The sequence below is a fragment of the Bradyrhizobium sp. Ec3.3 genome (assembly GCF_000472925.1).
GTDB lineage: Bacteria > Pseudomonadota > Alphaproteobacteria > Rhizobiales > Xanthobacteraceae > Bradyrhizobium.
In genome coordinates this window covers 1-55,584 of the sequence record NZ_AXAS01000015.1, presented here as the reverse complement: position 1 = coordinate 55,584, position 55,584 = coordinate 1, and the positions used below count along the sequence as shown (strand labels likewise).

54 protein-coding genes and 2 tRNA genes (1 of these 56 only partly in view) are annotated in these 55,584 nt (G+C 64.5%); 24 read left to right on the top strand and 32 right to left on the bottom strand.

Annotated features, from left to right (window positions below; genetic code table 11):
- The 3 genes from rlmN to YUU_RS0117020 form a co-directional block, all read right to left on the bottom strand.
- Positions 1-937, bottom strand: partial view of a 23S rRNA (adenine(2503)-C(2))-methyltransferase RlmN gene (gene rlmN, locus YUU_RS0117030; protein WP_156944353.1) — the 5' portion only. It extends 272 nt beyond the left edge of the window; only the first 937 of its 1,209 coding nucleotides appear in the window; it begins with the start codon at positions 935-937; its stop codon lies beyond the left edge, outside the window.
- 204 nt (positions 938-1,141) lie between these two features.
- Entirely contained in the window at positions 1,142-1,786 is a 645-nt protein-coding gene (locus YUU_RS0117025) for an invasion associated locus B family protein (RefSeq protein WP_027523472.1), read from the bottom strand.
- A 128-nt stretch (positions 1,787-1,914) separates the two neighbouring features.
- Positions 1,915-2,754, bottom strand: a complete 840-nt coding sequence (locus YUU_RS0117020) for an SDR family oxidoreductase (RefSeq protein WP_027523471.1) — start codon at positions 2,752-2,754, stop codon at positions 1,915-1,917.
- A 218-nt stretch (positions 2,755-2,972) separates the two neighbouring features.
- Between YUU_RS0117020 and YUU_RS0117015 the strand changes: the two genes are divergently transcribed.
- The 4 genes from YUU_RS0117015 to YUU_RS0117005 all read left to right on the top strand — a co-directional run bounded on the left by YUU_RS0117015 (position 2,973) and on the right by YUU_RS0117005 (position 6,536).
- Positions 2,973-3,947 carry an NADPH:quinone oxidoreductase family protein gene (locus tag YUU_RS0117015; RefSeq protein ID WP_027523470.1) on the top strand — a complete coding sequence of 325 codons (975 nt, stop codon included), beginning with the start codon at positions 2,973-2,975 and terminating at the stop codon, positions 3,945-3,947.
- Positions 3,948-3,970: 23 nt separating this feature from the next.
- Positions 3,971-4,159 carry a hypothetical protein gene (locus tag YUU_RS58710; protein WP_156944352.1) on the top strand — a complete coding sequence of 63 codons (189 nt, stop codon included), beginning with the start codon at positions 3,971-3,973 and terminating at the stop codon, positions 4,157-4,159.
- Between the two features lie 315 nt (positions 4,160-4,474).
- Positions 4,475-5,341 (top strand): hypothetical protein, encoded by an 867-nt coding sequence (locus YUU_RS0117010; RefSeq protein WP_027523469.1) that lies wholly within the window; start codon positions 4,475-4,477, stop codon positions 5,339-5,341.
- A 25-nt stretch (positions 5,342-5,366) separates the two neighbouring features.
- The gene (locus YUU_RS0117005) at positions 5,367-6,536 is read left to right on the top strand and encodes a TAXI family TRAP transporter solute-binding subunit (RefSeq protein WP_027523468.1); all 1,170 of its coding nucleotides are present in this window, start codon (positions 5,367-5,369) and stop codon (positions 6,534-6,536) included.
- Positions 6,537-6,808: 272 nt separating this feature from the next.
- Here YUU_RS0117005 and YUU_RS0117000 read toward each other — a convergent pair whose 3' ends face one another.
- Together YUU_RS0117000 and YUU_RS0116995 are read right to left on the bottom strand one after the other, a co-directional pair.
- Positions 6,809-7,198 (bottom strand): YkvA family protein, encoded by a 390-nt coding sequence (locus tag YUU_RS0117000; RefSeq protein WP_027523467.1) that lies wholly within the window; start codon positions 7,196-7,198, stop codon positions 6,809-6,811.
- 91 nt (positions 7,199-7,289) lie between these two features.
- Complete coding sequence (locus YUU_RS0116995) at positions 7,290-7,595, bottom strand: 4a-hydroxytetrahydrobiopterin dehydratase (protein WP_027523466.1); 306 nt, start codon at positions 7,593-7,595, stop codon at positions 7,290-7,292.
- Between the two features lie 151 nt (positions 7,596-7,746).
- Between YUU_RS0116995 and YUU_RS0116990 the strand changes: the two genes are divergently transcribed.
- Together YUU_RS0116990 and YUU_RS0116985 are read left to right on the top strand one after the other, a co-directional pair.
- Entirely contained in the window at positions 7,747-9,195 is a 1,449-nt protein-coding gene (locus YUU_RS0116990) for a TAXI family TRAP transporter solute-binding subunit (protein WP_035662600.1), read from the top strand.
- A 105-nt stretch (positions 9,196-9,300) separates the two neighbouring features.
- On the top strand, positions 9,301-10,848 hold the full coding sequence (locus YUU_RS0116985) for an alkaline phosphatase (RefSeq protein ID WP_027523464.1): 1,548 nt from the start codon (positions 9,301-9,303) through the stop codon (positions 10,846-10,848).
- 9 nt (positions 10,849-10,857) lie between these two features.
- Here YUU_RS0116985 and YUU_RS0116980 read toward each other — a convergent pair whose 3' ends face one another.
- The gene (locus tag YUU_RS0116980; protein WP_156944351.1) at positions 10,858-11,265 is read right to left on the bottom strand and encodes a response regulator; all 408 of its coding nucleotides are present in this window, start codon (positions 11,263-11,265) and stop codon (positions 10,858-10,860) included.
- Between the two features lie 160 nt (positions 11,266-11,425).
- On the opposite strand from YUU_RS0116980, the gene YUU_RS51035 reads away from it, so the two are divergent.
- From YUU_RS51035 to YUU_RS0116960, 4 genes are all read left to right on the top strand, one after another.
- Positions 11,426-12,223, top strand: coding sequence for a Crp/Fnr family transcriptional regulator (locus YUU_RS51035; protein ID WP_051389774.1), 798 nt, complete (start codon positions 11,426-11,428; stop codon positions 12,221-12,223).
- A gap of 51 nt (positions 12,224-12,274) precedes the next feature.
- A complete protein-coding gene (locus YUU_RS0116970) occupies positions 12,275-12,898 on the top strand; it encodes a hypothetical protein (protein WP_027523462.1) in 624 nt (207 codons plus the stop codon).
- A gap of 242 nt (positions 12,899-13,140) precedes the next feature.
- Complete coding sequence (gene typA, locus YUU_RS0116965) at positions 13,141-14,967, top strand: translational GTPase TypA (RefSeq protein ID WP_027523461.1); 1,827 nt, start codon at positions 13,141-13,143, stop codon at positions 14,965-14,967.
- A gap of 113 nt (positions 14,968-15,080) precedes the next feature.
- The gene (locus YUU_RS0116960) at positions 15,081-16,328 is read left to right on the top strand and encodes an NAD(P)/FAD-dependent oxidoreductase (RefSeq protein WP_027523460.1); all 1,248 of its coding nucleotides are present in this window, start codon (positions 15,081-15,083) and stop codon (positions 16,326-16,328) included.
- A 101-nt stretch (positions 16,329-16,429) separates the two neighbouring features.
- Here the strand turns inward: YUU_RS0116960 and YUU_RS0116955 are convergent, their stop codons facing one another.
- From YUU_RS0116955 to YUU_RS0116940, 4 genes are read right to left on the bottom strand one after another with little or no spacing between them, the layout of a single operon-like run.
- Positions 16,430-16,837 (bottom strand): thiol-disulfide oxidoreductase DCC family protein, encoded by a 408-nt coding sequence (locus YUU_RS0116955; protein WP_027523459.1) that lies wholly within the window; start codon positions 16,835-16,837, stop codon positions 16,430-16,432.
- A gap of 45 nt (positions 16,838-16,882) precedes the next feature.
- Positions 16,883-18,208, bottom strand: coding sequence for an SDR family oxidoreductase (locus YUU_RS0116950; RefSeq protein WP_084801473.1), 1,326 nt, complete (start codon positions 18,206-18,208; stop codon positions 16,883-16,885).
- An 8-nt stretch (positions 18,209-18,216) separates the two neighbouring features.
- Positions 18,217-18,684, bottom strand: coding sequence for a DUF2269 domain-containing protein (locus YUU_RS0116945; protein WP_027523457.1), 468 nt, complete (start codon positions 18,682-18,684; stop codon positions 18,217-18,219).
- The gene (locus YUU_RS0116940) at positions 18,681-19,568 is read right to left on the bottom strand and encodes a S9 family peptidase (RefSeq protein WP_027523456.1); all 888 of its coding nucleotides are present in this window, start codon (positions 19,566-19,568) and stop codon (positions 18,681-18,683) included. Before YUU_RS0116940 ends, YUU_RS0116945 begins: the two co-directional genes overlap by 4 nt.
- 267 nt (positions 19,569-19,835) lie before the next feature.
- Between YUU_RS0116940 and YUU_RS0116935 the strand changes: the two genes are divergently transcribed.
- The 3 genes from YUU_RS0116935 to YUU_RS0116925 all read left to right on the top strand — a co-directional run bounded on the left by YUU_RS0116935 (position 19,836) and on the right by YUU_RS0116925 (position 22,679).
- The gene (locus tag YUU_RS0116935; protein ID WP_027523455.1) at positions 19,836-20,345 is read left to right on the top strand and encodes a GNAT family N-acetyltransferase; all 510 of its coding nucleotides are present in this window, start codon (positions 19,836-19,838) and stop codon (positions 20,343-20,345) included.
- 178 nt (positions 20,346-20,523) lie between these two features.
- On the top strand, positions 20,524-21,057 hold the full coding sequence (gene ppa, locus YUU_RS0116930; RefSeq protein ID WP_027523454.1) for an inorganic diphosphatase: 534 nt from the start codon (positions 20,524-20,526) through the stop codon (positions 21,055-21,057).
- Between the two features lie 140 nt (positions 21,058-21,197).
- Positions 21,198-22,679 carry a M20 family peptidase gene (locus tag YUU_RS0116925; RefSeq protein WP_027523453.1) on the top strand — a complete coding sequence of 494 codons (1,482 nt, stop codon included), beginning with the start codon at positions 21,198-21,200 and terminating at the stop codon, positions 22,677-22,679.
- Between the two features lie 108 nt (positions 22,680-22,787).
- Here YUU_RS0116925 and YUU_RS0116920 read toward each other — a convergent pair whose 3' ends face one another.
- Genes YUU_RS0116920 through YUU_RS0116910 form a run of 3 tightly spaced genes read right to left on the bottom strand, consistent with a single transcriptional unit; the run spans position 22,788 to position 24,333 of the window.
- Positions 22,788-23,672, bottom strand: a complete 885-nt coding sequence (locus YUU_RS0116920) for a bifunctional methylenetetrahydrofolate dehydrogenase/methenyltetrahydrofolate cyclohydrolase (RefSeq protein WP_027523452.1) — start codon at positions 23,670-23,672, stop codon at positions 22,788-22,790.
- Between the two features lie 3 nt (positions 23,673-23,675).
- On the bottom strand, positions 23,676-24,026 hold the full coding sequence (locus YUU_RS0116915; RefSeq protein ID WP_027523451.1) for a DUF167 domain-containing protein: 351 nt from the start codon (positions 24,024-24,026) through the stop codon (positions 23,676-23,678).
- Positions 24,027-24,042: 16 nt separating this feature from the next.
- Positions 24,043-24,333 (bottom strand): YggT family protein, encoded by a 291-nt coding sequence (locus YUU_RS0116910; RefSeq protein ID WP_027523450.1) that lies wholly within the window; start codon positions 24,331-24,333, stop codon positions 24,043-24,045.
- Between the two features lie 188 nt (positions 24,334-24,521).
- Here YUU_RS0116910 and YUU_RS0116905 point away from each other — a divergent pair.
- Positions 24,522-24,597 (top strand) — tRNA-Ala (locus tag YUU_RS0116905).
- 106 nt (positions 24,598-24,703) lie between these two features.
- On the opposite strand, the gene YUU_RS0116900 is transcribed toward YUU_RS0116905, so the two are convergent.
- The 7 genes from YUU_RS0116900 to YUU_RS0116870 all read right to left on the bottom strand — a co-directional run bounded on the left by YUU_RS0116900 (position 24,704) and on the right by YUU_RS0116870 (position 32,726).
- A complete protein-coding gene (locus tag YUU_RS0116900) occupies positions 24,704-25,516 on the bottom strand; it encodes an enoyl-CoA hydratase (protein WP_027523449.1) in 813 nt (270 codons plus the stop codon).
- A gap of 110 nt (positions 25,517-25,626) precedes the next feature.
- Entirely contained in the window at positions 25,627-26,421 is a 795-nt protein-coding gene (locus YUU_RS0116895; protein WP_027523448.1) for a glutamine amidotransferase, read from the bottom strand.
- 250 nt (positions 26,422-26,671) lie between these two features.
- Complete coding sequence (locus YUU_RS0116890) at positions 26,672-27,451, bottom strand: SDR family oxidoreductase (RefSeq protein ID WP_027523447.1); 780 nt, start codon at positions 27,449-27,451, stop codon at positions 26,672-26,674.
- 233 nt (positions 27,452-27,684) lie between these two features.
- Complete coding sequence (locus YUU_RS0116885) at positions 27,685-28,173, bottom strand: TerB family tellurite resistance protein (protein ID WP_027523446.1); 489 nt, start codon at positions 28,171-28,173, stop codon at positions 27,685-27,687.
- Between the two features lie 318 nt (positions 28,174-28,491).
- Positions 28,492-29,901 carry an adenylate/guanylate cyclase domain-containing protein gene (locus YUU_RS0116880; RefSeq protein ID WP_027523445.1) on the bottom strand — a complete coding sequence of 470 codons (1,410 nt, stop codon included), beginning with the start codon at positions 29,899-29,901 and terminating at the stop codon, positions 28,492-28,494.
- Between the two features lie 47 nt (positions 29,902-29,948).
- Positions 29,949-31,316, bottom strand: a complete 1,368-nt coding sequence (locus tag YUU_RS0116875) for a cytochrome P450 (RefSeq protein WP_027523444.1) — start codon at positions 31,314-31,316, stop codon at positions 29,949-29,951.
- A gap of 36 nt (positions 31,317-31,352) precedes the next feature.
- Complete coding sequence (locus tag YUU_RS0116870) at positions 31,353-32,726, bottom strand: hydrolase (RefSeq protein ID WP_027523443.1); 1,374 nt, start codon at positions 32,724-32,726, stop codon at positions 31,353-31,355.
- A 137-nt stretch (positions 32,727-32,863) separates the two neighbouring features.
- On the opposite strand from YUU_RS0116870, the gene YUU_RS0116865 reads away from it, so the two are divergent.
- Entirely contained in the window at positions 32,864-34,552 is a 1,689-nt protein-coding gene (locus YUU_RS0116865) for an MFS transporter (RefSeq protein ID WP_027523442.1), read from the top strand.
- Positions 34,553-34,692: 140 nt separating this feature from the next.
- Here the strand turns inward: YUU_RS0116865 and YUU_RS0116860 are convergent, their stop codons facing one another.
- Positions 34,693-34,908 carry a hypothetical protein gene (locus YUU_RS0116860; protein WP_027523441.1) on the bottom strand — a complete coding sequence of 72 codons (216 nt, stop codon included), beginning with the start codon at positions 34,906-34,908 and terminating at the stop codon, positions 34,693-34,695.
- Between the two features lie 185 nt (positions 34,909-35,093).
- Positions 35,094-35,390: a hypothetical protein gene (locus tag YUU_RS0116855; RefSeq protein ID WP_027523440.1), complete on the bottom strand. Its 297-nt coding sequence runs from the start codon at positions 35,388-35,390 to the stop codon at positions 35,094-35,096.
- Between the two features lie 251 nt (positions 35,391-35,641).
- Between YUU_RS0116855 and YUU_RS0116850 the strand changes: the two genes are divergently transcribed.
- Positions 35,642-36,691, top strand: coding sequence for a polysaccharide deacetylase family protein (locus YUU_RS0116850; protein ID WP_027523439.1), 1,050 nt, complete (start codon positions 35,642-35,644; stop codon positions 36,689-36,691).
- Positions 36,692-36,868: 177 nt separating this feature from the next.
- Here the strand turns inward: YUU_RS0116850 and YUU_RS0116845 are convergent, their stop codons facing one another.
- Both YUU_RS0116845 and YUU_RS0116840 read right to left on the bottom strand, forming a co-directional pair.
- Positions 36,869-37,213: a hypothetical protein gene (locus tag YUU_RS0116845; RefSeq protein ID WP_027523438.1), complete on the bottom strand. Its 345-nt coding sequence runs from the start codon at positions 37,211-37,213 to the stop codon at positions 36,869-36,871.
- Positions 37,214-37,342: 129 nt separating this feature from the next.
- Complete coding sequence (locus YUU_RS0116840; RefSeq protein WP_198031772.1) at positions 37,343-40,363, bottom strand: autotransporter domain-containing protein; 3,021 nt, start codon at positions 40,361-40,363, stop codon at positions 37,343-37,345.
- Between YUU_RS0116840 and YUU_RS60265 the strand changes: the two genes are divergently transcribed.
- Together YUU_RS60265 and YUU_RS0116830 are read left to right on the top strand one after the other, a co-directional pair.
- Positions 40,323-40,928 (top strand): hypothetical protein, encoded by a 606-nt coding sequence (locus YUU_RS60265; RefSeq protein WP_198031771.1) that lies wholly within the window; start codon positions 40,323-40,325, stop codon positions 40,926-40,928. The genes YUU_RS0116840 and YUU_RS60265 overlap by 41 nt on opposite strands.
- A gap of 545 nt (positions 40,929-41,473) precedes the next feature.
- Complete coding sequence (locus tag YUU_RS0116830; protein ID WP_027523435.1) at positions 41,474-42,349, top strand: hypothetical protein; 876 nt, start codon at positions 41,474-41,476, stop codon at positions 42,347-42,349.
- Between the two features lie 473 nt (positions 42,350-42,822).
- On the opposite strand, the gene YUU_RS0116825 is transcribed toward YUU_RS0116830, so the two are convergent.
- The gene (locus YUU_RS0116825; RefSeq protein WP_156944350.1) at positions 42,823-43,641 is read right to left on the bottom strand and encodes an outer membrane protein; all 819 of its coding nucleotides are present in this window, start codon (positions 43,639-43,641) and stop codon (positions 42,823-42,825) included.
- Positions 43,642-43,813: 172 nt separating this feature from the next.
- Between YUU_RS0116825 and YUU_RS62700 the strand changes: the two genes are divergently transcribed.
- Positions 43,814-44,164 (top strand): addiction module antidote protein, encoded by a 351-nt coding sequence (locus tag YUU_RS62700; protein ID WP_084801465.1) that lies wholly within the window; start codon positions 43,814-43,816, stop codon positions 44,162-44,164.
- A 327-nt stretch (positions 44,165-44,491) separates the two neighbouring features.
- Here YUU_RS62700 and YUU_RS58705 read toward each other — a convergent pair whose 3' ends face one another.
- The 5 genes from YUU_RS58705 to YUU_RS0116805 all read right to left on the bottom strand — a co-directional run bounded on the left by YUU_RS58705 (position 44,492) and on the right by YUU_RS0116805 (position 48,813).
- Positions 44,492-44,695, bottom strand: a complete 204-nt coding sequence (locus tag YUU_RS58705; protein WP_156944349.1) for a hypothetical protein — start codon at positions 44,693-44,695, stop codon at positions 44,492-44,494.
- A tRNA-Thr gene (locus YUU_RS0116820) sits at positions 44,685-44,760 on the bottom strand. Before YUU_RS0116820 ends, YUU_RS58705 begins: the two co-directional genes overlap by 11 nt.
- A gap of 104 nt (positions 44,761-44,864) precedes the next feature.
- Complete coding sequence (locus YUU_RS0116815; protein WP_027523433.1) at positions 44,865-46,733, bottom strand: heme biosynthesis HemY N-terminal domain-containing protein; 1,869 nt, start codon at positions 46,731-46,733, stop codon at positions 44,865-44,867.
- A gap of 21 nt (positions 46,734-46,754) precedes the next feature.
- Positions 46,755-47,993 carry a COG4223 family protein gene (locus tag YUU_RS0116810; RefSeq protein WP_027523432.1) on the bottom strand — a complete coding sequence of 413 codons (1,239 nt, stop codon included), beginning with the start codon at positions 47,991-47,993 and terminating at the stop codon, positions 46,755-46,757.
- A gap of 73 nt (positions 47,994-48,066) precedes the next feature.
- Positions 48,067-48,813, bottom strand: coding sequence for a uroporphyrinogen-III synthase (locus YUU_RS0116805; RefSeq protein WP_027523431.1), 747 nt, complete (start codon positions 48,811-48,813; stop codon positions 48,067-48,069).
- Between the two features lie 146 nt (positions 48,814-48,959).
- Between YUU_RS0116805 and tsaD the strand changes: the two genes are divergently transcribed.
- Genes tsaD through YUU_RS0116790 form a run of 3 tightly spaced genes read left to right on the top strand, consistent with a single transcriptional unit; the run spans position 48,960 to position 51,432 of the window.
- A complete protein-coding gene (gene tsaD, locus YUU_RS0116800) occupies positions 48,960-50,033 on the top strand; it encodes a tRNA (adenosine(37)-N6)-threonylcarbamoyltransferase complex transferase subunit TsaD (protein ID WP_027523430.1) in 1,074 nt (357 codons plus the stop codon).
- Between the two features lie 2 nt (positions 50,034-50,035).
- Positions 50,036-51,016, top strand: coding sequence for an NAD(P)H-dependent glycerol-3-phosphate dehydrogenase (locus tag YUU_RS0116795; RefSeq protein ID WP_027523429.1), 981 nt, complete (start codon positions 50,036-50,038; stop codon positions 51,014-51,016).
- Between the two features lie 2 nt (positions 51,017-51,018).
- Complete coding sequence (locus YUU_RS0116790; RefSeq protein WP_027523428.1) at positions 51,019-51,432, top strand: EVE domain-containing protein; 414 nt, start codon at positions 51,019-51,021, stop codon at positions 51,430-51,432.
- Between the two features lie 71 nt (positions 51,433-51,503).
- Here the strand turns inward: YUU_RS0116790 and YUU_RS0116785 are convergent, their stop codons facing one another.
- The gene (locus tag YUU_RS0116785) at positions 51,504-52,586 is read right to left on the bottom strand and encodes an adenylate/guanylate cyclase domain-containing protein (RefSeq protein ID WP_027523427.1); all 1,083 of its coding nucleotides are present in this window, start codon (positions 52,584-52,586) and stop codon (positions 51,504-51,506) included.
- Positions 52,587-52,700: 114 nt separating this feature from the next.
- On the opposite strand from YUU_RS0116785, the gene YUU_RS0116780 reads away from it, so the two are divergent.
- A complete protein-coding gene (locus tag YUU_RS0116780) occupies positions 52,701-53,159 on the top strand; it encodes an SRPBCC domain-containing protein (protein WP_027523426.1) in 459 nt (152 codons plus the stop codon).
- Positions 53,160-53,165: 6 nt separating this feature from the next.
- On the opposite strand, the gene YUU_RS0116775 is transcribed toward YUU_RS0116780, so the two are convergent.
- Positions 53,166-54,335, bottom strand: coding sequence for a DNA topoisomerase IB (locus YUU_RS0116775; protein ID WP_027523425.1), 1,170 nt, complete (start codon positions 54,333-54,335; stop codon positions 53,166-53,168).
- 392 nt (positions 54,336-54,727) lie between these two features.
- Here YUU_RS0116775 and YUU_RS0116770 point away from each other — a divergent pair.
- Positions 54,728-55,584 (top strand): AMP-binding protein (locus tag YUU_RS0116770; protein ID WP_027523424.1); only part of this gene is annotated, 857 nt, incomplete at its 3' end.

Sequence of the window (55,584 nt, the reverse complement as noted above, 5' to 3'; positions counted from 1 at the left end):
CGTCGAGGGAATCGTTGACGCCCTTGAGCATCACATATTCGAAGGTGATGCGGCGCGCGTTCGAGGCGCCCGGATAATCGCGGCAGGCCTGCAGCAATTCCGCGATCGGATATTTGCGATTGAGCGGCACGAGCTCGTTGCGCAGCTCGTCGCGCACCGCGTGCAGCGAGATCGCGAGCATGACGCCGATCTCGTCGCCGGCGCGCACGATGTTCGGCACCACGCCCGAGGTCGACAGCGTGATGCGGCGGCGGGAGATGCCGATGCCTTCATTGTCTCCGACGATGAGCAGGGCATCGCGCACCGCGTCGAAATTGTAGAGCGGCTCGCCCATGCCCATCATCACGATGTTGGTGACGAGGCGCGTGCCGTTCTCGCGATCGGCCCAATCATTCAGGCGATCGCGCGCCACCATCACCTGCCCGACGATCTCGCCGGCGGTGAGGTTGCGTACCAGCCGCTGCGTGCCGGTGTGGCAGAAGGAGCAGTTCAAGGTACAGCCGACCTGCGAGGAGACGCACAGCGTGCCGCGATCGGTCTCGGGAATGTAGACGCACTCGACTTCATGCGCCCTCTCGACATTGTCACCGCTCGGCAGGCGCAACAGCCATTTGCGGGTGCCGTCATTGGAGATCTGCTCGGCCACGACTTCGGGCCGGTCGACGGTGAAGTGCTTTGCGAGCTCGGCGCGGATGTCCTTCGAGATCGAGGTCATCTCGTCAAAGCTCCTGGCGCCGCGGAAATAGATCCAGTGCCACAATTGCTGCACACGCATCTTGCGCTGCGCGGGCGCTACGCCGATCTCGCCGAGGCGTTCGGCAAGCTCGCTCCGCGACAGGCCGATGAGCGAGGGCCTCGCCGGCGGCACATAGGTTTCGAGCGGGACCTTTTCCAAGGGAAGCCCGGCGGCAACGGTGTCGGTCGATTGAACGGTCATCGTCATTCTGTCTTGAGAAAAACTCTCGCCCCTCATCCTGAGGAGCGCGCATCGCGCGCGTCTCGAAGGATGAAGGCCCGGAACAAGCATCTCGGCCTCGCGGTTCGAGACGGCGCTTGCGCGCCTCCTCACCGTGAGGGGAAGCAGCTTTCAAATAGGCGTTTGAAAGCCCCCAAACAACGCCAAATTAGCGCGAAACGCACCCTACCGCTTACAGTCCTGCGCGATTCGATCGAGGGCCTGCGCCAGGCCCTTGAGCGAGAAGGTGTCGGTGGTCTCGGTCCCCTTGGCCGAGACGCCCTTGACCACGAGATCGGCGGATTTGCGCATGGCCTCGACCATCCGCTCCTCCTCGGCCGCGTTCTTGATCCAGAGGCCGTCGCCTTGCGTGTACATCGCGTAGGACGCGCCCCCGACCTCGAGGGTCGATTCCGAGCCCGGTTTCAGCGCGTAGCCGATCATGACCGAGACTTCGTTGTTGACCCTCTCCGACGGCCGGGTGGAGACGAAGGCATACGCCGGATCGCGCGGGCGGTTCGGCGGATTGGTCTTCGAGGACGAGGGTTTTGCCAGCGCAAAACAGACTTTCTTGCCGTTGGGCGTCGCCGAATAGGCGCCCCAGGTGCCGAACTGGCCGATCAGGGACGGCTCCGCACCGCCTGCAATGGCCGGAGGCGGCGCCACCGGTTTACTCTCGGGCTTTGCCGCCGTCTTTGCTGCGGTCTTGGCATCCGCGGCCGGCTTAGCCACTGCCTTCGGCGCCGGTTGTGCGGTTTGCGCGCGCGCAAGATCGGCGATCCCGCACGCCACCACGCCAGTCATCAAGGATAAAAAAAGCACCCGCCACATCCTGGAGTGGTTCCCTCAATATTGTGACTGGAAGATGGCCCGGCCGGACTTTGTCCCGCACCCAAAATAGCCGGTAAGAGCCTGATTCGGAACGAGGTTACAGGGAAGAAAGTCCTAGTCTTTCGGTCTTAGCCCTTGGATCTGGCGGCGCGCTGCGCGGCCCATTGCGCCTCGGTCCAGCCGAGCAGGTCCTCGGCGCCGGAACTGCGCAAATGGGCGCCGCCGTCGATCACCACCATCTCGCCATTGATATAGCCGGCGCGGTCCGAGACCAGAAAGCTGGCGAGATCCGCGAGCTCGGCATGCTCTCCGGTGCGGCCCAGCGGATTGCGCGACGCCCAGCCCTCATCGCGGCCCTCCGGGCGCAGCTGGCCGGAGGCGCCGGCGGTCGGGAACGGACCCGGCGCAATCGCCACGGTGCGGATGCCCTTCGGCCCCCATTCAACCGCGAGGCTCCTGCTCATCGCCAGCACGGCCGACTTCGCCATCGCTGAGGGCACGGTGAAGGCACGGCCGGTAATGGTCGAGGTCGAAAGGATCGAGAGCACGACGCCCTTGTGCGCGCCTTCGATCCAGCGGCGGCCCGCCGCAAGCGTGCAATACATCGCGCCGTGCAGCGTCGGCGCCAGGATCGCGTCCGCGGCACGGAATGAGAGATGCTCGCTCTGCGCGATGAAGGTCGCGGCCGCATTGTTGACGAGGATATCGAGCGGCGCCTCGCGCCAGATCTGATCCATCATGCCATCGACCGCCGCGCCGTCGCGGACATCACAGACGATGGTTGTGACCTTGCCGCCGGTCTCGTTTCGCATCTCGCTGGCGGCAGCCTCGAGGCGATCGCGCTTGCGGCCGCAGATCACGAGCTCGGCGCCGAGCGCGCGGAAGCGACGCGCCATCGCAGCACCAAGTCCGGAGCCGCCGCCGGTAACCAGGATGCGCTTGTCCCTGAGCAGGCCTGTTTCAAACATCGTTTGAATCCTCCCGTTCGCAAACATCGCCATTGCGAGCGCAGCGAAGCAATCCAGACTGTCGCCGCGGAATGATTCTGGATTGCTTCGCTGCGCTCGCAATGACGGAGAATAGGCCTACGCATCGCTTTGAACAAAGAAACCGGATTGTGGGCTGGCGTTAAATCCGGCAAAAGCAGGCAAACTATAATTCCGCTTTGAAACGCCTAGGTGTCGCCATGAAAGCCATCCTCTGCTCGCAATATTGCCAGCCCGACGATCTCGTGTTGGCCGATGTACCGGATCCGGTGGCAGGGCCCGGCGAAGCCGTAATCGCGATCAAGGCGGCGGCGCTGAATTTCTTCGACATCCTGATGATTCAGGGCAAGTACCAGGTCAAGCCGCCGTTCCCGTTCTCACCGGCCGCCGAAGTCGCCGGTGTGATCGAGAGCATCGGCCCCGGCGTGACCGATCTGAAAGTGGGCGACCGCGTGGTGGCCTCCTGCGGCCATAACGGCGCGCGCGAGAAGATCGCGCTGCCGGCGGCTTCGATCGTGAAGATTCCGGACAATCTCGATTACGACCGTGCGGCCGGAATCATCATTATCTACGGCACCGCGCTGCACGCGCTCGAGGATCGCGCGAGCCCGAAGCCGGGCGAGACGCTTGCGGTGCTCGGCGCAGCCGGCGGCACCGGCCTGGCGGCCTGCGAGCTCGGCAAGCTGATGGGCCTGAAGGTGATCGCCTGCGCCTCGTCGGATGAGAAGCTTGCTTTTGCGAAAGCGCACGGCGCGGAGCTGACGCTCAACTACGGCAAGGAAGATCTGAAGGAGGGCCTGCGCAAGCTCACCGACGGCAAGGGCGTCGACATCATCTTCGATCCCGTGGGCGGCGCCTATGCCGAGCAGGCACTGCGCTCGATCGCCTGGGAAGGCCGCTTCCTGGTGATCGGCTTTGCCGCCGGCGACATTCCAAAGATGCCGCTCAACCTCGCGCTGCTGAAGGGCTGCGATATCCGCGGCGTGTTCTGGGGCGCCTGGACGCGGCTCAACCCGGCGAAGAACCGCGCCAATCTGGAGAAGCTCGTGAAGTGGACGGCGGAAGGCAAGATCTCCTCCCACGTCGACCGCACCTTCCCCCTGGCGCAGACCGCCGATGCGCTGAAGGTGCTGGCCGGCCGCCAGGCGATGGGCAAGGTGATCCTGCATCCCTGACGTCGCGCGGATGTTACGAAACGTTGCTCGCCACAAACCTGGCCGTCATCGCCGGCCGCACATTCAACTGTCATCCAACTGTCATCGCCCGCCTTGCGCGCAGTTGCGCACTGGAGCGGGCGATCCAGTATTCCAGCGACGTCAGGCGCATGCGGAGAAGCCGCCGCGTACTGGATTTCCCGCTCGCCGCCTACGCTAAAGCCTTGGCGTAGCCGGCCTTGGCGTAGCCGGGTCGCGGGGAATGACCGCGTAGAATGTGGTGCATGCAACGGGCCTCTCGCAGCAGACCGCCGGATTTATGGTAAAAGTTCCCTCAACCACCGCGATCAAAATTGCGGTGCACGTCCCGCTCTTGCCTCAATCAAACCCAAATGTTTCCTGATTCGCCCAAACCGTGGTCGTCTTTTGGGCTGAATCGGACGGCGATTTACCGGTTCCAGTGAGCGGGGGCTTCTGGACAACAATAAGAAGACTTCACCCGGGATGCCCCCAGCGCGTTGCGTTTAGTAATAGGGGAGCATCAGACCATGGAGACGACGGCCTACCGTCTGTCCAAGACATCTCGGGCGTTCGACGCCGAGCAAGTCATGACCGATCTGGACGCCATGCCCTATCATCTGGCACAGGCCGACCGGACCGAGCTTTCACCGCACGATCCGATGCCGCTGTTTTTGTCCGATCCGCAGGGCACGCCGGATCCACGAGAGTTTACCCCCCGCCGCGCGCGGCGCGTCGGCCTCGCGACGCAAATCGTCGCCAGCGTGCTGGCCGCATCCGCGATCGCAGTGCTGGTCACGTTGTTCCACTCCGACGTCAGCCGCCTGTTCGCCGCCAATGCTACGGCATGGATAAGCAGCGTGGCGGCCGAGGAGCCGGCGACACCACCGGCCCCGGTCGCACGCCAGACCCCGCTGAAGGATCCGGCCCGGGTGTCGAACCCGATGCAACTCGCCGCCGCAGAAGCCAGGGAAGTCACGGCGCCGGCGCCGCCGAGCCGCGAGGCGATCGCGACCGCCTACCAGAACGCGCTGCAAGCGCAGACGCCGGCACAGGCCGCCGCCGCGCCCGTCGCGCCGCCGCCCGCACCGCTGGCGCCACCTCAGCCCGTCAAAACGCTCGACGCCGACACGCTGGCCGGACTGATGACGCGCGCCAGGAGCCTGATGACCATCGGCGATATCGCCGCCGCCCGGCTGCTGCTCGAGCGCGCGGCGAATGCGCAGGATGCGACAGCGGCGTTCGTTCTGGCGCAGACTTTTGACCCGGCCGTACTCGGCACCAAGGATACGCGCAGCATCACCGCGGATCCCGCCGCTGCACGAAGCTGGTACCAGAAGGCCGCTGCCCTCGGATCCGCGGAGGCGCGGGCGCGCCTCACGCAACTTCAGGACTAGGATTTCAATTTAAGCAGAGGACATCATGCGTAACGCTTTGAGAATGGCGCTAGCCGCCATCGTGACGATGTGTGGCCTGTCAGCACAGGCCGAGCAGACCGAATACGACCCGAGCAAGGTCTCGGACAGTCTGAAGGCGATCTTCCAGTTCGGATCGGTCTCGACCAAGCAGGCGTTGAACGCCAACACGGTCACGCTGATCACCGGCACCATCGGCGGCACCTATGTGCAGTTCGGCGCCGACCTCGCCTCCGTGCTCGATGACGGCAACAAGCTGCGCGTGCTGCCGATCGTCGGCCGCGGCTCGGTGCAGAGCGTCGCCGACATCCTGTTCCTCCAGGGCGTCGATCTCGGCATCGTGCGCGCCGACACGCTCGACTACCTCGAGCGCAAGGGTTTTGCGAGCGACATCAAGAAGCAGTTCACCTACGTGACCAAGCTCTACAATGAAGAGATGCAGGTCATCGCGCCGAAGTCGATCGCGACACTGAAGGACCTTGAGGGCAAGAAGGTCAGCGTCGACCTGCCCAATGGCGGCACCTTCGTCACCGCGCTCACGGTGTTCGAGCGGCTCGGGATCAAGGCCAACTTCGTCTATATCGAGCAGCGTATCGCGATGGAGAAGCTGAAGGCCGGCGAGATCGACGCCGTGATCGTGGTCGGCGGCAAGCCGTACAAGTCGGTCTCGACCTTCAATAATGACGGCCGCTTCCATCTTGCGGGCGTGGACTACGCCAAGCCGCTCCAGAGCGACTATCTGCCGGCGACGCTGACGGCAAAGGACTATCCGAACCTGATCAAGGATGGCGAGACGGTCGACACGATCGCGGTCCCGGCCGTGCTTGCCGCCTATAATTGGGGGCCGAAGACGGATCGTTACCGCAAGATCGCACTGTTCGTGGACGCGTTCTTCACGAAATTCCCGACGCTGCAGAACCCGCCCTTCCATCCGAAATGGAAAGAGGTCTCGCTCGCGGCCCCGTTGTCGGGCTGGAACAGGCTGCCGGTGGCGCAGCAATGGCTCGACAGCCACGGCGTCGAGCCGGTGGCGCGCCAACGCTTCGAGACATTCCTGAAGCAGAACCCCGCGGCGGCGAAGGTGTCCGAGACCGACAAGGAAGCGCTGTTCAAGCAATTCCAGGCCTGGGAAGCGGAGAACGGCTCGCGGGCGCAGGCGAGGTCGGAGAAGAAGTAGCGGCAAACACCGTCATTGCGAGGAGTGAAGCGACGAAGCAAATCCAGACTGCCACCGCGGAAACATCTCTGGATTGCTTCGCTTCGCTCGCAATGACGAGCTTGTGGAACGCTAGCGCTGCACTCTCACTGTCATCACCCGCCTTGTGCGCGATTGCGCACTGGAGCGGGTGATCCAGTATTGCAGAGGCAGCGCAAGGACACGGATAAGCCGCGGCGTACTGGATTGCCCGCTTTCGCCGGCAATGACGGCGGAGCGTGTTACTCCCGCGACTACGCGGCTTCCGCCTCTGCTTCGCCCACACCGCGCTTCAGCGCGGCGCGGGCGGCTTCGCGGTGATCTGGCGTGATGTGGCTGGCGACCAGCTTGATTGCGGTCGCGAGCACGGCGGCATCATCGGTGAAGCCGAGCATCGGCAGCATGTCGGGCACGACATCGAACGGCAGGATGAAATACGCGATCGCGCCCAGCAGCGATGCCTGCACATGGCGCGGCGTCTGCTTGTCGAAGGCGCAGTAATAGGCGGCGAGCAGATCCTCGGCGAACGGCAGGTGCGCGACCACGCGCTTCAGCTTGCGCCAGAAACGCCGGCGCACGGTCTCGCGGTCTTCCGCCCGCCGATCGGCCGGCTCAAAGCCGACGCTGTGTTCGGCAGCAGCCATGGTCCAAAACTCCCCGTTTAGGCCGGCGCGGCCGATGGCCGCATCCAATGCCGATCACAAGATGGGGATGCGGCGGCATTGCAACAAGACGTCAGCCAAGGCCTGCCTGGGTCGCGATGGCGTTCATCGCCTTGGCGAGCTCGATATCGAGCGCGGTGACGCCGCCGGCATCATGGGTCGAGAGCACCACCTCGACCGTCTTGTAGACGTTCTTCCATTCGGGATGATGGTCCATCTTCTCGGCCACCAGCGCGGCACGTGTCATGAAGCCGAAAGCCTGGTTGAAATCCCTAAAGGTAAACGTCCTGCCGATCGCCTCGCGGCCACCGGTCTCGGTCCAGCCGGATAGTTCGCTCAAGGCCAGCTTGCGTGCTTCCGCCGACAGCCGCTCCGTCATGGTCGCCTCCGTCTTCAGGGGAACTTTACCCTAACACCGTGCTGACGCCGGGGTTCATATGGAGTTGTCCTCCATCCGCTAACCATGACGCAGATGTAACCCTGACGGGCAAGAAATTTGCTACAATTGCGGGGGTAATGACCAGGCCAAGATGAAACCGAGCCTGAAACGCCTGTATGGGAGATCGATGACCGGGGGCCTGGAGCTGGCCGAAACACCCACACCGACGTCGCCGCGATCGGCGGCGCGGAAGACCATGCTTGTTTCGCTCGCGTTCGTGCTTGCTGTCGTCGGCGCGCTCGTCGGCGGCTATTATTTTGCCATGCGCCCGGTGACGCTCAAAATCGCCGTTGGCCCGGCCAACAGCGACGACGTCAAGGTCGTGCAGGCGCTGACGCAGGCTTTCGTCCAGAGCAAGGGCTATGTCCGGCTGCGTCCGGTCCAGACCGAGGGCGCCACCGCGAGCGCCGAGGCGCTCGCCGAGAACAAGGTCGACCTCGCCATCATCCGCGGCGATCTCGACGTGCCGAAGACCGCCCAGGCGGTTGCGACGTTGCGCAAGAACGTCGTCGTGCTCTGGGTCCCGGCGACCGGCAAGGGCAAGAAGAAGGGCGCCAAGATCACCAAGATCGCGCAGCTCGCCGGCCATCGCATCGGCGTGGTTGGCCGCACCCAGGCCAACGTCAATCTCCTGAAGGTGATCCTCCAGCAATACGGCGTCGATCCCGCCAAGGTGGAGATCGTGCAATTCCCGGCCAATGAAGCCGCCGAAGCGATCCGCACCCAGAAGGCCGACGTCTATCTCGCCGCCGGCCCCGTCAACAGCAAGATTACCGCGGATGCGATCGCCGCCTCCACCAAGGACGGCGGCACGCCGACCTTCCTCGCGATCGATTCGGCCGACGCGATCGCGCAGAACCATCCGGTCTATGAAGCCGCCGAGATCCCCGCCGGCACCTATGGCGGCTCGCCCGACCGGCCCGATGACGAGGTCAAGACGATCAGCTTCGCGCACCACATCGTGGCGCGCAAAGGCCTGTCGGACACTACCGTCGCCGCCTTCACCCGGCAGCTCTTCGCGATACGCCAGCAGCTGGTGACGGAATTCCCGCTGGCGGCGAAGATCGAGACGCCCGACACCGACAAGGACGCCGTGATCCCCGTGCATCCGGGCGCGGCCGCCTTCGTCGACGGCGAGGAAAAGACCTTCCTTGACAGATACAGCGACTACATCTGGTGGAGCCTGATGGCGCTCTCGGCGATGGGCTCGATCGGCGCCTGGTTCGCCGGCTACCTGAAGAAGGACGAGCGCGACAACAACAGCCATCTGCGCGAACGGCTGCTGGACATGATCGCGGCGGCGCGGCGCTCGGAGACCGTCGACGAGCTCGACCAGATGCAGGGCGAGGCCGACGACATCCTGCGCGACACGCTGCGCTGCTTCGACCACGGCGCCATTGAAGAAAGCGCGCTGACCGCCTTCAACATCGCGCTCGACCAGTTCCACTCCGCGGTCGCCGACCGCAAGGCGCTGCTGCTCAGCCTGCCGCAGAACCTGCAGCGCGCCGGTGCCCAATTCCGCGCCGCCGGCAACGCGTAAAAGCTTCCGCGCGTAATCGCTGCGTCACATTGTCTCAATATAGCGTTGGCTTCGCAGTGACGGCTGCCACCGCAGTCGTCCCGACCGATTTCGAGACGCCTTTCCATGAAAATCAAATTCTCCCGTCGCCAATTCCTCTCCACCAGCGCCGGCGCACTCGGCGCGATCGCGATGCCCTATGTGTCGCGCGCGGCCGACCGGCCGCTGATCACCCATGGCGTTCAGTCCGGCGACGTCACGGTCGACGGCGGCGTGGTCTGGGCGCGCGCCGATCGTGCCTCACAGATGCTGGTCGAGGTGGCGACGACGGATAGCTTCAAGGACGCCCGCGCACTGCCGCCGATTGCCGCGCTGCCCGAGAGCGATTTCACCGCGAAGATGCTGGTCGAAAATCTGCCCGGCGGTCAGGACATCTTCTACCGCGTCCGTTTCCGCGATCTCTCTCACACCGCGATCGAGAGCGAGCCGGTGGTCGGCCGCTTCCGCACCGCGCCCGCTGACCGCCGCGACGTCAGCTTCGTCTGGGGCGGCGACGTTGCCGGCCAGGGCTGGGGCATCAATCCCGACGACGGCGGCATGTTCACATTCTCGGCGATGCGCAAACACCGTCCGGACTTCTTCCTGCATTCCGGTGACACGATCTATGCCGACGGCGTGATCCCCTCCGAGGTGAAGCTTGCCGACGGCAAGATCTGGAAGAACGTCACCATCCCCGAAAAGGCCAAGGTCGCCGAGACGCTCGACGAGTTCCGTGCCGCGCACAAATACAATTTCACCGACGACAATGTCCGCGCCTTCAATGCCGAGGTGCCGATCTTCGTGCAGTGGGACGACCACGAGGTGACCAACAACTGGTCGCTGTCGAAGGATCTGCCGGCCGCCTACAAGGAGCGCAACGTCACCCTGCTCGCCGCGCGCGCCGCGCGCGCCTTCCACGAGATGTATCCGATGCGCGAGAGCATCGTGGAGCCGGGCCGGGTCTATCGCCAGATCTCCTACGGCCCGCATCTCGACGTCTTCATGCTGGACGAGCGCAGCTATCGCGGCCCCAACGGTCCGAACCTGGAGACGGAATACGGCCCCGCGTCCTATTTCCTCGGGCCGGATCAGATGGCCTGGCTGAAGCGCGGCCTCCTGAACTCGCGCGCGACCTGGAAGGTGATCGCCTCCGACATGCCGCTCAGCATCCTCGTTTACGACGATGCTGCGAACAAGAAGGGGTCGGAAGCCTTCGCGCAGGGCGACGGGCCGGTGCGCGGGAGAGAGTTCGAGATCGCCGACCTCCTGCGCTTCATCAAGATGGCGCCGATCAGGAACACGGTGTGGCTGACCGCCGACGTGCACTATACGGCCGCGAACTACTACAATCCGGACAAGGCGCAGTTCCAGGAATTCGAGCCGTTCTGGGAATTCGTCTCGGGGCCGCTGCATGCCGGAACGTTCGGACCGGGCGAGGTGGACAACACGTTTGGACCCGAGGTGCGTTTCGTCAAGGCGCCCGGCCTCGACAAGCAGAACCTGCCGCCGTCGGCCGGCATGCAGTTCTTCGGTCACGTCAAGATCGGCGGCTCAAGCGGCCAGATGACGGTGACCATGCGTGACCGCGCCGACACCGCGTTGTGGTCGACGACGCTCGATCCGAAGCTCGCTTAGAGCCCACTGCTACCTGGAGGCACGCGCGCGCAGCGCGGCCTCCATCGCATCACTCGAGCAGGGTTTTTGCAGCCGCGGCACGCCAGCGAACTCGGGCGGAATCCTCGTCTCCGCGCCGTAGCCGGTGACGAAGACGAACGGGATTTTCAGCGCAACCAGCCGCTCGGCGATCGCAAAGCTCGTTTCGCGGACCAGCTCGACATCGAGGAGCGCAAAGTCGGGCGCGCGGTCGGTGATCGCATCCAGTGCGCGCGCAACGGATGCGACTGTCCGCACATCCTTCACGCCGAACCCGAGCAGGCGTTCTTCGAAATCGATCGCGATGATGGGATCGTCCTCAACGATCAGCACATCGGCGGGGACATCGGAGCCGTCGAATGAAGCGCGCTGCATGGTCTCGTCGATTGAGGGCTGCATGATGTTCCAATCAAGACGGTTTCAGCCCGATGCCTGCGCCCCGCGCATCGGAGGTTCCAGGAACGAAGCGCACCACATCACCGTTTCTCCGTCTGTCCACTTGTGCACACAGGCGGCGAGCGGAACCAGCTAATGTCGGGGGAGATCGGAGAGCGTTGGGATGGATGCGCGAAGCAACAGGACAGCCGAGATTGCGAGCCGGCCCTACAACAATCTGCTGCGGCGACTGAGCCAGGCCGACTACGCGCTGATCGCGGCGCATCTGACTACCGAGGCAACATCGGCGAACGAGCTGCTCTACAATCCCGGCGACGACGTCCAGGTCGTGCATTTTCCCTGCGGGCCGTCGCTTGCGACCTTCCTCGTTCCCAACGAAGACGGCCGCGACGTCGAGACCATTCTGGTCGGCCGCGAGGGCGCCGTCGGCGGCGTCGTCAGCGAAGGCTATCTGCCGGCCTATACGCGGATCGTCGTGAAGTTCGGTGGCCCCTTCGTGCGCATCCATGTCGGCAAGCTCGAGGCCGCCAAGCGCAGCTCGCCGACGCTGCGCAACATCTTTGCGCGCTACGCCGACTGCATGCTGGCGCAGATCTTCCAGTCGACGGCCTGCAACGCCATCCACTCGATCGAGCAGCGCACCGCCAAATGGATTTTGGCCGCGATGGAGCGGATCGACGGCAACGACAGCGTGCCGCTCACGCACGAGCAGCTGGCGACCCTGCTCGGCGTCGGGCGTAGCTACGCGAGCCGCGTCATCCAGTCGTTCAAGGCGCAAGGCCTGATCGAGACGCGTCGCGGCTCGATCCTGGTGTACAACCGCGAGGGCCTCAAATTGCGGGCCTGCCTGTGCAACGACGCGGTGAAGGGCCATTTCGAGGAGGTGCTGCGCGGGGTGTATCCGACGGAGGAAGAGGATATCGGCGTGGAGGCGGGTCGATCCCCTCGCCGCGCGACGTGAACCCACGCAAAGAGCGCTGCTACAAAACCGGGGTATCCATGGAGGACTACCTTGGCCGTCGATTATTGGTGGGTCGGCTTTTTCGTCGACGACGCGACGCGTCAGCGCCTCAAACCACACTTCAAGGCAGCCGCTGCGAACAGCAGCCTTTCGATCGAAGCGGAGCAGGCGATCGCGGCTTGGCGCGCCAACCCAGGCGATTTCGAGGAAGCGGCCTTTTGTTCAAACCCAGAAACGGCGGCTCAAACCAACGCCTTCATTTGCGCGTTCGGCCTTCCCGGGTTTGTCGAGCTTGCAGTGCAGTTGCTGATTGAGGGCCACGAGCTCTCCGGGATCGCCAACGAACAAAACCTGTTCGGTATGGTCATCACGTCCCGGCATGCACCGGTGAGTATCGTCTGGCACGCGCTGGGCGCAGAACGCTCGGAGCTGCTGCCTGGCCGGATGGGCAACATGCTGCTGGCTCCAAACGAGGTTGAAGCCGCCCTTGAGGCGACCCATCGGGCCTATTCGGGCCTGGCGACGAACGAGATGCTGACGAGGGCAAGGCGCTATTGCTGTCACAGCGTACGAGACGACGAGCTGCGCGAGACGCTCGACTTTCTGCCCGGAGGGCTCGCGGAAGCCCGTCGGAGGAACCTGGGGTTCACCGCGCTGGCATGCCCAAGACTTTGAAAGAATTTGACCAAACCCCGTGGTAGAACGGCCAAGCGACGGCCAAAGAAGCCATTGTTTTTTAGCGTTTTCTGACTATATTGCGCTGCAAACGCGTTGAGGTGCCCGGCTTTGATGGCCGGGCTTCCTTTTTGGGCGGAAAGCGCCCGTTTCTCAGGTTTCCAGCGTTATCCGAAAAAGAGGTCCCGGTCTGACCGGCGAGATCGCGCTAACCCATTGTTCGACCGCAAAGAAGCTCACTCATGAACCTTCGTAACGTCGCCATCATCGCCCACGTCGACCACGGCAAGACGACCCTCGTCGACCGCCTCCTCCAGCAATCCGGCACCTTCCGCGAGAACCAGAAGGTGACCGAGCGCGCCATGGACTCCAACGACCTGGAGCGCGAACGCGGTATCACCATCCTGGCCAAGGCGGCCTCGGTGCAGTGGAAGGACACCCGCGTCAACATCGTCGACACCCCCGGCCACGCCGATTTCGGCGGTGAGGTCGAGCGCATTCTGAACATGGTGGATGGCGCGCTGGTGCTGGTCGACGCCGCCGAAGGCCCGCTGCCGCAGACCAAGTTCGTGGTCTCCAAGGCGCTGAAGGTCGGCCTGAAGCCGATCGTCGTCATCAACAAGGTCGACCGCCCCGACGCGCGCCCGACCGAGGTCATCAACGAGGTGTTCGACCTGTTCGCGGCCCTCGACGCCAGCGAGGAGCAGCTCGACTTCCCGATCCTCTACGGGTCGGCCAAGCAGGGCTGGATGGCCGAAAGCCCGGAGGGTCCGAAGGACAAGGGCATGGAGCCGCTGTTCGACCTGATCCTGCGCCATGTCGCGCCGCCGAAGGTCGAGGAAGGCCCGTTCAAGATGATCGGCACCATCCTGGAGGCCAACCCCTATCTCGGCCGCATCATCACCGGCCGCATCTCGTCCGGCATCCTGAAGCCGAACCAGCAGGTCAAGGTGCTCAACGCCGACGGCAAACTGGTCGAGCAGGGCCGCATCACCAAGATCCTGGCCTTCCGCGGTCTCGAGCGCACGCCGCTCGATGAGGCCGAAGCCGGCGACATCGTCGCCATTGCCGGCCTGACCAAGGGCACCGTCGCCGACACCTTCTGCGATCCGACCGTCGAGGTGCCGCTGCCGGCGCAGCCGATCGACCCGCCGACCGTGTCGATGTCGTTCATCGTCAACAACTCCCCGCTCGCCGGCACCGAAGGCGACAAGGTGACGAGCCGCATGATCCGCGACCGCCTGCTCCGCGAAGCCGAAGGCAATGTCGCGCTGCGCGTCGTCGAAGCCGCCGACAAGGATGCGATGGAAGTGTCGGGCCGCGGCGAATTGCAGCTCGCTATCCTGATCGAGACTATGCGCCGCGAAGGTTTCGAGCTCTCGGTGTCGCGTCCGCGCGTCGTGTACCAGAAGGACGAAGCGACCGGCGCCACCATGGAGCCGATCGAGGAAGTCGTCATCGACGTCGACGAGGAGCATTCCGGCGTCGTCGTGCAGAAGATGAGCGAACGAAAGGCGGAGCTGATCGAGATGAAGCCCTCGGGCGGCAATCGTCAGCGCCTGGTGTTCTACGCGCCGACCCGCGGCCTGATCGGCTACCAGGGCGAGCTTTTGACCGACACCCGCGGCACCGCGATCATGAACCGCCTGTTCCACGGCTATGCGCCGTACAAGGGCGAGATCCAGGGCCGTCGCAACGGCGTGCTGATCTCCAACGACCAGGGCGACGCGGTGGCCTACGCCATGTTCAAGCTGGAAGACCGCGGCCCGATGATGATCGAGCCCGGCTGGAAGGTCTATCGCGGCATGATCGTCGGCGAGCACACCCGCGACAACGATCTCGAGATCAACGTGCTCAAGGGCAAGCAGCTCACCAACATCCGTACCACGTCCAAGGACGAGGCGGTGCGCCTGACCCCGCCGATCCGGATGACGCTGGAAAAGGCGCTCGCCTATATCGAGGACGACGAGCTCGTCGAGGTCACGCCGAAGTCGATCCGTCTGCGCAAGAAGCACCTCGATCCGAACGAGCGCAAGCGCGCGGAGAAGGCCAAGGAAGCGGTGGCGTAAGCCACTCACGCTGTCATTTCTTGGTCATCTCGCTGTCATCACCCGCTTCGCGGGTGATGACGCTCACGTGGTGGTGGCTTTGGCGCACACAACAGACGTGCTAGAGCCCAGCCATGATCTCCCTCCCCTCCTCCGTCGACGTCGCAATCATCGGCGCGGGCGCCGCTGGTCTCGGCGCAGCCCACGCGCTGAAGGATTCCGGCCTCTCCATCATCGTACTGGAAGCGCGCGACCGGCTCGGCGGCCGCGCCTGGACCGTGCAGGCCTCGCCTGAAGTGATCTTCGATGTCGGCTGCGGCTGGCTACATTCGGCAGACAAGAACTCCTTCGTAGGAATCGCCGAACGCCTGAATTTCGAGGTCAACAGGGATCTTCCACCCTGGCGCGATCGCGCCTTTGGCGAGGTGTTTCCGGACAGCGAGCGCGAGGACTTCGGGCGCGCGATCGACGAATTCTACGAGCGTGTGTCCGAAGCTGCGCAAGACCGCGAGGATACGCCAGCCGAACGCTATCTCGAACCCGGCAATCGCTGGAACCCGATGATCAATGCAGTCTCGACCTATGTGAACGGCTGCGAGCTCGACCGCGTCTCGATTCTGGACATGGACGCCTACGAGGACACCTACTTCAATTGGCGCGTACGGGCCGGATTTGGCGCGCTGGTCGCGGCCTACGGTGCGTCATGTCCAGTGGCACTGAACTGCAAGGTCACGCTGATCGATCACTCCGGCAAACGCATCCGGCTCGAAACGTCGCTTGGCACGCTCGATGCTGCAAAGGTGATCGTCACGGTACCGACCAGCCTGATTGCAGATGAAGCGATCCGCTTCTCGCCGCAGCTCCCGGCCAAGGTCGACGCCGCGCGCGGCCTGCCGCTCGGCGTCGATGACAAGGTGACGCTGGCGCTGGAGAACGCGGAAGCCTTTCCAAGCGAAGGCAATTTGCGCGGCGCCACCATGCGCACCGCCATGGGCACCTATCACATCCGCCCGTTTGGTCAGCCCTGCATCGACGGTTTTTTCGGCGGCCGCTTTGCACGCGAATTGGAGGATGCCGGCGACGGCGCCTTCGCAGCCCAAAGCATCGACGAGATCGCGGGTTACCTCGGCAACGACATCAGGCGCATGCTGAAGCCGCTGCGTGAGTCCCGATGGGCCCACGATCCCTTCGCCCGCGGCGCCTATTCCCACGCGCTCCCGGGTCATGCCGGCGACCGCGCCGTGCTGGCGGCTCCCGTCGATGGGCGGCTGTTCTTTGCGGGCGAGGCGACGTCGCCGAACTTTTTCTCGACGGCGCATGGAGCGCGGGACAGCGGAGAGCGGGCGGCGAATGAAGTGCTGGCAACGATGGCAAAGGCGTAGCAACAAACTCCGTCATTGCGAGCGGAGCGAAGCAATCCAGAATCCCCCGCGGAAAGATTCTGGATTGCTTCGTCGCTTCGCTCCTCGCAATGACGGGGCTACTACTCGATCACCCTCGCCCGCAAGTCCGCGTCCGGCACGAAGCACGCATCATACTTGCCGAAAATGCGATAGCGGTTGCGTGCGACGAGATTGTAGACCGCGTTCCGCAGCGGTTTTGGCACGGCGAACAGCGCGCGCACCCAGCTCCAGCCGGGGAGTTGCGACAGCACGGTCAGCGCGGCGTCCGATTTCATGAATACTTCGCCGCCGTGAACGACGGCGTTGGTGTCGGGATCATCGGGATCGATGCCGAAGGTCTGTGCGAGCTTCGTTCCGTACTCCGACTGGATCGGCGTGAAACGGAATCGGCGCGCCGTGTCGCGCGTCGCGACGAAGCGAATCCAGCGTGAGCAGAAGATGCAGACGCCGTCGAACAGGATCACGTCGTCGTCAGGCCATTTACTCATCAGAGTCTCTTTATTGACGCGTCTTCTTCACGCGAACCGAAAACGCTATCGGCTATCCAGCATCAGCAGAGCGACCAGCATCAGCACAATCGCCGGGCCCGTCTTCACCAGCGCGCCAAGCGGCTCGATCCAGAGGTCGGGCGTCAGGATCGCGGCGCCGACCATATAGCCGAGCGAGGCAACGATGCCCGCGACGAGCCCGACGCCCGCGGTGCGGCGGAAGGCGATGAGCACGCCGATCGACATGTCCATGAGGCTGGTGCCGATGGTGATGGGATCGACCAGCGCGGATGGGAAGCCGTGCGCGCTCAGGATGCCGGCGGCGGCGCGGTAGGAGACGATCAGGGCGATGAAACCGGAGACGACCCAGAACGCCACCAGGCTCGCGAACACAAACGCCTTGACCAGGTATAGCCGCGCAAACCATTTGTCCTGGATGGTGGCGGGATGACGCCCGATCGCCTCGGCCAGTGTCGTCGGCACAATGCCTGTGGCTGCGATCCAGTGCTGCGGGTCGCCCGTCACGCCGCGGCGCAGTTCGGCGATCGCGGTCGAGCGCATCGGCGGCATCCAGCCGAGCCGGCTGGCGAGATCGCCTGCCCACGCGCCGCAATCGAACAGGAATGCCGGCATCGCGAGATGCGGCCAGCCGGCCGTGCCGAACGCAAGACGAAACTGCTTGATGACGCCGGCCATCGTGGCTGGTTCGGCCTGCATCAGGTCCCAGCTCACGGCTTTCACGGCAGGATCGTCGATCTCGCGCGCCGCGAGCCAGGCGATCGTGGCGGCAATGTCGCTGATAGCGACGGGCTGGAACGGCGTCGCCATCTCCTTGGCCGGCAGGTCGAGCGGAGAGGCCGCGAGCGCGCGCAGCATGGCGCTGCCGCCATAGGCGGACGGCGCGACCACGAAGCCCGGGCGCAGGATCGCGTGGGGAATGCCGGAAGAGGCGACCAGGCGCTCGGCCTCGCGCTTGGTCGTGGCAAAGGAGGTACGATCCTCGTTGGCCGCGCCGGGGATCGAGATGTGCACCAGCCGGATCGCGCGGCCGCTCGCGCCAATTGCCTGCAATAGGCGCACGACGAAGTCGCGATGAACAGCGTTGGTGTCGCTGCCGGGAGCGTCCTGGAGGACGCCCACGCAATTCACGACCACATCGACCGCATGCTCGTTCAGAAGGCGCGTCAGCGCCGCCGCGTCGAGCGCCATGATCGGCAGCTCGATATCGAGCGCGCTCATCTTCTGCGCCGGCGACAGCTGTCGCGCCACGCCGATGACGCGAAAGCCGCGGGCGCGGAGATCGTCGGTGACGAAGCGGCCGATCAGGCCGGAGGCTCCCAACAGGAGGATGTTGCGCACCACTTCACTCATCATATTACTCAGAACGGCTTTGCGATCATCAGCCAGAGGATCAGCATCGTTGCGCCAAAACCCGGGAAGCCGAAGGCGAACCAGCGGCGGAACAGCACGAAATAGCGCGGCGGCAGGGCCGCGCGCTGCTCGGCCGCCTTGCGCGCGAGACCGCGCATCTCGATCTGCATGAACACCACAGGCACCCAGAACAGCCCGGCGACCGCGTAGAGCGCGAGTGACGCCAAGAGCCAGCGCTCCGCGATCGACGTCGCCGAGAGCATCATCAATAGTCCGCCCGTAACCGGCTGGAGGATGACCGCCGAGAGCGTGAACAGGGCGTCCGCGATCACCACGACCGCGGCCGTGCGCGCGATGAACTCGGCGTCCCGGCTGCGATGCGCCATCAGCATGAAGAAGGCGATGCCGCTGCCGGTGCCGAGAATGACGATGGCACCGAGCACATGCAGATATTTGACCAGGAAATACAGCGTCATGGCTTCTTGGCCACCAGCGGCTTTGGTGATTTCAGCGCGCGCTCGAGTTCAGCGCTGGTGGCTTTGACGCCGGCTTCGGTCTCGATCATCCAGTGGCCCTCGCTGCCCACGGCTGGCAGCGCGCGAAAATCGATCTTCCCACCACTGCTGCGAAACGCATCGGCCAATTGCCGCGAAAATGCCGGCGCGAAATAGCTGTCGTTGGCCGCCACCACCCAGGTGATCGGCACGCGCGCCGCCTTGCCGAACTCGCCTGCCGCCGAGGTGAGCGTATGCGGCGCGCAGACCTGGTTGGGGAAGTCGTTGGCATGGCCGCCGCGCCCGGGTGCAAAGGCGATGATGGCGCCAACCGTCTTGGGGTCGGCATTGGCAAGCGCGAGCGTGCCCCAGCCGCCCGCGGAATGACCGAGCACGACGGCGCCGTCCTTGCGGACGAAATCCTGCTCTCGCAAGAATTCCAGCGCGCGTGCGATTTCCTCGGCGGTGGCGCGGCCCGAGCGCGCGTAGTTCGCCTCGTCGCAGCCGCCCTGGTCCTCGACATAACGGCCGCCGGTTGCGCCATGGCCAAGCCTTTCCGGCACCAGCACGGCAAAGCCGCGCGCAACCAGAAACGCGGCGAGCGCGCGGTACTCCGGTTGCGGCATTTGCGCACGACGCAGCACGTTTTGCGTGGAGGCATGTGCGATCAACGCGAGGCGGAACGGGCCGTCGCCCGGGGGACGGAAGAGCAGGGCATGTGCCGGCGTTGCAGCATCCGACGAGGGCACGCGCCACTCTTGCCGGCGAAACGGCTCGCCTTCGGCACCCGATGCCCCCAACGCGCTCTGCGCACGCGCGGGCGTGGCGAGAATGAGCATGGCAACGATGAGCGCAGAGAACCGCATGACTGCCGGCAGCAGAATTCGAACGACAAAGGCCAGACTAGCTGGAACGAATCATCATGGGCGGACTTTTCTCGCGTTGCCGCCATGCAGTCCTTCGCGAAACGGCTGGTTTTGCACCGGCGCAGGGCATCTCGCTGCCGTCCAAAGCGGCGCCCTGTCCTCTTTCGGAACAACACGGCTCGGAAACTGATGCAGAAAGTCCACAGGTTAACCGATAATTAACGATGGCTCTTGCCGCCGGCCCGGCGACTTGGTTTGATCGCGCCCATGAGCACAACCCTGATCGAGGTCCGGCCGGCCAAAGCTGCTGACGCAGCCGCGGTGGCGTCTACCCATGACGAAGCTTGGCGCTCGGCCTATCAGGGCATCATTCCCGGCGCCGAACTGGAAAAGCTGATCAATCGCCGCGGCCCGCAATGGTGGGACAGCGCGATCCGCAAGGGCAGCCGCGTCAGCGTGCTGGTGTTCGGCGACAAGATCGCCGGCTACGCGAATTACGGCCGCAACCGCGCCCGCAGCCTGCATTTCGACGGCGAAATCTACGAGCTTTACCTGCGTCCGGAATTCCAGGGGCTGGGCTTCGGCCGGCGCCTGTTTACCGCCGCCCGCCGCGACCTGATGCAGAGCAATTTGAAGAGCATGGTGGTCTGGGCGCTGTCCGACAACGATCCGGCTACGGAATTTTACCGGGCGCTGGGCGGCCGCATGGTGGCGCGCTCCTCGGAGCGGTTCGGGCCCAAATCGCTCGACAAGGTCGCTTTCGCCTGGACCAATTGATCCGCTGTCATTTGGCTGGCAGTACTTCCTTCCGCCGATACCGTTTGCCCATTTGAGCCGGTAAGAACCGGTGTTCATTATTTCGCGAAAAGTCGATGGATCGGCGGGCCAAGCCCGCGTATGACAGCGCGAAATCGCTGCCGGGCGAGATCCCCTTTCGGCAAACACGGAGCTTTTTATGCGTATCGATGCGGTCTCGATCGGGACCAAAGCGCCAAACGAAGTCAACGTCATCATCGAAGTGCCGGTTGGCGGCGAGCCGATCAAGTACGAGATGGACAAGGAAGCCGGCACGCTGGTGGTCGACCGCTTCCTCTATACGCCGATGCGCTACCCCGGCAATTACGGTTTCATCCCCCACACGCTCTCTGACGATGGCGACCCCTGCGACGTCTTGATCGTCAACACCCGCGCCATCATCCCCGGCGCCGTCATGAGCGTGCGCCCGGTCGGCGTGCTGTTCATGGAGGACGAGGCCGGCGGCGACGAGAAGATTTTGGCGGTGCCGTCTTCGAAGCTCACGCAGCGCTACGACAAGATCAAAGCCTATAGCGACCTGCCCGACATCACGCTGCAGCAGATCCAGCACTTCTTCGAGCATTACAAGGATCTCGAGAAGGGCAAATGGGTGAAGATTCTGCGCTGGGGCGGCCCCGAGGAAGCGCACAAGCTGATCCTCGAAGGCATCGAGCGCGCGAAGAAGAACAAGTAAGCTTCCGTCTCCCGGACGCGGCGCGGCATGAAATGACGCGCCGCTGAGCCGGGACCCATGGCGCCGCTGGGCCCCGGCTCGGCAGCGCATCACTGGCGTGCTGCGCTGCGTCAGGGGCATGAGCTTCGTTCGGAATGGCTATGCGCCGTCTTCTCAGGATCATCCGCAACGTCGTTCTGCTGATCGTCGCCGGCGTGCTCGTGCTCGCCGGCGTCTTGCTGTTCAACGTCCTCACGCGGGCATCGCGGCAAGTGCAGGTCGCAGCGATCCCGCGCGCGACGGTCGACACCGAAGGCGCGGCAAAACGGCTGTCGGAAGCGATCCGCTTTCAGACCATCTCGAACTTCCTCAATCCCGAGCAGGACGCCGACGCTCTACACGGGCTCGAGACGCATATCTCGCAAAGCTTTCCGGCGTTCGATGCCGCAGCCACGCGCGAGGTGATCGGCGGCCACAGCCTGCTCTACACCTGGGAAGGTTCTGATCCCAAGGCCCAGCCGATCGCGCTGCTCGCGCATCAGGACGTGGTGCCGATCGCGCCGGGCACCGAGAAGGACTGGCAGCAAAAGCCGTTCGACGGTGTCGTCGCCGACGGCTTCATCTGGGGCCGCGGCTCCTGGGACGACAAGGGCAACCTCTATTCCATGCTGGAGGCGGCCGAGCAGATGGCGAAGGACGGCTTCCGACCAAAGCGGACGATCTACTTCGCCTTCGGCCATGACGAGGAGGTCGCTGGCACCCGCGGCGCCAAGGTGATCGCGGCCACGCTCAAAGCGCGCGGCGTACATCTCGACTTCGTGCTCGACGAGGGCCTCTTGATCGCCGAGGGCATGATGAAGGGACTACACAAGCCGGCCGCGCTGATCGGGCTCGCAGAAAAGGGCTACGCGACGCTGGTGCTGACCGCGCATGCGACGCCCGGCCATTCCTCGATGCCGCCGCGCGAGACCGCGATCGGCATGATGAGCGCGGCGCTGGCGCGGCTGGAGGATCACCGGCTGCCGATGCATATCCGCGGCGCGGTCGCCGAGATGTTCGACACGCTGGCGCCGGAGATGAGCGGCTTCAGCCGCGTCGCGCTGTCGAACCTCTGGCTGTTCCGGCCGCTGCTGCTGCGCGAGTTCGAGAAGAACGGCCCGAGCGAGGCGATGGTCCGCACCACCACTGCGCTCACCATCTTCAATGCCGGCGACAAGGACAATGTGCTGCCCGGGAATGCGGAAGCCACCGTCAATTTCCGCCTGCTGCCCGGCGACACGCAAGCCAGCGTCACCGATCACGTCCGCACCACGATCGATAATGACAAGATTTCGATCGCGCCGTTTCCCGGCAACACCGACCCGCCGCCGGTGACGGGGACTGCGAGCAAATCCTATGCGGCGCTGAACCGCACGATCCGCGAGGTCTTCCCCGACGTCGTCGTCGCGCCCGGCCTGATGGTCGCGGCGACTGATTCACGCCACTACGCAGGCATCGCCGACAACATCTTCCGCTTCTCGCCGGTGCGCGCCAACGGCGAGGACTTGAAACGGTTTCACGGCACCAATGAGCGCCTCAGCATCGAGGGCTATGCCGACATGATCCGTTTCTATCGGCGGCTGATCGAGAATACGGCGGGGTAAGTCACTTTCTGTCATTCCGGGGCGATGCGCAGCATCGAACCCGGAATCCAGAAGTTGTGGCGCGAGATTCCGGGTTCGCGCTACACGCGCCCCGGAATGACGAGCTACTCACACCGCCGGCTTCGGCAGGCCGGCGATTGCGCAAGCCGCACGCAGCGTATTCACCAGCAGGCACGCCACCGTCATCTGGCCGACGCCGCCCGGCACCGGCGTGATTGCACCGGCGACGCCAAGCGCCTCCTGATAGGCGACGTCTCCGACGAGACGCGTCTTGCCGTCTTCTTTCGGGATGCGAGTGATGCCGACATCGATCACGGTCGCGCCCGGCTTCAGCCAGTCGCCGCGCACCATTTCCGCCTTGCCGACCGCGGCATAGACGAGGTCGGCACGCTTGACGAGACCAGGCAGATCGCGCGATCGCGAATGCGCGACGGTCACCGTGGCGTTCTCGTTCAGCAGCAACTGCACCAGGGGACGGCCGACGAGATTGGAGCGGCCGAGGACGATGGCGTTCATACCCTCGAGCGAGGCGTGCACGCTCTTGGTCAGGATGATGCAGCCGAGCGGCGTGCAGGGTGACAGCGCCTCCAAACCGCCGGCGAGCCGGCCGGCATTGTTCGGATGCAGGCCATCGACGTCCTTGGCGGGATCAATGGCGTTGATCACGGCTTCGGTGTTGAAGCCCTTCGGCAGCGGAAGCTGCACCAGGATGCCATGCACGGCGGGATCGCGATTGAGTTTTGCGACCACCGCAAGCAAATCTCCTTGCGAGACGTCGGCCGGCAGCTTGTGCTCGAACGAGGCCATGCCGGCCGCTTGCGTCTGGGTGCGCTTGGAGCGGACATAGACTTCGCTGGCGGGATTGTTGCCGACCAGCACGACGGCTAAGCCCGGCACCAGATTGTGCTCGCGCTTGACGCGGGCAACCTCGTCCGCGACGCGGGCGCGGAGCTCCGCGGCGATGACTTTTCCATCGATGATCTGGGCCGTCATGTCCTAGTCCTTGTCCGTCGATTTGGCCGCGGCGAGCCGGCGCAGCGCCTCACCAAGGCGCACCGGATCGCCATCAACCGCAATCTGCTTCAACCGCGAGGCGGCGCCCGAGAGCAGCCGCACGCTCGCCTTCGGCACGCCGAGCGATTTCGCAATCAGTTGCAACACCGCACGATTGGCTTCGCCACCATCGGCAATCGCGCGCACCCGCACCTTGAGCACGCTGCGGCCGTCGGCGAGCGCCTCGACGCCGTCGATGTCGTCGCGGCCGCCGCGCGGCGTCACTCGCAGCGCGATACTGATACCCGAGGTGGAATAGCGCCAAGGTTCTGTAGAGGGCTTTGTCGAGGCCAAGGCCCGCCTGCTTCGCCTAAATCACGTTCGGGTAGACGTAGTACATGATCACCCGCTCGATGAACATGATGATCAGGATCAGGATGATCGGCGAGATGTCGATGCCGCCGAGATTGGGCAGGAAGTTGCGAATCGGCGCCAGCACAGGTTCGGTGATGCGGAACAGGAACTCCGCTACCGCCGAGACGAACTGGTTTCGGGTGTTCACCACGTTGAAGGCGATCAGCCAGGACAGGATCGCTGAGGCGATCAGCAGCCAGACGTAGAGGTCGAGCACGATGATGACGATGTCGAGAACGGCACGCATGGCTGGGAAAACTCTGGTTCCGGTGGGGATTGACGCCTTTTGCTAGATATCGGTTCCCCCCGGTCCAAACAAGGGAAGTCCCGGCACCCACAGGGCTAAAACCGGGTTACGCCCGTCCTTGACTTGACCTTGGCGGGGACTTAAATGGCGCCCGGTTGTCGGCCGCGTTTACCAGAGCGGCCCGCGACGGGGCCATAGCTCAGCTGGGAGAGCGCGTCGTTCGCAATGACGAGGTCGGCGGTTCGATCCCGCCTGGCTCCACCACGCTTCGCCCTTCGGGCTACGCGTGGCGCAGCCACGCAGGCAGCCCGAAGGGTGAAGCGTGGTGTCCGGCGAAGCCCAAAGGGCGAAGACGGACTGTTTTTCGTACCTACCTCCCCGTAAACCGCGGCGGGCGTTTCTCCACAAAACTCGCCACGCCTTCCCTGAAATCGCTGCCGTTGAGCGCCACCAGCATTTCCCGGTTGGCCTCGATCGTGGCCTCGGCCAGGGTCTGGAACGGCACCTCGTAGAGCTGCCGCTTGATCACGGCCATGGCGCTCGGGGAGACGAAATCGGCGAGATCGCGCGCATAGGCGTAGGTCTCCTCGCGCAGCTTCTCCGGCGGGCAGAGCCGGTTCACCAGCCCGATGCGCAGCGCCTCCTCGCTTCCCACCCGTCGCGCCGAGAGCAAAAGATCCAGCGCGTTGGCGTGGCCGACGATGCGCGGCAGCATCCACGAGATCCCATGTTCGGCAATCAGTCCGCGCCGCGCGAAGGCCGTGGTGAACACCGTGTTGTCCGCCGCAAAGCGCAGGTCGCAATAGAGCGCATGCACGAGGCCGATGCCGGCGGTCGCGCCGTTGAGCATCGCGATGACCGGTTTCCCGATCGACGGATAGAAGCCGTAGCGCGTCTGCCAATCGGGCCGGCGGTTCATGTCGAAGGGCGGCAGGTTCGAGGCACGCCTGATATCGTTGGGATCGAGCCCTTTCAGGGCATCCATGTCCGCGCCGGCGCAGAACGCGCGCCCTGCCCCCGTCAGCACGATGACGCGGACATCGTCGTCGGCTGAGGCAGCTTCCATGGCATGGCGGACGTCGCGCTCCATGATCGGCGTCCACGCATTCATGCGATCGGGACGGTTGAGCGTGACGGTCGCGATCCTGTCGCTGACCTCATAAAGAATATGCTCGTAGCTCACGGCGCGCTCTCCCTTGTTCTTGCTTGGTCGCACGCCTTCAAGCGCGCGTTGAGCGCGAGCCTAGCACATCCGGGGAAGAGGCAAGAGGAAGACGGAATGCGCCGCCGCGATCACTCGGCGGCTTGCGCCATGACCGGCCTCCGCGCGAGCCAGCCGTCGACGAATTTCTTGAGCCAGGTGCGCTCGGCAACGTCGTAGACCGCGCGGTCCGCGAAATGATGGTGGCGGGCGCATGCGCCGGGCGCACTCAGGCCGTCATAGCCGCGCGTGGTCCAGCGATGCATCATCGCGTAGGTCACGTCGGGATGAAACTGGAAGCCGAAGGCATTGCCGGCACAGAACGCCTGCACCGGGAAATCGTCGCCCTCGGCGAGCAGCTCCGCGCCTGCAGGCAGCTCAAAGCCTTCGCGGTGCCAGTGATAGACCTTTCCCGGCCAGTCCGGACACAGCGCCTGACCCGCCGCTGTCGGACGGATCGGATAGTAGCCGATCTGGGTGAGCGCGTCGGGGTGCGGCGCGACGCGGGCGCCGAGCTGCATGGCCAGCATCTGCGCGCCAAGGCAGATGCCGAGAAACGGGCGCTGCTCGCGGAGCGGAATTTCGATCCAATCGATCTCGCGGCGGATGTAGTCGTCGCAATCATTGGCGCTCATCGGGCCGCCGAAAAACACGGCACCGGCGTGATGCTCGAGCGTCCCCGGCAAGGGATCGCCGAAGCGCGGCCGGCGGATGTCGAGGCGATGGCCGAGCGCGCGCAAGGCGTTGCCGACCCGCCCCGGTGTCGAGGATTCCTGATGCAGGACGATCAGAACGGGCAGCGACGGCTTGCGGTCGGCGGCGTCTGGCTCCCTTCTCCTGAAGGGGACCACCTCCGCGCCACCAAGCCTGTCCGTCCGGAACGACATTGCCCTCTTCGAAAGCTATTGGTTCAGACCGCCAGCATAACTAAGCGATCCTTAATTTCGTGTGAGTTTGCGCACACACTCGACTGAAGGAGACAAAGCAAGCGCCGGGCCAAAATCGGTTCTCGCCGCGACTAAAGTGCAATGAGATCAGGATGAATCGTCATCGCGCTTTAGGTAGTTGTTTGCGCATGACCTTTTCGGAAAACCGCTTCGCACTTTGCGCTAACGCGGCCCTTGGGGTCATCATGCTTTAGCGCCGGCGCCTCTGGAACCGGCCGACGGCGGCCAAAATGAAGCCGCGCGGAAAGAAGCGCAGCAGGAACGGCACGATCTTGATGCCGAGACCAGGCAACACCGCCCGTTTATTGGCCATCAGCCCGCGATAGGCGGCGCGCGCAACATCAGCGGCAGAGACGTCGAGCACGGCGGAATCGATACCCGGGGCGAAGCCGGCGCGGGCCTGAAATTCGGTCGCCACAGGACCCGGACAAAGTACGGTGACGCGGACGCCGCGCGGTCCGAGTTCGCCGCGCAGCGCCTCGGTGAAGGAGATGACGTAGGCCTTGGAGGCATAATAGACGGCCATGCCCGGGCCGGGCAGGAAGCCCGCGACCGAGCCGACGTTGAGAATGCCGCCCTTGTTCTTGACGAGTTGATCCGCGAAACGCAGCGACAGATCGGTCAGCGCGCGGATGTTGACGTCGATGATGCCGAGCTGCGCGGCACGATCGCACTCGATCGCGTCACCGAACACCCCGAAGCCGGCATTGTTGACGAGATGGTCGAGCTCGACGTCGGCAGCGGCCAGTGCCGCCGCGATCTTCTCGCCCGCGCCAGGCTCTTCCAGATCGCAGGCGATCACGATCGGCGTCTTGCCGCCCTTGGCTGCGATCTCGCTGGCCAATGCATCGAGCCGGTCGGCGCGACGTGCCGTCAATGCCAGGCGGTGACCGTTCGCGGCAAACACGCGCGCCAGCTCTGTGCCTATGCCCGCCGAGGCACCGGTAATCAGCGTCACACGCTCAGTCACGATCGACGTCTCTTCAATGCAAAGCGAAATTAGGGCGACAACCTCAGGACGAGAGCCTAAGACGAGAGCATAGGCCGCGTGCGCGATGCAAGCCGCCCGTCAGCCTCGCAACCAGCGTCGAGGATGGAGGATGCAGAAAAAACCGCAGATTTGCGGGGATATTCGGCTAAGCCGTGATCAGCCGATACATTAAAGTTTCGTCATGTGATCGCGACTTCGTCCCGCCGATGCGATCAGGCGCCGGCGACGCCGTCCTTGACCTGACCGGTGCCGCGGCTCGCGATGAGATGCTTGAGGTCGATCCTGTCGCGCTGTGACACGCCGAGCAGATCGGATGCACGCCAGACGACGTTGTCCTCGAACTCGGTCACCTGGCCATCGGCATAGACGACCTCCCACATCATCTCGACGATGCGCTTGCGGCCCTCTTCGTCGAGCGAGCGCATGATGACGCTGGTAAAGTGATAGAGATCGACTGCCTCGCCCTCGACCTGCGTTGCGGAGGCAATCAGGCGCTCCGCGGTGCCGCGATCCAGCGAGAAACGGCTCTCGATCAGGCTGTGCAGCTTGCGCCGTTCGGCTTCCGTCGGCTCACCGTCGAGCGAAATCACATGGATCAGCAGCGCGGTCGCCGCCAGGCGATAATCGTTGTCACCAAAGGCGCGGTCCTGCGCCTCGGGGGCGACGATGTCGGCAATGAATTGGCGCAATCCGTCGAGCATGAAATCCTGCCGCAAATGGGTGGCGCCGCAACTGCGGCCTCTCCCCTTTATATGAGCGGGAAATTCGCACCGCGCAATGCGCGCTTATGCCCCGCACTGCATTACGTTTCGGCAATCTGGTAGCGCAACTTTTCCGAGTCGTCCTGGCGAAAGCCAGGACCCATTACCCCAGGGAGACCTTTTGTACGAAACCGCCAACCACTAGTCTTCGCGCGAACCAAGACTGGTGGGTATGGGTCCTGGCTTTCGCCAGGACGACGTTGGGGGCACAGTACAGCGCTCGCAATGACGGAGATTGTGGCGGCCATACTCCACCGCTCACGGCAGCTCGTACACCACCATCTTGTCGGCGATGCCGCGCAGCGCGGCCTGTTTCTGGATCGGCTTGATCGACCATTGCTCCAGGATCCTGGCGACCGCCGGCGCGTCCAGCACGGGACCGGTGATGTGGATTTCCTGGGCCATCGACACGCTCTGCACGCGGGCGGCAATGTTGACGGTGCGGCCGAAATAGTCCTGCCGCTCATTGAGCATGACCGCAAGACAAGGCCCCTCATGAATGCCGATCTTGAGAACGAGATCTGCGGAGCCGCGCTTCTTGTTCAATTCCTCCATTGCGGAGCGCATGCGCAAGCCGGCGACAAGCGCGTCCTCCGGCTTGACGAACGTCGCCATCACGGCATCGCCGATCGTCTTCACCACGGCGCCCTTTTCGGACGCGATGATCTCGAGCAGCGCATGGAAATGCGCCCGCACGAGGTCGAAGGCGGCGAGATCCCCGACCCGCTCATAAAGCGCGGTCGAGCCCTTCAGGTCGGTGAACAGGAAGGTCAGCGAGGTGATCTGCAGGCGCTGGTCGATATTGAGATTATCCGCCTTGAAGACATCGCGAAAAGTCTGGTTGGACAGCATCCGCTTGGCGGTCAGGAACGGCTTGCGCTTGCCGATCAGGTGATGCAGCGCCTCGGCCGCGATGAACACGGTCGGCAGCACACGCACGCCCGCCTGGTTGTCCAGGGACAGCCGCAGGGGTCCGGGCCGCAAGGTCGTTGTCCCCGTCGGGGCCTGGACCTTGTTGTACATGATCGCGAGCTGCTGACGCTCCTTGGTCGGCTCGCCCTGGACATCGACGAAATGCGCGGCATGCGTCACCGGCTCGAACACGATGATGAAATCGTTCGGAAGCTGCAGCGACATCGTCGCCTTTTCACCGGCTGGAAGTTCGAGCGTGTCGAGCGTGACCTCATTGGCGAGGGTCGCGAACGATTCCTTGTTGAAGTCGACGCCCGAGCTCCAGAACATCTGCTTGAAATAATCCCACACTGAAAGCGAGTCGGGATCGTGCGCCGCGATGCGCCGCACGCGCGGGCTGACCGTGAACGAGACCTCGACCGCTTCGTCGACAGACGCCTTGTAGCCGCAGGCGCAGAGCGCGCAGTGATAGTCGTCGGGTCGCAGCGCCTTCAGCGTCGTGTGTGCGCCGAGCACGCCGCCGCACCCCGGACACAGGACGTTCCAGCTCAGGTCAAACAGTCCGAGCCGCGCCGAATGCAGGAAGGCGGAGATGACCCGCTCCTCGTCGAAGCCATGCTGCCTGGAGAAATCGATGGCGTTGATGCGGTTGAGCTCGTGATCCTCGCCGCGATCGATCAGCCGCTCAATCTGGTCGACCACCTTGGGCTCGGCGGTCTGCTTGAGAACTGAAAACTGCGCCTGAATGTCGCTCATGTCGCCTCATCTAGTGTGTCGGCGCAGCGATCCCAAGGACCGGCTCGTCACCGTGGCGTGATACGGAACATGGGAGGATGGTCCGGCTGCGTCGTGACGACGCCGACGGGAATGACGGGACCGGTGTCGACCAGCTCAACACGGAATTCTCCGATCAGCCGCGCCAGGGCCAGCACCGACTCGGCTTGCGCAAAAGGCGCGCCGATGCAGACGCGCGGACCGGCGCCGAACGGCAGGTAGGCGAAGCGGTCGGGCGGGGTCGCCGACATGAAGCGCTTGGGAATGAAGGCGTTGGGCTGGTCCCAGAGCTTTTCGTGCCGGTGCAGAAGCCACGGCGCGATCATGATGATATCGCCCTTCTCGATCTCGACGCCCGCCGCGTTGTCCTTGTCGAGTGCCGCACGCGCGATCAGGAAGGCCGGCGGATAGAGCCGCATGGTCTCCTCGATCACGGCGCGGGTGAATTTCTGCCGGTCGATATCGGTTATGCTGTCAAGGTGCTCGCCGCGTGTCTCGGAGGCGACTTCCTCCTGGGTTTCGGGATCGAGCGCCAGAAGATAGAGCGCCCAGGACAGTGCCGTCGCGGTCGTCTCGTGACCCGCCAGGATCATGGTCGCGACCTCGTCGACGAGTTGCGCATCCGAAAAGCCCTTGCCGGTTTCGGGATCGCGCGCTTCGTCCATGAGGTCGAAGAGATCGCGCGGCGGCGCGCCCTCCTTCTTGCCCGCGGCGCGCCGCTCGGCGATCAGCGTCGCGACGAACGCGGTCCAGCGCTTGCGGAAACGGGCGCGCGCAAAATCCATCGGGCTCGGCCAGGACACCGGCAGCAGCATGTCGAGGAAGTACGGCCGGCCCAGGCGCTGGCCGTACTCCATGACGAAGTTGCGCAAGGCCGCGCCGTGCTTGTCCATGCCGAACGAGAACATCGTCCGCCCGGCGATCTCGAGCGTCATCCGCTGCATGATTTCGCGGAGGTTGAGGACCTCACTGGTCTTCGTCTTGAGCTCTGCGATGGTCTCGTCGAGCACCGCCGTCATGTGCGGAACGAGGTTTGCGGTGGCGTGCGGCGTGAACGCAGGCGCCAGCGTTCGACGCTGATGCCGCCACGGCTGTCCTTCCGCGATCAGCAGACCCTCGCCGAGCACCGGACGCAGCATCCGGATGCCGGCCGGCGTGCGCGTATAGTTCTCGTAATTGGTGAGCAGGATATGCCGGATCGAGTCCGGCCGGTTGAGGATGAAGCTGTTGTGGAGAAAGAAGCGGCCCTGGATGACGTCTTCCTCGTAGGCGCGCTGTGCCCACGTCGCGATCATGTTCTTGCGGATCACCGCAACGCGACGGAGGAACGGCATGCCCTCCGGCGCACGCGGCGGGGTCGGCGGAATGATGGGCCGGCGCACCTTGGCGACATTCATGGGCTCTCTCCCCGCATATCCACCGCACTCACAGAGCTAGTAAGTCAGCTCGGCAATCGCAATCCTGTTCTCGGCGGCCGGCCAGGCCCGGGCCACGATCCGTTCTTCGTTGAACTCAGCCACGAAGTTACGCCCGACCTCTGTGGCCGGAAGCCGCAGGGTTGCTGCCGTATCCGTTGGCACGCCCGGCTTGACGTCCGCCGGCTCCTTGCCGTCGAACAGCACGATGTCGCGCGGCAGGCCGAAATAACCGCGCGGCCGTGACAGAATCAGGACTGCAGCGGCCCCGGCATCGGGCGGACCGAGCGGGCGGGCGGCGCGCAGGTGCACCACGTCCGAAGAGCGCGGAAAGGGCGAGCGGTAGATATGCGTCGTGGGCGCGGCCGGCGAGGTCAGGACGAATTCGAGCGACCAGGTCGGGTCAACCTGCGCCGGCCCCCAGCGGCCATCGGCGGCGGTCTTTGAGCTATGCACCGCACCGCCCTGGCGCTCGCCGCTGGCGGGATCGACACGAAACACCTCGACGGCGGCGCCCTCCACGGGACGATTGGTCGGCACGCCACCGGGCGTTCCCATCACCAGCCCGCTCAACTTGACGCTGCTCTCGGGCGTGATCGCGATGCGGTCCGGCTCGCGCCCCGCGATGAACTTGTAGATCTCGCGGAATGCGCGTGGATGAAATGCCACTTCGCGATGATCGAGCGTGCCGAGCACGAGATTGGTGGCGCCTTTCAGTTCCGGGCCCTCGGCAGTGACATTGGTGGGCACACCGGGCTTGCCGATGAAGCGGCCGTCGGCCTGCGCATATTTGTCCATGCCGTCGCTGCGCAGGGTGAGGAAGGCCGGCCCCGGCGTCACCTCGCTCTCGCCCTCGTTCAGGCCGCGCAGGAAGGCGCCACGGCCGTTGAACTCGCTGCCGAGCACATCATCGCTAGCCCAGACGCCGTGATTGGGCGTGCCGCACAATACGGCGTGGCTGACATCGCCGGCGCCGCCGTTCTTGATCACGTTGCGGATGGCATAGCCGCCGCGTGAGCTGCCGACCAGCGCGACGCGCGCAGCGCCGGTGCGGCGCTTCAATTCAGCAATCGCAGCGGCGAGCTCCCGGCGCTGGTCTTCGGTCGAGGAGCGGTTGGGCTGTTCGACGCTGTCGACGTCCCGCGCATTGGGATCGGTGAAATTGATCGCCAGCATGCGCTCGCGCGCAACGCCATTGGACTCCATCCGCCATAATGTCGTCATCCAGAGCGCGCCGTAGTCGCCGTTGCCGTGCACGAACAGGATCGGCGGCACCTCGGCAGCGGCTGGCACTGCGGGCGTGGTCTGCGCCCATGCCGACGTCCGCATGCTCGCAACCGCGAAAGGCAGCGCGCTGGCGCCCTGCAAGATTGTCCGTCGCGATAGTTTCATGTCGTTCCTCCCCGGCAAACCACTTGGTTGCACCGCTTATAGCCGTCTAACCACTGGACAGCGAAGGACTTTCGCAGGCATCACTTGGCCCAGCAGGAATCGCCGAACCATTTCTCGCAAGCCATTTGGAAGGGGATATGACCGAGCAGCCGAAACGCCAGAAATTTGCCAATGACGGCATCACCGCGCCCCTGCGGTATACCGTATTCCGGCGCATCTGGCTCGCCAGCCTGCTCTCCAATCTCGGGCTCCTGATCCAGGGCGTGGGCGCGGCCTGGGCGATGACGCAGATGGCGGCATCGGCCGACAAGGTCGCGCTGGTGCAGACCGCGCTGATGCTGCCGATCATGTTGATCTCGATGCCGGCAGGCGCCATCGCCGACATGTATGACCGCCGCATAGTCACCCTGATCTCGCTCTCGATCGCGCTGGTCGGCGCATCCGCGCTCACGATCCTGGCCGGGCTCAAGCTCATCACGCCGGAAACGCTGCTCGCGTTCTGCTTCATCGTCGGCAGCGGTAACGCGCTGTTCGGCCCGGCCTGGCAGTCCTCGGTCAGCGAGCAGGTGCCGCCGGACTCGCTGCCATCGGCGGTGGCATTGAACGGCATCAGCTACAACATCGCGCGCAGCTTTGGCCCCGCGATCGGCGGCGTCATCGTCGCTGCGGCCGGCGCGGTGGCGGCCTTTGCCTGCAACGCGATCCTCTATCTGCCGCTGCTGGTCGTGCTGCTGCTCTGGCGGCGCTCCAACGAACCGTCGCGCCTGCCGCGGGAAAAGCTCAACCGGGCCATGGTCTCAGGTGTGCGCTACATCACCAATTCGCCGCCGATCAAGATCGTGCTGACGCGGACGCTGGTGATGGGCCTGATCGGCGGCGCCATCATGGCGTTGATGCCGCTGGTCGCGCGCGACCTCCTGCATGGCGGCGCGCAGACCTACGGCATCATGCTCGGGGCCTTCGGCATGGGCGCGGTGGTCGGCGCGCTCAATATCCACGAACTGCGCAAGCGCATGAGCGGTGAATCGGCGATCCGCGCCTGCACGATCTCGATGGCATTTGCGATGGCCGCGATCGCGCTCAGCAGCGAGCCGGTGCTGACCGCGGCGGCTCTCGTGCTGGCTGGAGCGGTGTGGATGGCGTCGGTGGCGCTGTTCAATATCGGCGTGCAGCTCTCAGCGCCGCGCTGGGTCGCGGGCCGCTCGCTGGCCGCATTCCAGGCCTCGATCTCCGGCGGCATCGCGATCGGCGCCTGGGGCTGGGGCCATCTCACCGACTATGCCGGCGTCGAGACGGCGCTGCTGGTTGCCGCCGGCCTGATGCTGATCTCGCCGCTGCTCGGACTGTGGCTGGCAATGCCGCGCGTCGGCGCGCGCAACGAGGACGCCGAGGTGCTCGCCGATCCCGAGGTGAGGCTGTCGCTGACCGGGCGCAGCGGGCCGCTGGTGGTCGAGATCGAATATCGCGTGGCGCAGGAGAACGCGCGCGCCTTCCACAATGTGATGCAGGACGTGCAGCTCAGTCGCCAGCGCAACGGCGCCTATGGCTGGTCGATCGCGCGCGACATCGCCGATCCGGAGTTGTGGACCGAGCGCTATCACTGCCCGACCTGGCTCGATTATCTGCGCCAGCGCAACCGCTCGACGCAGTCCGAGCGCGCGCTGCATCAGCAGGCGATCGATTTCCACATCGGCCCCGAGCCGGTGCGGATTCGCCGCATGCTCGAGCGCCCATTCGGCTCGGTGCGCTGGAAGGAAGAGACACCGGACCGCAGCAGCGGCGAGGTGCTGCCGGTGGTCGCGACCGCGGCGGGGAGCAGTACGTAATCCTTGCTGCTCGTCATTCCACATTGCGCAATTGCGCAATGCGGCGCGCCAACGGGTCCGCGCGAAGCCGGAATCTCGCGCCACAACTTCAGGATTCCGGGCTCATCGCTGCGCGATGCCCCGGAATGACCGAGGAGAGACTACTGCCCGTGCTCGGTCAGCACCTTGTCGCAGGCCTTGCTGAGGCGGGTGCGATTCTGCTTCAGGCAGGCGAGCACGGCCGAATCACCATTGTTCATCACCGAACGGCAGAAGCGGGAGACGTCGCGAGCGCAGGCATCGTGGCCCGGCTGCTGCTGCGCCGACGCACTCGATGCGATCAGGACCAATGGAAGAATCAAAAGAAATCTGCTCATCGCGCAATGCCTCATACCCGAAACGATAGGCGGGCGAAGCTAGAGCGATGGTTCCCGCGCTGCAACGGCTTTGTTAATGATCCGTGCCAGCGAGAGGCGCGTGGCCCCGGTCCGGCACCGGGGCACTTCGCGAGGGAGCTCAAGGGCGCGATGATGGCATCATCGCCACGCAAGCGGCACTTGTCTTAGTGCGCACTTTCCTGGACGTCGGCGACCTTGCGCGACGGCGCCTTGGCGAGGTCCTTGTCCATCACGGCGCGGCAGCCGGGGCTGAGATCGGCGCGGTGCTTGATCATGCAGGCGGTGATCGCGGGGATGTTGGGGATTTCCGACGAGCACAGCCGGAAGGCGTCACCGGTGCACATCTGCTGCGCCTCGGCAGTGTAGGCAAAGCTTGTCGTCGTGGACAGGATGGAAACGAAAGCGGCAAAACCCAGCGCCAGGCTGGCGTCGCGGATTTTGGACGAGAACGAGATGGTCATTTGAGGCTCCCATTGGTGCCGCCGTTGGGCGGGATGCGTTAACGGGAGCTACGATGATCCGGCAAAACCGTTTCCACTGTGATGACGGTCACGACCGGCCCGTTGACTGTGACATCGGTCACTTTGGCGCACCCCGCTGAAATTCCTCCGCAACCGCCGTCGTGTTGGTGTCACGTTAACTGTTCCTTCGCATTAATGGCTCGGCGCGGGGAAAAACCGCTGGTTTGGTTGCGTATTTGGAAAGAATAGCGATGCGTAATGCGTTGGGCCTGATAGCGGCCAGTGTGATTGCGGCGGTCGTGATCGCCGGAGGTTGGTTCTTCTATTCCTCGCGCGCCGAACAGGCCGCTCCCCAGACGATGGCCGCCCGCGCGCCGGAGCCCCTCCCGGCCTCGGCGAAGCTTGCGGCCAGGGACGATGTCGAGACCACGGCGGCACTGTCGGGCAGGCAGGTCGCGGCTGCGGCCGCGACGCCCACGCCGGCACCAGCGATGCCGGTTCAGCAGAAGTCCACCTGCACCAATCCGAACGCGCTTGGGGTTGCCCGCGTGGTCGAGATCGATACCACCGGCGGGCCGGGCTTCGGCTTTGAGCACTTCAAGCAGTTCGACTTCCTCACCGACAAGGAGGTCGTGCTGACCTTCGACGACGGTCCGTGGCCGAACAACACGCCGGCCGTGCTGAAGGCGCTCGCCGACGAATGCACCAAGGGCCTGTTCTTCGCGGTCGGCAAGCATGCGACCTATCACCCCGAGATCCTGCGCCAGGTGCTGGCCCAGGGCCACACGGTGGGCACGCACACCTGGTCGCACGTCAACCTGAACAGCAAGAAGATGACGGAGCAACAGGCCAAGGACGAAGTCGAGAAGGGCTTTAGCGCGGTGAAGTTCGCGCTCGGCACCAACCCCGCGCCGTTCTTCCGCTTTCCCCAGCTTCAGCACAATCCGGCGATCGTGAGCTATTTCGGCACCCGCAACGTGGCGATGTTCTCGACCGACCTCGACTCCTTCGACTTCCGGAAAGAGAGCACGCCGGACAAGATCGTCAGCAACGTGATGACCAAGCTCGACAAGCTCGGCAAGGGCATCATCCTGATGCACGACTTCCAGAAGCACACCGCCGAAGCGCTGCCGACGCTGCTCGCGCGCCTCAAGGCCGGCGGCTACAAGGTCGTGCAGATGAAGGCGAAGACGACGTTCCAGACGCTGCCGGAATATGACGAGGCGCTGCTCAAGGATTTGAAGGTGCCGACGTCGAGCGCGCGTCCGATCTCGAGCGTGGTGCAGACGGTTTCGCAGTAGTTCTCGCCACCAATTGAGCGCTACGATTTACGTCATGGCCGGGCCTGTCCCGGCCATCTACGTTTTTCTTGGTCCGTCATTCCGGGGCACGCGCAGCGTGAACCCGGAATCTCGAGATTCTCAGGTGCGCCATTGCGGGCGCCCCGGAATGACTGTGCGAGCGGAAAGACTGCCGCTTCACCAATAAATGCCGTGGCGATGCAACTCGCTGATGATGCGGCCTTCGGTCCAGTAAGGCTTGCGCTTCGGCTTATCGGCCTTCGCGATGGTCTTGGCCGTGCTTGCTGGCGTCTGCGTCGTTGCGGGCGTTGAGCCTGTGGTCGTCGGTGTCGTGGACACGGCCGCGGGCCGGTCGACATATTTCGGAGCTTGTGTGGGCTTTGCGGCCTGCGGCGCGGTGGTGGTCGTGGTCTGCTGCGCGGCCGGGTCATCGGCGGAAGCGAGCGCGAGCCCGCGCGAACCGGCGGCCTGAGCGGACGCGGAGGCCAGAACCATGGCCGCAACCAGAATGATCTTGTGCATGTGTGTCTCCCGTTCTGAGCGTCACGGGACGCTAGGACAAGTCGGCACGGCGTTACGTGACGTGGGTCACGCAAGCGGACGTCGCTGCATCATTGGCCGGAATCTTTGTTCAGGCGCCCCGGCCCCGATCTAATCTGCACTGAACGGCACCGATGCGCGTCCACGCACCGACCAGACGGTGAACTGATTGCTCCCGAGCCCCCCAAGCTCGCCATCGACCGAGAACCTCGGGCCGGCTCCCAGTGTCACGCCGACGCCGGTCGTGACGCGCGCCGACCAGCCTTGCAGGAACTGGGTCGGCTGCAACAGCGGCCCGACCGGCAGCGTCGCGTCGTCGCGGTTGAAGTAATAGTCGGCGTAGAGGCCGACATAAGGTGTCAGCTTGACCGTGGTCGTCCATAGCCACGGATACATGATTTTTGCGCCGGCGCTCGCGCGGCCTTCCGAGAAGGAGCGTGAGCTCTCCGTGACGCCGAAGTTGTCCGTGTAGGCGTCTTCGCGCTCCCACAAGGCATAGACCTTGAGCGAGGGCTCAATCTCGACGCCGTAGTGCGTCTTGTAGACGCCGATCAGCGACGCCGTCGCGAGCCAGCGTTGCCCCGGGAACGTCGCGAATGCGGTGCCGGCGACGCCGTTGTAGCTAATTCCCGAGCGCGCCAGGCTGGCGTCGAATCGCATGCCTGGCAGGAAGCGCCAGCCGAAATATCCGCCGGCCGTCCACCCGTCACCCTTCAATCGGCCGTCGAGCAGCTGCGAGGTGTAGTCGAAGTTCTCATAGCCGCCGAATGCGCCGATCAGAATATCGGTCGTGAGGCGATGCGATATTCCGAACAGCGCATTGATCTGTCCGCCGCGGATATCGCCGGTCTGCTGGCTGGTATTCCAGTCGCTGCCGCGTATGTCGGCCCAGGCCAGCCACAACGGTGGTGCGAGCACGACCGACGGCGTCCCCTTGGTCGGCGGGGGTTGGAGTTCGCAGCCGAACTTGAAGCGCAGGCCGCCGCCGCTCGCCTTGACCGGCACCTGCGGGCCCGCGCAATCGGTAAAGCCATCGGCAATCGCCTCATCGACCGCGCCGGAGACCGCGGCGCCCGAAGCATGGGCCTCGATCTTGGTGACGGTGAGTTGCAAATCGCGCAAGCGCCCGCTGTCCGCCGGCACGCTGATGGTGATGGAGGCACTCGCAGTGTTGCCTGTTCCGCCGTTCGTGGACGTGACCGGGTCGGTGACGTTGGTCAGCGACCCGACGGTCGTTCCCGTCACGTTGACCGAAAACGTGCAGGACGCAGCGGCCGGGAGCGTCGCACCCGTGAGGCTGACGTTGCCGCCGCCTGCGGTCGCCGTGATGGAGCCGCCGCCGCACGAGCCGGTCAGGCCGTTGGGGCTCGCAACCACGAGCCCGGCCGGGAATCTGTCGGTGAGCGCGACGCCGGTGAGCGCCGAGCTGGGGTTGGGATTGACGACGGTGAACGTTAGCGAAGTTATGCCGCCCGTCGAAATCGACGCGGCGCCGAATACTTTTTGGACACTCGGAGAGAGCGACGTATTGACCGTGAGCGTCGCGCTGGCGCTGTCTCCGGTCCCTCCGTTGGTCGAACTGATCGGTGAGCTCGCGTTGACCTTGATGCCGGCGGTCGTGCCGGTCACGTTGAGCGAGATCGTGCAGGATGAGGCGACCGCGAGGGTGGCGCCCGAGAGGTTGACGCTGCCGCCGCCGGCTGGCGCGGTGAGGGTGCCGCCGCAGGAGTTGGTCAGGCCGCTGGGGCTCGCAACCAGGAGCCCGGCGGGAAACGCGTCGGTGAACGCGACCCCCGTGAGCGCCGTCGAAGCATTGGGATTGCTGATCGTGAAGGTGAGCAACGACGTACCGCCGACTGCAATCGATGCTGGCGCGAAGCTCTTGGAAATTCCAGGAGGAGCCAGTGCGGTCACCTGGAGCGACGAACTGGCAGTGTTGCCGGTCCCTCCATTGCTCGAGGTGACGTTCGAGGTGGTGTTGACCTTGGTGCCGGTGGTGGTGCCGGTTACGATGAGCGAGAAGGTGCAGGCCCCGCCTCCCGTAATGTTTGCGCCCGCGAGCGCGATGCTCGTGCCTGTCGTCGTAAGCGTGCCGCCGCATTGTGCGATGCTGGCAGCCGGAACAGTGAGCCCGGCCGGCAGAGCATCGGTGAAGGCTACCCCGGACAGCACCAGCACAGGGTTGGGGTTGATGATCGTGAAGGTAAGCACCGATGTGCCGCCGAGCGGAATCAGTGAAGGCGCGAAGCTCTTGGCAATCGCAGGCGGAGAGGTCACGCCCACCGCGAGCGCCGCGCTGGCGTTGTCTCCGGTTCCTCCGTTGGTTGAGCTGACCGGTGATGTGCTGTTGACCTTGATGCCGGTGGTCGTGCCGGTCACGTTGAGCGAGATCGTGCAGGATGAGGCGGCCGCGAGGGTGGCGCCCGAGAGGTTGACGCTACTGCCGCCGGCAGGCGCGGTGAGGGTGCCGCCGCAGGCGTTGGTCAGGCCGCTGGGGGTCGCAACCAGGAGCCCGGCGGGAAACGCGTCGGTGAACGCGACGCCCGTGAGCGCCGTCGAAGCATTGGGATTGGTGATCGTGAAGGTGAGCGACGATGTGCCGTTGACGGCAATCGATGCCGGCGCGAAGCTTTTGGAAATTCCAGGAGGAGCCAGTGCGGTCACCTCGAGCGACGCGCTGGCGGTGTTGCCGGTCCCCCCATTGGTCGATGTGACCGCCGAGGAGTTGTTGACCTTGGTGCCGCTGGTGGTAGCGGTCACGGTGACCGAGAAGCTGCAGACCCCGCCTCCCGCAATGCTTGCGCCCGCGAGCGCGATGCTCGTCGCGGTCGTCGTAAGCGTGCCGCCGCATTGAGCGATGCTGGCAGCCGGAACAGTGAGCCCGGCGGGCAGAGTGTCGCTGAACGCGACGCCCGTGAGCGCTGCCGAAGCATTTGGATTGGTGATCGTGAAGGTGAGCACCGATGTGCCACCAAGCGGAATCGATGAAGGCGCGAAGCTCTTGGCGATTGCGGGGGGCGAAGGGGTCGGCGCCGCGTCAACGGTCAGGTGCGCCGTTGCATTGTTGCCGGGCCCCTGGTCCGAGGAGACCTTGACTGAGTTGTTCTTCTGGCCGGTGGCGGTGGCGGTCACGTTGACAGCGACGGTGCACGTCTGGTTCGACGCCAAAGAGACGTTCGCCAAGCTGATGCTGGTTGCACCGGCCGTGGCCGTCACATTGGAGGCATTGCAGGAGGCGTCGGAGCCGGTGACGGTCAGACCGGTGGGAGTGGCGACAACAAGTCCGCTGGGCAGAGCGTCTGTGAAGTTTACGCCGGTGTTTCCAAGAGTGGCGCCAGTGACGGTGAACGTCAGCGTCGTGCTGCTGCCAACCGTGATCTCCGATGCGCCGAACGACTTGTCGATCGTCGGCGTATTCTGCCCGCGCACCTGCGCAGACCCCGGGCTGGCGGACAGAAACGCGATCAGCACGCCCATGACTGCCGCCCACACCGTCGCGCGGCAGCGCAATCTCTGCGCTGCCGTCGCAGCAGCGTCCACGCGAGGCGGCTTCGAAAACCAACGGATCGCAAGCGCCGCGACGAGAGATCGCGCAATGGGGCACAACCCGCACTTCATCGCCGCCCTCAAGGACAGTTGTCACGCCGGCAAAGGCAATAACGAAAGGTCGGGACGCGTCAGTCGGTTCGGCCGCTAGAATGTTTCAATTGCGCGCGGACCACCGTGAACGGCGAAGCCGCGCCAAGTTCAAAGCTCAGATTGCAATCTACGAACACCACAATCCTCGGAGGAACGGCCACAAATGCGGCAAACGACCAAGGCGGTGCAAGTTTCACGATGACTGTTGCCACCGCGCGACGCAGCGGACAGCGACGCTGACCGAATCTGGAGGCTGGTCTGGACGTGTCTGGATGAGAAGGTGGTGCCGCAAGAGGGCATCACACTATAGGAATAAGCTATTGTTCAAACTAGCTAATTTCTGTGCGATTTTGGCTGAATGCCAGCATGAATGCCAACAATTTTCGTGGCCTCGGGCGAGCGACAGCGAAAAGTTTTCATTCGCGCTGCGGCAGCAACAGTGTGCGAATCAGCGTCTCAGAGTGGTGAGCATGGTGGTTCGCTGAGGGTACGGACCGGTGAATCGTGAGGTTCCCCCGCCCAAGTGAAATCAAGTTTTCCCCGCTTTTTGGACCTCGATAGCAGGGTACTGGTCGACAAGAAGATTAAGGGGGGTATCGCCCTATGCCGACCAAAGACAGTTTTGATCCGGACTATCCTTTGCCTCTCTTTCTCGCCGATGAACCTGAGCAGCAGGGTATCGGGAAAGCGTGGGAAAGAGCAGCTGTTATCTCGTCGCGAGTTCTTAAGGCGAGTATTTTGGTTGCAACGGCGACAGCGATCGGTATCGCGATTCTATCGGTGGGAAATCCAGTGACGCTGTTTGCGGACGTCACGGCTTCCATTGCGGACGTCACGGCTTCGCTGGTCGACAAATCGGCGCTTCAGCCTGGCACCGACCGGTCGATGTCAACAATTCAATCTACCGCCGATGCTCAGGCCTTGCCGCCGACCGCAAAGGACGCGCCGACCCGCGACGAAGTGGCTGCGGTCTCTGAACCCGCCGGTCAGAGTCAGCCTGGCACCGACCGATCGACGTCAACAATTCAATCTACCGCCGATGCTCAGGCCTTGCCGCCGACCGCAACGGACGCGCCGACCCGCGACGAAGCGGCTGCGGTCTCTGAACCCGCCGGTCAGAGGCAGACGGAAAATAGTGAGGTGCCATCTGAAACCCTGTTTAGGCAATTCCAAGCTTGGATGGCCGAGCAAGATGCGCAGGCACAGGTCGGGCCAGTACAGCCCGTTCAAGATGCGCCGGCACGGGTTGCGGAAAATGCCCGAGCACCGCTTCGGTCCATGCAAAGGCACCAACACGTCAGGCCCGTCCACCATGCCCGGGCAGAGATACAGCCCGTGCAAAATCCGCAAAAAAAGATCCGGCGGGAGCAAACTGCACGGGTACAGGTCCCACCCGCACAAGACGCCCGAGCACAGGACCAGTCTGCGCAAAATGCCCAGGCACCGTCGTTCCTACCAATCTTCGGTTGGCGCAATTAGACCAAGCAGGAAGTGCCTTTGCCCAGGCCTGCAGCACGGCGCGCTTAAGGCGATGGGCCAGAACCCAGACGGCAACCAGCGGCCTCCGCAGGGGCTCCTAAGGGCGTTGGTACTTCGGTGCCCCTGCCCCCAATATTTTCCGAAAGTGGACACCGCCCTGTGAAGTCCGGCACAGGCTTTGGCTTTAGCCCAAACTTTTTGAAGCCAGGGGTGGGGGCGCGCCTGGAAATGGTACCATGCCCCCAAGGGGGCCCCAAGGCTGGCCCTGATGTCGTTGACGATGGCCCCCCAGGTCCGCTGCGAATTCAGTCATACCGGGCGCCAGCATCTCATCCTTCTGGAAGGTGCGGTCGGTGCGGTAGTAGCTTGTAATGGATTCGTCGCTGTTGCCCGCAAGCTCAGTCGCGAAAAGCCTCAAATAAAAAAGCCCCGGCGCGATGCCGGGGCTTTCAGGACGTTCAAGTCGGGAGAGATCAGTACCTCGGAATGACCGGGCCGCCCCAGTTGAAGCGATAGACCAGCGAGGTCATGACGGTCTGAGTGATGAGCCTGTCACTGCTGAAGAAATTGGTGGACAGGCCAGTCGCGATAACATTCTCGAAGCGATCGGTCCGGTTATACTCGGAGACGCGATACTCGGTCTTCCAGGTGAGGTTCGGAATCCAACCGCTCTGATACTCGACACCGCCGCCAAGGAACCAACCCTGGACCGTGCGGCCCGGAATCACGGTACCAAGGAAGGTGTTGTTTATTGGGGTGAAGAAGTTACCAGTGCCAGTCAGATGGGCTTCAGTGTAGCCGCCGGAGAAGTAGGTGAGGGTGTTCGGATTCACGAGCCAGCCGATGCGGCCGCCTACAGCCCACTGAGAGTTCACCTTCTCCTGCGCGGAAAAGAAGGGGGAAACGATACTGGGGCGATCACCCCTCATGTCGGACCAATAGTAATCAGCCAGGACGCCGATCACGAACTGACCCGTGCCGAAGAACCCGCCTCCCCCGCCGAGCCCGAACTGATAGTCGCAGCCGCCGCCGCCGCCGGCCAGCCAGCCCTTCCCGGCCACGTTCACGTTCGCGCCAGCAACAAAGTCCGTACCGGTGACGGGGTCCCTGAAGCGGCTATTCGTTTCGTTGTCGTAGAGGCCGTAACCAACACTGCCGGCGATGTAGCAGCCGGTCCAGTTGGCAACCGGAGCAGGAGGCGGAGGCGGAGGCGCCTTGACGGCCATATCAGCAGCAAATGCCTGCCCCGTGAGCGCCGCTGTCGCGGCCAGTGCGAGCACCAATTTCCTCATGGTAATCCCCAATAGTTCGCGTCAAAGTTGATCACGGTGGAGGGCGTTCCGCACCGATTCCCAAATTTCAGTTCGGCAGCTATACGCATTTAGTGCGGCAACTATACGCATTTCTCGATATAAGGCTGTCGCTCGGAGGCCACAGTCACCCTTAATCAACGGGGGGCAGCCCATGTCGGATCGGAAAGCAGACGCCAAACTTTTCAGAGATAATCCGGAGGCAATCGCGGCCTATCTATCTGACGCATTTGAAGAAAATGACATCGATGTTATCTTGATGGCAATGAATCGGGTAATGCGGGCTCAGAACGTACAAGCTTTGGCACGGGAGTCCGGGCTGCGTCGCGACAAGCTTTACGTGACATTTAGCGGAGAGACAGAGCCTTTCCTTTACCGGGTCATGGCTCTCCTTAACGCCCTCGGCGTGGGCCTCACCGTAAAGGCGAGACCACCTCGCCCGATACCGCCTCGACCGAAACTGGGGCGTCCTCGAAAACGCTCCGCGGGCGCGCCGGTTGATTAGATTTGGCAACTTCGCAATCAGCTAAGACGGCCCATTCTTAAGCCGGTCCTCCACCCGACACTCCGGTGCGGGGCCGAATTTGGTAGCGACCGGGGCGGACTTCGATGAATGCACCCTCCTGCTGTAACCGCGGCGGCGGCCACCTTTAAGTCGAGCAGTTTGAAATTGGGTTGGTCAGGGCATAGGCGCAGGGGCCCGGCTGGCAATATGGGACCCGCAGATTTCTCGTCGTATCCCATTGACGAAATCACATGATGACTATTGGCGCGCCTTCACGGCAGGCAGGCACGCGAGGCAAAAAGTCCGTAGCTCAGTGCTTGGGTATTTTCAAAATGTTGGCATTGAAAATGTTGGCATTGAGAGAATCGCCAACGTACCGATGCCAACAAAACTGCCAACGGTTGTTCCGGCTGTCAAAGAACGCCGACGCACTGCCAAGAACAGGATTATCAAAAATAGTAATCGTTTCAGCGCTTTAAGCGCTAAAAACGACAGGCGGCGAACGCTGGTGAAGGAGAAGTGGTGCCGCAAGAGGGACTCGAACCCCCGACCCCGTCATTACGAATGACGTGCTCTACCAACTGAGCTATTGCGGCGGACCCTTGACGGCCCTTGGGGGCCTATCGGCCCCCGGACGCGCGCGCTCCTGATATCGGGCATGGCCCGAATTGGCAAGGACAAGCCGGGCCCAACTTGCCGATCAGCGTCCCCAGCGGGACCAGAAACCCCGCCAGCCGCCGGCCTGGGCCTTCGGCGTGCCGATTTGTTCCGTAAATTCATCGCTCGGCCCCTCGTCATCGATTCCGGGGTCATCTGGCGCACGGATGATCGGGATAACGGCAGGAATTGGCGAAAACGCCGGCTTGCCGAGGTCGGTACGGGCGCGGAACACGGGCGTAGCCGCAATGGGGGCCGATTCGGCGGGCTCGGGCGCCGGTTTGGCCAGCTCATTGGCCGCCGTGACCGGCTTAGGCGCTTCGGACACCTTCATGTCGATTGTCTTGGCGTCGTTCTTGGCTTCGTTCTTGGCTTCCGGCGTCCTGACCTCCGAAGGCTTGACCTCCGAAGGCTTGGTCTCGGCAGGCTTGGTTTCCAAAGACTTGGTTTCCAAAGGCTTGGCTTCCAAAGGTTTGGGCGCGGGCGGCAGATTGTCCTGCGCGGCCGGCGCAGGCGCTGGCTGGACCGGTTCCAGCGCCTCGCTGCTGACGATGATCCGCTTCGGCGGCGGGGCAGCCAGCATGGCCTCCTCGAACGGGGAGGCCTCGATCGTCGTGCCCTTGTCCGAGGGCAGGCTCGCAACGGGCGCCTGCCATTGGAAGGCGTCGAGCCGGCCGGTGACCGGCGAAACCGGACGCCAGCGGTTGCTGACATAGCCATCGGCCGTCCAGGCCGGGTCGTGACGGGCGCGCACGGCGCGCAAGGTCCAGGCCCGCGCACGGCCGCTGTCGCCATGCTCGGCGCGCTCGATCTCCGCCATCAGGAGCGCAACCCGCTGGGTCGGATCGTTGATGAGCGGCGCCAGCGCCTCGCGGGCGCGGACGAATTCGGATGCGTCGATCGCGGCGCGCGCGAGCGCGAGCTGGCCCTCGACATGACCGGGCGTCTTGGCCGCCAGCGTCTCGATCCGCTGCAAGCGCTGGCGCGCGGAATCGCCGAGCTTCACATGCGCATAGGCATCGGCGAGATCGGGATGCGGATGCGAAAGCCAGGCGGCTTCCACGAGCTTCATGGCGCGGCGCACCTGATGCGCCTCGCTCTCGAATTTCGCTGCGAGCGCGGCGGCCGGCACCAGGGTCGGCGCGAGCTTCACCGCCTCCATCACGCTCTCGCGCGCGACGTCGCGGTCCATGGTCTCGAGCTCCAGCGCGCGCGCCGTGAGCAGCACGCCGCGCTGCCGTCGCCATGCCTTCTTGTCGATCAGGCCGGCCGAGAGATTTGAATCGAGGATCGCGAGCGCGCCGCTCCAGTCGCTGCGCGCGCAGCGGAAACCGAGCACCGCCTGCGAGGCCCAGGTCGAGGACGGCGACAGCTTGATGGCCTCCTCGGCGATCATCACCGCGGAAACTGCATCATCGGCGCGCTGTGCCTCGATGAAAAGGCCGCGCAGGCCGAGGAGCCGCGTATCGGGACGCTCGGCCATGGCGCGGAAGGCACGCTGCGCCTCGTCGCGATTGCCGTCGAGCTGCGCCGACTGCGCGTGCAGGAGCAGCGCCAGCGGATCGTCCGGCGCATGCCGCCGCGCCGCATCCGCGTGGCGGCGCGCGAGCGCGGTGTCGCCGTGGCCGATCGCCAGCAGGCCATGGGTGATGGCGTGGCGGCCGCGCGCATGGCGCTTCTCGTGACGACGGCGACGCATCCGCGCCGGCGTTCGCCAGATCCCGCTCAAAATGCTCCAGGCGAATATTGCCGCCACCGCAACAAGGCCGAGCCCGAACGCGAACACCGGCACTGTCGTCGTGGCGCGTAAGTTGCCCCAGGTCAGGATGATATCGCCGGTCTGATCGGCAACCCAGGCCCCGCCGGCCGCGGCAAGTGCGATGAGGATGAGGAACGATACGACGCGAAGCATGGTGATCCCTTCAGGCGCAGTCTATTGCGCGGGTTTGGCGAGATCCGCCATGGCATCGTCGGCGAATTTGCGGGACGCCGCGAGCGCGGCATCGCGCGCATCAGTCTTGTCGAGCCAGGCCTTTGCGGCTTCGCGATCGGCTTCCGGCAAGGTCTTCAGCTCACGCCGCGCCGTATCGAAATCGTTGCGCAGCGCTGCCGCGGTCACCCGCGCGACGATCGCGCCGCGATCATTCCCGACGCCGTCGGTGCGCTCGATGCGGACCAGCTTTGATGCCCCCGCCTGAAGGCGATCGACGATGCCGCCGCTGCTGGCCGGCGCTTCCGCCGGTGGCGACAACTTTGGCACGATGTTGAGGAGCTCGCGGCTCAGCAGCACGGGAGACGGAATGCCGACGGATGCGAACGTCTCGAGCGGCTTCATCGCCTGCGGATCAGGCGCGAAGGATTTCGCTGCCGCAAGCTGCGCTGCATAGCCATCGCCGTGACGGACTGCGACGTCGAGCAGTGCCGCCGCAACGACGCGACGCAGCGCCTTGTCGTCGGTGGACTTTGCATCGGCGATCTTCTCGCCCTGCTGTGCGCGCTCGGCACGCTCGGCCTTGATGGTGCGCTCGAGCTGCGCGATGCGATCGGTGATATCAGACAGATCCGGCGCGGCAGCCGCGTCGCGCGGCGCGGACTTCACGTCGTTCAGTGCACTGCCGAGCTTGTCCGATTGCGTGCGCAGGCTCGCGATGTCGCTGCGCAAGGCGGTGACCGATTTGTCCAGCGCGTCAAGCCGCGCCGCTGCGGCCGGGTCTGCGGCAGGTGCCACTGATTTGTTGACCTTGGTCTCGACAGTGGCGAGGCGCCCGCTCAATGCATCGACCGTCGCGGTCGCGACCTGCGGCGCCGCCGATGGCGCCTGCACCTGGGGCCAGCCCAACATCCAGCCGACCGCGATCACCAGCGCGGCTGCAACCGCGCCCGACAGCGGCGCGATGACCCAGGGGGACACCGGCTTGGACGTCGCAGGCACCGCGGCCTGGGCCTCGGCGCGTTCCGGCTCGCCTTCTGGCTTGGCGGCTTCGGGCTCGGCTGCCTCGGCCGCGACCGATTCGGCTTTGGCTGCATCGGCCTCGGCCGGCTCCGGCTCATCGGCCGGCTGCTGCGGCTGGGTGGATACCTCGGTCGCCTCGAGATCGATGGTGGGCGGAGTGCGCTTGGCACGACCGGACTCGGGGGCCAATCCTGCGTCTTCAGGCTTGTCTTCGGCCATCGTGACGTTTCCTCACACTTGCAAGCAACGTACTCGGACCGGACCCCAAAGTTGAAGGATTCGGCCCGTTCTCTTACGCCAAACGGGTGCGCAAAGCACGCGCCAAGGTCTCAAATAAGGCATTCTCGTCCGGCGCGGCCGCGACCGCAACCTGCGTCGCGCCGGCCTCGCGGAGCACGCCGGCGATGCTCTCCGACAGGCAGCACTGCGGAATCGACAGCGCGGAGATCTCGACGCCCTCGTCGCGCGCCGCATCCAGGAAGGCGCGCGCGCTGCGCCGCGAATAATGCAGGACGGCCCGGATGCCATGGGCGACAAAACCTTCGCAGACCTCGCGCGGCAGATGCTTGACCGGCACCATGCGATAGATGGTTTGCGCGACCACGTTGAATCCTTCCGCACCCAGCTCGGCCGAGAGATCGCGCGACAGATCCGCGCCCGCGAGATAAAGCAGCGTGCTCTTTTTCTTCACGACCTTGTCGCGCGCGCCTTGCAGCACCTTGTCTCGAAGGGCCGCCCCGTCCCCGCCGGCGACGATCACCTTTTCAAAGCCGGCCTCGCGGGCAGCTGCGGCCGTGTGCTCGCCGACCGCGAACAGCGGCAGCTTCGATAGACAAAGCTCCGGCAATTGCGGCGCGATGGCGCGGATTGCATTGGCGGACGTGACGATGATGCCGCTATAGCTTGCCTCGCTTTCGTCGTGAAACGCGACCGGCTCGAACTTGAGCGCCGGCGCGAGCAGCACCACATGACCCTGAGCACGCAGGCTTGCCGCGGTGGCCTCATTGTCGGGATGCGGCCGTGTGACAAGAATGGCCATGATCTCTATTCTCCGGCGCACCGCGACCTGGTGTTCCGGAAGTTGCAAGGCGCGATTGCCTTTGGCGACCCCGGAATGCTACCGGACGTACCAGAACTCTGCTTTGCGGAAGAGCGCAAGGGCGCAAATTGGATAACAATTCGCCAATGCTGGTATTGGGCATCGAAACCACCTGCGACGAAACCGCCGCAGCCGTGATCGCGCGCACAGGTGATGGCGACGGCAAGATTCTCTCCAACATCGTGCGCTCGCAGGTCGAGGAACACGCCCGCTTCGGCGGCGTGGTGCCGGAGATCGCCGCGCGCGCCCATGTCGATCTGCTCGACGGTATTATTGACCGCGCCATGACAGAAGCCGGCATTGGCTTCGCCGAATTGTCGGGGGTCGCCGCCGCGGCCGGTCCGGGACTGATCGGCGGCGTCATCGTCGGACTGACCACGGCAAAGGCGATCGCGATGGTGCACGACACCCCGCTCGTCGCGGTGAACCATCTCGAGGCGCATGCGCTGACGCCGCGACTGACCGATCACCTCGAATTCCCCTATTGCCTGTTCCTGGCTTCGGGCGGCCACACCCAGATCGTCGCCGTGGTCGGCGTCGGACAATATATTCGGCTCGGCACCACCGTCGATGATGCGATCGGCGAAGCCTTCGACAAGGTCGCCAAGATGCTCGGGCTGCCTTATCCCGGCGGTCCGCAGGTCGAGCGCGCCGCGGCAGACGGCGATGCGGCGCGATTTGCGTTTCCGCGGCCGATGCAGGGACGCCCGGACGCTAATTTTTCGCTGTCGGGACTAAAGACGGCGGTGCGCAACGAAGCGAGCCGGATCATTCCGCTCGAGCCACAGGACATCAGCGATCTCTGCGCGAGTTTTCAGGCCGCGGTGCTGGATTCGACCGCAGACCGCCTGAGCATGGGCTTAAAGCTGTTCCGCGAGCAGTTCGGTCCGCCGCAGGCACTCGTCGCGGCCGGCGGCGTCGCCGCCAATCAGGCGATTCGCGGCGCATTGCAGGACGTTGCTGAAGCGGCCGGGACGCGGCTGATCATGCCGCCGCCCGCGCTCTGCACCGACAACGGCGCGATGATCGCCTGGGCTGGCGCGGAGCGTCTCGCGCTCGGCCTCACCGACACGATGGATGCCCAGCCCCGCGCGCGCTGGCTGCTCGATGCCAACGCGACGGCGCCCAAAGGCTACGCCAACACGCGCGCAGGATTTTAACGATGACATCCCTCCAGTCCGTTGCGGTGATCGGCGCGGGCGCCTGGGGAACGGCGCTGGCGACGGTCGCTGCACGGGCGGGAAGAACGGTGACGCTGTGCGCTCGTAATTCCGAGCACGCAGGCCGGATTGCATCGTCGCGCGAAAATCCGCGGCTTCCTGGCGTGAAATTGGCTCCCGACATCGTGGTGACGAGCGAGCTGGCGCTCGCGGCGCGCGCAGACATGCTGCTGATCGTGACGCCCGCGCAGCATCTGCGCGGCGCGGTCAACACGCTGGCGCCGCATCTGACCAAGCCAACTCCGGTCGTCGCCTGCGCCAAGGGCATCGAGCACGGCACCCATAAATTCATGACCGACGTGATCGCGGAAGCCGCGCCGCTCGCGCTGCCTGCGATTCTGTCGGGACCGAGCTTCGCCGACGACGTCGCGCGCGGCTTGCCGACGGCGGTGACGCTGGCCGCGACAGACGATCAGCTCGCAAGCGCACTGGTGCAGGCGCTGGGCTCGCCGACATTCCGCCCCTATCACTCGACCGATGTGCGCGGCGTCGAGATCGGCGGCGCCGCCAAGAACGTGCTGGCGATCGCGGTCGGCATCGCGGTCGGGCGCAGGCTCGGCGCTTCCGCGCAGGCCGCATTGACCACGCGCGGCTTTGCCGAACTCGCCCGCTTCGGCCGTGCGCTCGGCGCGCGTAGCGAGACGCTTGCAGGCCTGTCCGGCCTCGGCGACCTGATCCTGAGCTGTTCAAGCCCGCAGTCGCGCAATTTCGCGCTCGGGCTCGCACTCGGGCGCGGCGAGACGCCGCCGGCCGGCAAGCTCGCCGAAGGCGAGTTCACCGCACCCGTGCTGATCGAACTCGCGTCTTCGCAAAACATCGAGATGCCGGTATCAGAAGCGGTGGCGGCGATCCTGAGCGGCAAGAGCACGATCGACGCCGCGATCTCAGGGCTTTTGACGCGCCCCTTCAAGGCAGAGGAATGAACATGGCGTACTGGCTGGTGAAATCCGAACCGTCCGTCTGGTCCTGGGACCAGCAGGTCGCCAAGGGCGCCAAGGGCGAGGCCTGGACCGGCGTGCGCAACTTCACCGCGCGGCAGAATCTCGTGAACATGAAGAAGGGCGACAAGGCGTTCTTCTATCATTCCAACGAGGGCAAGGAGATCGTCGGCATCGCTGAAGTCATCAAGGAGGCCTATCCCGATCCGACCGACAAGACCGGCAAGTTCGTCTGCGTCGACATCAAGGCCGACAAGCCATTGAAGACGCCGGTGACGATGGCCGCGGTCAAGGCCGACAAGAAGCTCGCCGACATGGCGCTGGTGAAATATTCGCGCCTCTCGGTGCAGGCGGTGACCGCGGACGAATGGAAACTCGTCTGCAAGATGGGCGGGTTGTAGTTGCTGCCGTAGCTCGAGTTGCAGGGTGGGCAAAGCGAAGCGTGCCCGCCTCTCCTTTCGCCTTACGGCAATCAACTTTCCGGCAGCGCGAACACTTCGCATGGCGCGGCGATGCCGCGCAGCCGATGCATCCCGAGCGAAAGCAATGGCGTGTCGGTCTCGGCGGCCAGCGCACCCGACACCAGAACCGTCTTGCCGAGCGGCTTGCACAATCCCTCGAGCCGGCTCACCAGGTTCACGGCCGAACCGATCGCGGTGAAATCCAGCCGATTGGCGGCGCCGATATTGCCCCACAGCATCTCGCCGAGATGAAGCGCGGCGCCGAACGACAGCGACGGCAATCCCTGACGGCGCCGTTCGTCATCCAGATGAACCATGCCGGCGCGTGCCGCGGTCGCCGCGCGCAAGGCGGCGTCGCAGGCACGACACGGCGAACCATCAACCACTGGGAAGATCGCCAGCACGCCATCGCCGATGAATTTCAGCACCTCGCCGCCAAAGGCGTGCACCGCGCCCGCGATGCGATCGAACCAGGCATCGAGCGCCGAGATGACCGCGGCCGGCGGATTGGCTTCGGACAGCGCCGTGAAGTCGCGCAGATCCGCATAGAGCAGTGCAGCCTGGATGGTTTCACCGAGATCGCGGCGCAGCGGCGCGGCCAGCACGCGCTCGGCGCTGCGCCGGCCGAGATAGGCTTCGAGCGCGGCCGCCAGCGTGGCCCGTACGGCGAGCACGGCGAGCGGCGCGGCAGCAAAGCGCGCGGCTTGCTGGAGATCGTCGATCTCGCGCGGCGTGAACGGGCGCGGCCCGATCCAGCCGAGCAACGGCCCTTCCTGGCGCCGTCCGATCACGTCTTCGTGGACGATGCCGGCAGCGAGTCCGCTCAGCCAGCGTCGGCCGGCATCGTTGCGTGGTGCAAGTGCGGCAGCCCCCGGTGCAAAGCCGAGGGCTTCGACGACCTCGCCGCTCTCGGCGCGCCACAGCCAGGTTCGCTGTGCGATCAAGGGATGCGGGACGTCCAGGGTCAGGCTGCCCGCGATGAGCGGCAATCCATCCGCAACCAGATGCGCGCCGAGATTCGCGAGCAACCGGTCGGCGCCCGTGGTCTCGGCGGCGGCATCGACGAGCCAGGCGAGCGTCGAGGATAACTGCATGACGCGATCATGCGGTCTGCGCGCCATTTTTGTCACGGCCTATCGTCGATGGCGGGCCTTGAAGAGGCGCTGTAGTGGCGCCATCTGCCTAGTTCAACCTGGGAACCGACGCCGATGACTGAGCCATTCATAGTCCGCCGCGAGACCCATATCCCGGCCCCGCGCGCCACTGTCTTCGCTTATCTCGCCGACCCCGACAAAATCGTGAACTGGATGGGCTCGGAGGCAACGTTCGAGACGCAGCCTGGCGGGCTTTACCTGCTCAAGGGTATTGGTCAGCGCGGCGGCGTCGCCCGCGGCGCGTTTCGCGAGGTCGTGCCGGTGCACCGGCTCGCCTACACGTTCGGTTGGGAGGGCGGCCAGGAAGTGCCGCCCGGCTCGAGCCTGATCGAAATCGATCTGATCGAACGCGATGGCGGCACGCTGTTGCGCATGACGCACAGCGGCCTGCCGACCGCAGAACAATGCGAAGCCCACAGCAAGGGCTGGGCCCATTATCTGGGCCGGTTGAGCCTCGTGGCCGGGGGCCGTGATCCCGGACCCGATGTGATGAAGCCTCAGGGCAAGATGTAGCGGGCCTTACACCGCGGCCGTCGCCACCACCTGCGCCAGAAGCTGCTCGCGCCTGGCCTGCGAGCGTTGCCCCTTCATCGTCGCAGCAAAACGCTCGAGGATGCCGTCTTCGAACGCGGTGACGATGGTGTCGTGGACGTAGCTCCTGCGGCAGATCGCCGGCGTGTTGGAGAGCTTGTCGGCAGCGGCGCGGATCGCGTCCAGCACCTGTCGCTTGCGGCCGCGCTGGCTGGTCGCCGGCGTGATCCGCGACAGCGATTCCACGACGACGGCCGAGGCCATCAGCGTGCGAAAATCCTTCAGCGAAATTTTGATGCCGGCGATCTCGCGCAGGAACGCGTTTACCTGTGTGGTGTTCACCGAACGCACCGTGCCGGAGGCATCGCGATACTGGAACATGCGCTTGCCTGGAACACCCTGCAGAATGCCAATGGCGCGAACCAGCTTGGCCGCATCGCATTCCTTCCGCACCGCCTTGCCGCCCTTGGCCTTGAAGGTCAGCACGAAGCAGTCGTCTTCCAGCGTGACGTTGGACTTCAGCAGCGTGGTGGCGCCGCGGGTGCCGTTGAGGCGGGCGTAGGATTCATTGCCGGGACGGATCGCGGTACGGGCGATCAGCTCGATCACCGCCGAGAGCGCGAACTCGCGCGTCGGCTCCTCGCCCGACAGGAACGCCGAGACCTTGCGCCGGATCTTCGGCAGCGCGCCGACGAGCTTTTCCAGGCGATGCGCCTTGCGCTGCTCGCGGACCTTTTCCCAGTCGGCGTGATAGCGATATTGCAACCGCCCGGCGGCATCGCGACCCACCGCCTGGAGATGCGAGCTCGGATCGGCCGAGTAGCGCACCTCGCGATAGGCCGGCGGCACCGCCATGGCGTGCAGCCGGCGGATGGTGCGGGCGTCGCGGATATGGGCGCCGTTGGGACGGACGAAGGAATAGCCCTTGCCGCGCTTGATGCGGCGGATGGTCAGCTCGTTCTGGTCGCCAAGCCGCAGGCCCAATTCCCGAGCCAGCGCCTCGACCGAGGTCGCGGGGGCCGTATCGTAGGTCTTTTTCGGGGTGGGACGCCTGAAACCGGTCGGTTTGGGCCATTGTCCGAGTGCTTTGGCGAGCGCAATAGCGGCGGGATCGGCTGAAGCGGGCCGCATCGTCCCGAAATTCTGCTGATCCATCATAGTGTTACGCCTTAGCTCCGCCTGTTGTCGGACAATGCTGTTGTTTTGATTTTTGTTCCGTTGGGTCTCGCTGGACCCCCGGTCAGGCCATTTAGGAGGTTCCGAACGGCATTGCGAGTCCCGAATCAGTGACGAACGGTTGCCAGATACCTCTTTCCGGTGCATGGAGGGTCTGCGTTGCCGCTTCCGCAAGGTTCGGTAAAGAGCGGAATAGCCCTCGCGCCGGTTGTTTTCAGACTTGCGACAGGCACCCTCACTGACCTTGATCTTTCGCATGGCCGGATGCCCGCCGAAGGTCCAGCTTGTCCTCCTTGTCGGGCGCCGTTAGCCCGACGCATAATCATTCAAATGATGTAGGCGTGGCGTTGAGCTTGCCGCTTGTGGAGGAAAACATGTCCGAGAAGATCTACGACGTGCCGGCAGAGTGGGCGAAGCGCGCCTGGGTCGACCAGGCCAAGTACAAGGACATGTACGCCCGCTCGATCTCGGACCCGAACGGCTTTTGGGCCGAGCAGGCCAAGCGCGTCGACTGGATGAAGGCGCCGACCAGAATCGAGAACGTCTCGTTCGCACCCGGCAACGTCTCCATCAAATGGTTCGAGGACGGCGTCCTCAACGTCGCCTGGAACTGCATCGACCGGCACCTCGCCAAGCGCGCCAACCAGACCGCGATCATCTGGGAGGGCGACGATCCCTCGCAGTCGAAGCACATCACCTACAAGGAGCTGCACGACGAGGTCTGCCGGATGGCCAACATCCTGCGCACCCGCAATGTCAAGAAAGGCGACCGCGTCACCATCTACCTGCCGATGATCCCCGAGGCCGCCTACGCGATGCTGGCCTGCGCGCGGATCGGCGCGATCCACTCGGTGGTGTTCGCCGGCTTCTCGCCCGACAGCCTCGCCCAGCGCATCAGCGACTGCAAATCCAAGGTGATCATCACCGCCGATGAAGGCCTGCGCGGCGGCAGGAAGGTGCCGCTGAAGGCCAATGTCGATGCGGCGCTCGCCAAGACCGAAGGCGTCGACTGGGTCGTCGTCGTCAAGCGCACCGGCGGCAAGGTCGACATGTCCCCGTCGCGTGACCTCTGGTACCACGACGCGGCCAAGATGGTGACGACGGACTGCCCGGCCGAGCACATGCATGCCGAGGATCCGCTGTTCATCCTCTACACCTCGGGCTCGACCGGCACGCCGAAGGGCGTGCTGCATACCTCGGGCGGCTATCTCGTCTATGCCGCGATGACGCA

Excerpts from the sequence above, each read along its gene's own strand:
- YUU_RS0117025 (WP_027523472.1), bottom strand. The coding sequence starts at position 1,786 with ATGTGGCGGGTGCTTTTTTTATCCTTGATGACTGGCGTGGTGGCGTGC.
- YUU_RS0117020 (WP_027523471.1), bottom strand. The coding sequence starts at position 2,754 with ATGTTTGAAACAGGCCTGCTCAGGGACAAGCGCATCCTGGTTACCGGC.
- YUU_RS0117015 (WP_027523470.1), top strand. The coding sequence starts at position 2,973 with ATGAAAGCCATCCTCTGCTCGCAATATTGCCAGCCCGACGATCTCGTG.
- YUU_RS0117010 (WP_027523469.1), top strand. The coding sequence starts at position 4,475 with ATGGAGACGACGGCCTACCGTCTGTCCAAGACATCTCGGGCGTTCGAC.
- YUU_RS0117005 (WP_027523468.1), top strand. The coding sequence starts at position 5,367 with ATGCGTAACGCTTTGAGAATGGCGCTAGCCGCCATCGTGACGATGTGT.
- YUU_RS0117000 (WP_027523467.1), bottom strand. The coding sequence starts at position 7,198 with ATGGCTGCTGCCGAACACAGCGTCGGCTTTGAGCCGGCCGATCGGCGG.
- YUU_RS0116995 (WP_027523466.1), bottom strand. The coding sequence starts at position 7,595 with ATGACGGAGCGGCTGTCGGCGGAAGCACGCAAGCTGGCCTTGAGCGAA.
- YUU_RS0116990 (WP_035662600.1), top strand. The coding sequence starts at position 7,747 with ATGAAACCGAGCCTGAAACGCCTGTATGGGAGATCGATGACCGGGGGC.
- YUU_RS0116985 (WP_027523464.1), top strand. The coding sequence starts at position 9,301 with ATGAAAATCAAATTCTCCCGTCGCCAATTCCTCTCCACCAGCGCCGGC.
- YUU_RS0116980 (WP_156944351.1), bottom strand. The coding sequence starts at position 11,265 with ATGCAGCCCTCAATCGACGAGACCATGCAGCGCGCTTCATTCGACGGC.
- YUU_RS51035 (WP_051389774.1), top strand. The coding sequence starts at position 11,426 with ATGGATGCGCGAAGCAACAGGACAGCCGAGATTGCGAGCCGGCCCTAC.
- typA (WP_027523461.1), top strand. The coding sequence starts at position 13,141 with ATGAACCTTCGTAACGTCGCCATCATCGCCCACGTCGACCACGGCAAG.
- YUU_RS0116960 (WP_027523460.1), top strand. The coding sequence starts at position 15,081 with ATGATCTCCCTCCCCTCCTCCGTCGACGTCGCAATCATCGGCGCGGGC.
- YUU_RS0116955 (WP_027523459.1), bottom strand. The coding sequence starts at position 16,837 with ATGAGTAAATGGCCTGACGACGACGTGATCCTGTTCGACGGCGTCTGC.
- YUU_RS0116950 (WP_084801473.1), bottom strand. The coding sequence starts at position 18,208 with ATGAGTGAAGTGGTGCGCAACATCCTCCTGTTGGGAGCCTCCGGCCTG.
- YUU_RS0116945 (WP_027523457.1), bottom strand. The coding sequence starts at position 18,684 with ATGACGCTGTATTTCCTGGTCAAATATCTGCATGTGCTCGGTGCCATC.
- YUU_RS0116940 (WP_027523456.1), bottom strand. The coding sequence starts at position 19,568 with ATGCGGTTCTCTGCGCTCATCGTTGCCATGCTCATTCTCGCCACGCCC.
- YUU_RS0116935 (WP_027523455.1), top strand. The coding sequence starts at position 19,836 with ATGAGCACAACCCTGATCGAGGTCCGGCCGGCCAAAGCTGCTGACGCA.
- ppa (WP_027523454.1), top strand. The coding sequence starts at position 20,524 with ATGCGTATCGATGCGGTCTCGATCGGGACCAAAGCGCCAAACGAAGTC.
- YUU_RS0116925 (WP_027523453.1), top strand. The coding sequence starts at position 21,198 with ATGCGCCGTCTTCTCAGGATCATCCGCAACGTCGTTCTGCTGATCGTC.
- YUU_RS0116920 (WP_027523452.1), bottom strand. The coding sequence starts at position 23,672 with ATGACGGCCCAGATCATCGATGGAAAAGTCATCGCCGCGGAGCTCCGC.
- YUU_RS0116910 (WP_027523450.1), bottom strand. The coding sequence starts at position 24,333 with ATGCGTGCCGTTCTCGACATCGTCATCATCGTGCTCGACCTCTACGTC.
- YUU_RS0116895 (WP_027523448.1), bottom strand. The coding sequence starts at position 26,421 with ATGTCGTTCCGGACGGACAGGCTTGGTGGCGCGGAGGTGGTCCCCTTC.
- YUU_RS0116885 (WP_027523446.1), bottom strand. The coding sequence starts at position 28,173 with ATGCTCGACGGATTGCGCCAATTCATTGCCGACATCGTCGCCCCCGAG.
- YUU_RS0116880 (WP_027523445.1), bottom strand. The coding sequence starts at position 29,901 with ATGAGCGACATTCAGGCGCAGTTTTCAGTTCTCAAGCAGACCGCCGAG.
- YUU_RS0116875 (WP_027523444.1), bottom strand. The coding sequence starts at position 31,316 with ATGAATGTCGCCAAGGTGCGCCGGCCCATCATTCCGCCGACCCCGCCG.
- YUU_RS0116870 (WP_027523443.1), bottom strand. The coding sequence starts at position 32,726 with ATGAAACTATCGCGACGGACAATCTTGCAGGGCGCCAGCGCGCTGCCT.
- YUU_RS0116865 (WP_027523442.1), top strand. The coding sequence starts at position 32,864 with ATGACCGAGCAGCCGAAACGCCAGAAATTTGCCAATGACGGCATCACC.
- YUU_RS0116860 (WP_027523441.1), bottom strand. The coding sequence starts at position 34,908 with ATGAGCAGATTTCTTTTGATTCTTCCATTGGTCCTGATCGCATCGAGT.
- YUU_RS0116855 (WP_027523440.1), bottom strand. The coding sequence starts at position 35,390 with ATGACCATCTCGTTCTCGTCCAAAATCCGCGACGCCAGCCTGGCGCTG.
- YUU_RS0116850 (WP_027523439.1), top strand. The coding sequence starts at position 35,642 with ATGCGTAATGCGTTGGGCCTGATAGCGGCCAGTGTGATTGCGGCGGTC.
- YUU_RS0116845 (WP_027523438.1), bottom strand. The coding sequence starts at position 37,213 with ATGCACAAGATCATTCTGGTTGCGGCCATGGTTCTGGCCTCCGCGTCC.
- YUU_RS0116830 (WP_027523435.1), top strand. The coding sequence starts at position 41,474 with ATGCCGACCAAAGACAGTTTTGATCCGGACTATCCTTTGCCTCTCTTT.
- YUU_RS0116825 (WP_156944350.1), bottom strand. The coding sequence starts at position 43,641 with ATGAGGAAATTGGTGCTCGCACTGGCCGCGACAGCGGCGCTCACGGGG.
- YUU_RS62700 (WP_084801465.1), top strand. The coding sequence starts at position 43,814 with ATGTCGGATCGGAAAGCAGACGCCAAACTTTTCAGAGATAATCCGGAG.
- YUU_RS0116815 (WP_027523433.1), bottom strand. The coding sequence starts at position 46,733 with ATGCTTCGCGTCGTATCGTTCCTCATCCTCATCGCACTTGCCGCGGCC.
- YUU_RS0116810 (WP_027523432.1), bottom strand. The coding sequence starts at position 47,993 with ATGGCCGAAGACAAGCCTGAAGACGCAGGATTGGCCCCCGAGTCCGGT.
- YUU_RS0116805 (WP_027523431.1), bottom strand. The coding sequence starts at position 48,813 with ATGGCCATTCTTGTCACACGGCCGCATCCCGACAATGAGGCCACCGCG.
- tsaD (WP_027523430.1), top strand. The coding sequence starts at position 48,960 with ATGCTGGTATTGGGCATCGAAACCACCTGCGACGAAACCGCCGCAGCC.
- YUU_RS0116795 (WP_027523429.1), top strand. The coding sequence starts at position 50,036 with ATGACATCCCTCCAGTCCGTTGCGGTGATCGGCGCGGGCGCCTGGGGA.
- YUU_RS0116790 (WP_027523428.1), top strand. The coding sequence starts at position 51,019 with ATGGCGTACTGGCTGGTGAAATCCGAACCGTCCGTCTGGTCCTGGGAC.
- YUU_RS0116785 (WP_027523427.1), bottom strand. The coding sequence starts at position 52,586 with ATGCAGTTATCCTCGACGCTCGCCTGGCTCGTCGATGCCGCCGCCGAG.
- YUU_RS0116780 (WP_027523426.1), top strand. The coding sequence starts at position 52,701 with ATGACTGAGCCATTCATAGTCCGCCGCGAGACCCATATCCCGGCCCCG.
- YUU_RS0116775 (WP_027523425.1), bottom strand. The coding sequence starts at position 54,335 with ATGATGGATCAGCAGAATTTCGGGACGATGCGGCCCGCTTCAGCCGAT.